The 57,671-nt window shown below is 43.0% G+C and carries 49 protein-coding genes and 1 riboswitch (1 of these 50 running past the window's edge); of the genes, 26 read left to right on the top strand and 23 right to left on the bottom strand.

All coding sequences use genetic code 11. The features are described 5' to 3' along the window. The 4 genes from NI461_RS07835 to NI461_RS07850 all read left to right on the top strand — a co-directional run. A partial coding sequence (locus NI461_RS07835; protein ID WP_253156892.1) for a transposase family protein occupies positions 1-284 on the top strand: 284 nt, incomplete at its 5' end. 245 nt (positions 285-529) lie between these two features. Further along, entirely contained in the window at positions 530-1,792 is a 1,263-nt protein-coding gene (locus NI461_RS07840; protein WP_253156894.1) for a sensor histidine kinase KdpD, read from the top strand. A gap of 88 nt (positions 1,793-1,880) precedes the next feature. Then, a complete protein-coding gene (gene glnE / locus NI461_RS07845; protein ID WP_253156896.1) occupies positions 1,881-4,631 on the top strand; it encodes a bifunctional [glutamate--ammonia ligase]-adenylyl-L-tyrosine phosphorylase/[glutamate--ammonia-ligase] adenylyltransferase in 2,751 nt (916 codons plus the stop codon). Between the two features lie 24 nt (positions 4,632-4,655). Beyond that, on the top strand, positions 4,656-5,582 hold the full coding sequence (locus NI461_RS07850; protein ID WP_151205078.1) for a branched-chain amino acid transaminase: 927 nt from the start codon (positions 4,656-4,658) through the stop codon (positions 5,580-5,582). A gap of 58 nt (positions 5,583-5,640) precedes the next feature. On the opposite strand, the gene NI461_RS07855 is transcribed toward NI461_RS07850, so the two are convergent. Together NI461_RS07855 and NI461_RS07860 are read right to left on the bottom strand one after the other, a co-directional pair. Next, positions 5,641-6,663 carry an NAD-dependent epimerase gene (locus NI461_RS07855; protein WP_151205077.1) on the bottom strand — a complete coding sequence of 341 codons (1,023 nt, stop codon included), beginning with the start codon at positions 6,661-6,663 and terminating at the stop codon, positions 5,641-5,643. Then, on the bottom strand, positions 6,660-7,829 hold the full coding sequence (locus NI461_RS07860; RefSeq protein ID WP_151205076.1) for a nucleotide sugar dehydrogenase: 1,170 nt from the start codon (positions 7,827-7,829) through the stop codon (positions 6,660-6,662). Before NI461_RS07860 ends, NI461_RS07855 begins: the two co-directional genes overlap by 4 nt. Positions 7,830-8,010: 181 nt before the next feature. Between NI461_RS07860 and NI461_RS07865 the strand changes: the two genes are divergently transcribed. The 11 genes from NI461_RS07865 (at position 8,011) to NI461_RS07915 (ending at position 17,413) form a co-directional block, all read left to right on the top strand. Beyond that, positions 8,011-8,784, top strand: a complete 774-nt coding sequence (locus NI461_RS07865; RefSeq protein WP_151205079.1) for a glycosyltransferase — start codon at positions 8,011-8,013, stop codon at positions 8,782-8,784. 41 nt (positions 8,785-8,825) lie between these two features. After that, a complete protein-coding gene (locus NI461_RS07870; RefSeq protein ID WP_151205075.1) occupies positions 8,826-9,797 on the top strand; it encodes a Stealth CR1 domain-containing protein in 972 nt (323 codons plus the stop codon). A gap of 9 nt (positions 9,798-9,806) precedes the next feature. After that, positions 9,807-10,571 carry a glycosyltransferase family 25 protein gene (locus NI461_RS07875; RefSeq protein WP_253156933.1) on the top strand — a complete coding sequence of 255 codons (765 nt, stop codon included), beginning with the start codon at positions 9,807-9,809 and terminating at the stop codon, positions 10,569-10,571. Positions 10,572-10,582: 11 nt separating this feature from the next. Beyond that, on the top strand, positions 10,583-11,353 hold the full coding sequence (locus tag NI461_RS07880; RefSeq protein WP_253153349.1) for a glycosyltransferase family 25 protein: 771 nt from the start codon (positions 10,583-10,585) through the stop codon (positions 11,351-11,353). 84 nt (positions 11,354-11,437) lie between these two features. Next, complete coding sequence (gene rfbB, locus NI461_RS07885; RefSeq protein ID WP_253156897.1) at positions 11,438-12,496, top strand: dTDP-glucose 4,6-dehydratase; 1,059 nt, start codon at positions 11,438-11,440, stop codon at positions 12,494-12,496. Further along, entirely contained in the window at positions 12,496-13,371 is an 876-nt protein-coding gene (rfbA, locus tag NI461_RS07890; RefSeq protein ID WP_174659341.1) for a glucose-1-phosphate thymidylyltransferase RfbA, read from the top strand. Before rfbB ends, rfbA begins: the two co-directional genes overlap by 1 nt. A gap of 8 nt (positions 13,372-13,379) precedes the next feature. Continuing rightward, positions 13,380-14,402: a TDP-N-acetylfucosamine:lipid II N-acetylfucosaminyltransferase gene (locus tag NI461_RS07895; protein WP_253156898.1), complete on the top strand. Its 1,023-nt coding sequence runs from the start codon at positions 13,380-13,382 to the stop codon at positions 14,400-14,402. Between the two features lie 3 nt (positions 14,403-14,405). Next, a complete protein-coding gene (locus NI461_RS07900) occupies positions 14,406-14,972 on the top strand; it encodes an acyltransferase (RefSeq protein ID WP_253156899.1) in 567 nt (188 codons plus the stop codon). Positions 14,973-14,988: 16 nt separating this feature from the next. Beyond that, positions 14,989-15,435 carry a MaoC family dehydratase gene (locus tag NI461_RS07905; RefSeq protein ID WP_253156900.1) on the top strand — a complete coding sequence of 149 codons (447 nt, stop codon included), beginning with the start codon at positions 14,989-14,991 and terminating at the stop codon, positions 15,433-15,435. A gap of 22 nt (positions 15,436-15,457) precedes the next feature. Next, positions 15,458-16,606, top strand: a complete 1,149-nt coding sequence (rffA, locus tag NI461_RS07910; protein ID WP_253156901.1) for a dTDP-4-amino-4,6-dideoxygalactose transaminase — start codon at positions 15,458-15,460, stop codon at positions 16,604-16,606. A 3-nt stretch (positions 16,607-16,609) separates the two neighbouring features. Next, entirely contained in the window at positions 16,610-17,413 is an 804-nt protein-coding gene (locus tag NI461_RS07915) for a glycosyltransferase (RefSeq protein WP_174659345.1), read from the top strand. A gap of 36 nt (positions 17,414-17,449) precedes the next feature. On the opposite strand, the gene NI461_RS07920 is transcribed toward NI461_RS07915, so the two are convergent. From NI461_RS07920 to NI461_RS07940, 5 genes are all read right to left on the bottom strand, one after another. Next, positions 17,450-18,376: a capsular polysaccharide synthesis protein gene (locus NI461_RS07920; protein ID WP_174659346.1), complete on the bottom strand. Its 927-nt coding sequence runs from the start codon at positions 18,374-18,376 to the stop codon at positions 17,450-17,452. A 385-nt stretch (positions 18,377-18,761) separates the two neighbouring features. Continuing rightward, complete coding sequence (locus NI461_RS07925) at positions 18,762-19,637, bottom strand: lysophospholipid acyltransferase family protein (protein WP_253156902.1); 876 nt, start codon at positions 19,635-19,637, stop codon at positions 18,762-18,764. Positions 19,638-19,655: 18 nt separating this feature from the next. After that, positions 19,656-19,877, bottom strand: a complete 222-nt coding sequence (locus NI461_RS07930; RefSeq protein ID WP_151205068.1) for a hypothetical protein — start codon at positions 19,875-19,877, stop codon at positions 19,656-19,658. A 113-nt stretch (positions 19,878-19,990) separates the two neighbouring features. Further along, a complete protein-coding gene (aspS, locus tag NI461_RS07935) occupies positions 19,991-21,775 on the bottom strand; it encodes an aspartate--tRNA ligase (RefSeq protein WP_151205067.1) in 1,785 nt (594 codons plus the stop codon). Between the two features lie 171 nt (positions 21,776-21,946). Then, positions 21,947-22,711, bottom strand: a complete 765-nt coding sequence (locus NI461_RS07940; RefSeq protein ID WP_253156904.1) for a DUF4184 family protein — start codon at positions 22,709-22,711, stop codon at positions 21,947-21,949. 142 nt (positions 22,712-22,853) lie between these two features. Here NI461_RS07940 and znuD point away from each other — a divergent pair, with 142 nt between their 5' ends. Together znuD and NI461_RS07950 are read left to right on the top strand one after the other, a co-directional pair. Further along, positions 22,854-24,935, top strand: coding sequence for a zinc piracy TonB-dependent receptor ZnuD (znuD, locus tag NI461_RS07945; protein WP_253156907.1), 2,082 nt, complete (start codon positions 22,854-22,856; stop codon positions 24,933-24,935). 106 nt (positions 24,936-25,041) lie between these two features. After that, entirely contained in the window at positions 25,042-26,505 is a 1,464-nt protein-coding gene (locus NI461_RS07950) for a phospholipase D family protein (protein ID WP_253156909.1), read from the top strand. A gap of 49 nt (positions 26,506-26,554) precedes the next feature. Here the strand turns inward: NI461_RS07950 and NI461_RS07955 are convergent, their stop codons facing one another. Then, positions 26,555-27,007 carry a hypothetical protein gene (locus tag NI461_RS07955; RefSeq protein ID WP_253156918.1) on the bottom strand — a complete coding sequence of 151 codons (453 nt, stop codon included), beginning with the start codon at positions 27,005-27,007 and terminating at the stop codon, positions 26,555-26,557. 190 nt (positions 27,008-27,197) lie between these two features. Between NI461_RS07955 and NI461_RS07960 the strand changes: the two genes are divergently transcribed. Together NI461_RS07960 and NI461_RS07965 are read left to right on the top strand one after the other, a co-directional pair. Beyond that, positions 27,198-27,650 carry an RcnB family protein gene (locus tag NI461_RS07960; RefSeq protein ID WP_253156920.1) on the top strand — a complete coding sequence of 151 codons (453 nt, stop codon included), beginning with the start codon at positions 27,198-27,200 and terminating at the stop codon, positions 27,648-27,650. A 352-nt stretch (positions 27,651-28,002) separates the two neighbouring features. Next, positions 28,003-28,209 (top strand): hypothetical protein, encoded by a 207-nt coding sequence (locus NI461_RS07965; protein ID WP_151204225.1) that lies wholly within the window; start codon positions 28,003-28,005, stop codon positions 28,207-28,209. A gap of 45 nt (positions 28,210-28,254) precedes the next feature. Here the strand turns inward: NI461_RS07965 and NI461_RS07970 are convergent, their stop codons facing one another. The 3 genes from NI461_RS07970 to NI461_RS07980 form a co-directional block, all read right to left on the bottom strand. Then, on the bottom strand, positions 28,255-30,036 hold the full coding sequence (locus tag NI461_RS07970; protein ID WP_253156922.1) for an acyl-CoA dehydrogenase C-terminal domain-containing protein: 1,782 nt from the start codon (positions 30,034-30,036) through the stop codon (positions 28,255-28,257). 184 nt (positions 30,037-30,220) lie between these two features. Then, positions 30,221-32,023, bottom strand: coding sequence for an acyl-CoA dehydrogenase C-terminal domain-containing protein (locus NI461_RS07975; protein ID WP_151204223.1), 1,803 nt, complete (start codon positions 32,021-32,023; stop codon positions 30,221-30,223). A 292-nt stretch (positions 32,024-32,315) separates the two neighbouring features. After that, positions 32,316-32,948: a hypothetical protein gene (locus NI461_RS07980; protein WP_253156924.1), complete on the bottom strand. Its 633-nt coding sequence runs from the start codon at positions 32,946-32,948 to the stop codon at positions 32,316-32,318. Positions 32,949-33,086: 138 nt separating this feature from the next. Between NI461_RS07980 and baeS the strand changes: the two genes are divergently transcribed. From baeS to NI461_RS07995, 3 genes are all read left to right on the top strand, one after another. Then, entirely contained in the window at positions 33,087-34,745 is a 1,659-nt protein-coding gene (baeS, locus tag NI461_RS07985) for a sensor histidine kinase efflux regulator BaeS (protein WP_151204221.1), read from the top strand. Positions 34,746-34,758: 13 nt separating this feature from the next. Further along, entirely contained in the window at positions 34,759-35,445 is a 687-nt protein-coding gene (locus NI461_RS07990; RefSeq protein WP_253156926.1) for a response regulator, read from the top strand. A gap of 81 nt (positions 35,446-35,526) precedes the next feature. Continuing rightward, a complete protein-coding gene (locus NI461_RS07995; protein WP_253156928.1) occupies positions 35,527-36,033 on the top strand; it encodes a GNAT family N-acetyltransferase in 507 nt (168 codons plus the stop codon). A gap of 307 nt (positions 36,034-36,340) precedes the next feature. Here NI461_RS07995 and NI461_RS08000 read toward each other — a convergent pair whose 3' ends face one another. The 5 genes from NI461_RS08000 to NI461_RS08020 form a co-directional block, all read right to left on the bottom strand. Then, the gene (locus tag NI461_RS08000; RefSeq protein ID WP_253156930.1) at positions 36,341-37,786 is read right to left on the bottom strand and encodes a protein adenylyltransferase SelO family protein; all 1,446 of its coding nucleotides are present in this window, start codon (positions 37,784-37,786) and stop codon (positions 36,341-36,343) included. A 413-nt stretch (positions 37,787-38,199) separates the two neighbouring features. After that, the gene (locus NI461_RS08005; RefSeq protein ID WP_151204217.1) at positions 38,200-39,366 is read right to left on the bottom strand and encodes an acyl-CoA desaturase; all 1,167 of its coding nucleotides are present in this window, start codon (positions 39,364-39,366) and stop codon (positions 38,200-38,202) included. A gap of 396 nt (positions 39,367-39,762) precedes the next feature. Continuing rightward, the gene (locus tag NI461_RS08010) at positions 39,763-40,476 is read right to left on the bottom strand and encodes a glycerophosphodiester phosphodiesterase (RefSeq protein WP_253156931.1); all 714 of its coding nucleotides are present in this window, start codon (positions 40,474-40,476) and stop codon (positions 39,763-39,765) included. 142 nt (positions 40,477-40,618) lie between these two features. Continuing rightward, positions 40,619-41,203: a cob(I)yrinic acid a,c-diamide adenosyltransferase gene (locus NI461_RS08015; protein WP_253152959.1), complete on the bottom strand. Its 585-nt coding sequence runs from the start codon at positions 41,201-41,203 to the stop codon at positions 40,619-40,621. A gap of 94 nt (positions 41,204-41,297) precedes the next feature. Next, a complete protein-coding gene (locus NI461_RS08020) occupies positions 41,298-43,151 on the bottom strand; it encodes a TonB-dependent siderophore receptor (protein ID WP_253156932.1) in 1,854 nt (617 codons plus the stop codon). Between the two features lie 37 nt (positions 43,152-43,188). Beyond that, positions 43,189-43,397: riboswitch (cobalamin riboswitch) on the bottom strand. Between the two features lie 144 nt (positions 43,398-43,541). Between NI461_RS08020 and NI461_RS08025 the strand changes: the two genes are divergently transcribed. Both NI461_RS08025 and trpB read left to right on the top strand, forming a co-directional pair. Next, complete coding sequence (locus NI461_RS08025) at positions 43,542-44,183, top strand: phosphoribosylanthranilate isomerase (RefSeq protein ID WP_253152956.1); 642 nt, start codon at positions 43,542-43,544, stop codon at positions 44,181-44,183. Further along, positions 44,167-45,396 (top strand): tryptophan synthase subunit beta, encoded by a 1,230-nt coding sequence (gene trpB / locus NI461_RS08030; RefSeq protein WP_151204212.1) that lies wholly within the window; start codon positions 44,167-44,169, stop codon positions 45,394-45,396. The genes NI461_RS08025 and trpB overlap by 17 nt, the downstream gene beginning before the upstream one ends. A 245-nt stretch (positions 45,397-45,641) precedes the next feature. Here the strand turns inward: trpB and polA are convergent, their stop codons facing one another. Next, entirely contained in the window at positions 45,642-48,407 is a 2,766-nt protein-coding gene (gene polA / locus NI461_RS08035) for a DNA polymerase I (RefSeq protein ID WP_253152955.1), read from the bottom strand. Between the two features lie 163 nt (positions 48,408-48,570). Between polA and NI461_RS08040 the strand changes: the two genes are divergently transcribed. Then, positions 48,571-51,273, top strand: a complete 2,703-nt coding sequence (locus tag NI461_RS08040; RefSeq protein WP_253152979.1) for a DUF2339 domain-containing protein — start codon at positions 48,571-48,573, stop codon at positions 51,271-51,273. A 67-nt stretch (positions 51,274-51,340) separates the two neighbouring features. Here NI461_RS08040 and NI461_RS08045 read toward each other — a convergent pair whose 3' ends face one another. Continuing rightward, the gene (locus tag NI461_RS08045) at positions 51,341-52,264 is read right to left on the bottom strand and encodes a mechanosensitive ion channel family protein (RefSeq protein ID WP_151204210.1); all 924 of its coding nucleotides are present in this window, start codon (positions 52,262-52,264) and stop codon (positions 51,341-51,343) included. 9 nt (positions 52,265-52,273) lie between these two features. After that, positions 52,274-53,095: a hypothetical protein gene (locus tag NI461_RS08050; RefSeq protein WP_151207289.1), complete on the bottom strand. Its 822-nt coding sequence runs from the start codon at positions 53,093-53,095 to the stop codon at positions 52,274-52,276. 102 nt (positions 53,096-53,197) lie between these two features. Here NI461_RS08050 and gspE point away from each other — a divergent pair, with 102 nt between their 5' ends. Next, positions 53,198-54,688, top strand: a complete 1,491-nt coding sequence (gene gspE, locus NI461_RS08055; RefSeq protein ID WP_151207290.1) for a type II secretion system ATPase GspE — start codon at positions 53,198-53,200, stop codon at positions 54,686-54,688. 557 nt (positions 54,689-55,245) lie between these two features. Here the strand turns inward: gspE and NI461_RS08060 are convergent. The 4 genes from NI461_RS08060 to gigA all read right to left on the bottom strand — a co-directional run. Then, complete coding sequence (locus NI461_RS08060; protein ID WP_151205479.1) at positions 55,246-55,671, bottom strand: organic hydroperoxide resistance protein; 426 nt, start codon at positions 55,669-55,671, stop codon at positions 55,246-55,248. A gap of 115 nt (positions 55,672-55,786) precedes the next feature. After that, entirely contained in the window at positions 55,787-56,614 is an 828-nt protein-coding gene (locus NI461_RS08065) for a carbon-nitrogen hydrolase family protein (protein ID WP_174659365.1), read from the bottom strand. A gap of 20 nt (positions 56,615-56,634) precedes the next feature. After that, on the bottom strand, positions 56,635-57,153 hold the full coding sequence (gigB, locus tag NI461_RS08070; RefSeq protein ID WP_151205481.1) for an anti-anti-sigma factor GigB: 519 nt from the start codon (positions 57,151-57,153) through the stop codon (positions 56,635-56,637). 419 nt (positions 57,154-57,572) lie between these two features. Beyond that, a protein-coding gene (gene gigA, locus NI461_RS08075) for an RsbU family protein phosphatase GigA (RefSeq protein WP_151205482.1) crosses the window boundary here: on the bottom strand, positions 57,573-57,671 show its final stretch. The gene runs 870 nt beyond the window's last position; the window shows 99 of its 969 coding nt (coding positions 871-969); its start codon lies off the right edge, out of view; it ends in the stop codon at positions 57,573-57,575.

Raw genomic sequence — 57,671 nt, forward strand, 5'->3', positions numbered from 1 at the left:
CTGCAGGTGCATTTATCCTTGCAGATAAGGGTTATCAGGGAATTTATACAGTGTATCCAAATAGCTTGTTGCCATTAAAAGCAAAGAAGCGCTGTAAACTGGATCCTGAACTAAAAATCTATAATCAGCAAATCAATAAAAGAAGAATTGGGATTGAGCATGTATTTGGCAGTTTGAAAACTTTCAAAATTCTTGCTGAGCGATATCGCAATCGAGGCAAAAGACTGGGATTAAGATTCAATTTAATTGCGGGAATCTATAACTTGGAGCTGAGTAAAAAATGACTTATGAAAGAAATCTATTGTCTTCACTATATTGTATATAAAGTTATACTTACTTGAAGCTCTTCTTAATATTCGTAGGTCGCTGTTTTAATAAAGAAATGTATCTCAATAGAAATTAATTAACAATTTCTTTGCTTATGATGGAAGTTTTTCTACTTTAGAAAGTATAGAATCTTTGTTATTGCTTGTATAAATTTGGTCTATCGTATTAATTTTTCCACTAACTATCATAAATAGAGGCAGACATGGAACTAAAACTGCTAGAGGTCGGACAGAATACGGAGCAACTAAGCTCGTGCCGTATATCTCTCATTTTAGGTGTCTATACCTCCAATAACTTATTAGATACCTTTTGTAAGATTTCCCGAAGGATTTTAGGCGTTAAAACCAGTATTCTGGGCTTTCATGGTGAACCCTATATCTGGTACAGCTGTGCACAGGGTTTTCGTGCCCTGCACGCACTTCAAGAGCAAGAGCTACCCTTTAAAGAAGCAGATGTGGTGACCCAGTTGCATCCTGATTACGCCGAGCTTTCCCAGTATGTTAAAAATCTTGGAGTCGCTCATCAGCGCTTGGTGGCTTTCAATCTTAAAGAAGCTGCCAATTCCTCTTTAGGGCAAGTGGTTTTCTTTGATGATGAAACTGCGCCTTTCGATCCTGAAGATGTGGCCACGGTCAAACAGTTGGCAGAGAGTCTGGTGGGCCGGATTCGCCTGAGCGCAGAATATGATGAGTTGAAAGAGTTGCATGAACAGCAATGTGCGTTGAATTTCAGTAAGACCAAATTCTTTCAGATTATCGCCCATGACCTGCGAGCGCCATTCCATGGCTTGCTGGGTTTTTCAGAAGTCCTGTCGCAAGAGCGCGATACTCTGGATGAGGCCAGTGCACAGAATATTGCTGACTATTTATATGACACGGCTCAATCGACCTATAATCTGCTTGAGAGCCTGTTAACCTGGGCGATGGCTGAGGGTGGACGCTTTGTTTATCATCCAATTAATTATGAGCTGAAGCAGTCCAGTAAAATTGTCTGTGACGTGCTGAAGAGCCTGGCTTTGAAAAAGAATATCGAGCTTATCGATAATATTCCGGAAAGTATCAAAGTCCATGCCGACATTAATATGATCACCTCGGTATTACAGAACCTGGTATCCAATGCCCTTAAATTTACTCCGGTAAATCAAGGCGGGCAGGTGATTCTGGATGCTGAGATGGAGGGTGAGCAAGTCAAGATTACGGTTCAGGATACAGGTCTGGGTATGACTGACGAGCAGATACAAAATCTGTTCAAACCGAATCTGGTTGTCACGGTCAAGGGAACGAGCGAAGAGAAAGGCGCCGGTCTGGGGCTGGTGCTGTGTAAACGTTTTATTGACCTAAATCAGGGGCAGATCAGAGTAGAGTCAAGAGAAGGTCACGGCACCACTTTTACTGTACATTTGCCGAAAGTGATTAATGAACACCAGGCTTTGGTGATTGAAGACCGGCAGTTAGAAAAATCCTGAAAATAGGTCAGTTTCAGCCTAAAACATTCCCCCTGAGATCGAACACCTGCTATAACTAAGCAAAAAGTTTCAGGGGAAGAATGGAGCGATGAACGCCGTCCAGTTGCAGAAAACCTTAAGAGCCAGCCAATATGCTGAGCAGGTACTTGTCAAGCATCAGGCCAGCTTAGAGCAGGATTATGCGGTTGATCAGTTTCAGGGTTTCCTGAGTAGGACCGATATTGATCACTTGATTCAGGCTGCTGTCGGGCAGATACAGGATGAAGCTGAATGGATGCGCGCCTTGCGTCTGCTCCGTGCTCGCTTGATGTTCCGCTGGATCTGGCAGGATGCCAATCAACTCACCCATGTGGTTCAGCTCACCCGCGAACTCTCCGATTTTGCCGATGCTGCCATTTGTGTCGCCAAAGATTTTGCACGTATTTCGCTGGTTGCCAAATATGGTGAACCGATCGGGTATAACGGCAAGGTGCAGGACCTGATTGTCATCGCCATGGGGAAATTGGGGGCACAAGAACTTAATCTTTCTAGTGATATTGATCTGGTTTTCGCCTTTGATGAACAGGGTGAAAGCAATGGACGTAAATGCATTGATGTGCAGCAATTTTGTATTCTGTGGGGACAAAAACTTATTCATCTGCTGGACCAGATTACAGCCGATGGTTTTGTCTTTCGGGTGGATATGCGCCTGCGCCCCTGGGGGGAGGGTTCTGCATTGGCCATTAGTCATGTCGCCTTGGAGAAGTACCTGAGCCAGCATGGCCGTGAATGGGAGCGCTATGCCTGGATTAAAGCACGTATTGTCAATCCGAGTCCGGAAGGTGATGAACTGCTGGACATGACCCGTCCTTTTGTATTCCGTAAATACGTCGATTACAGCGCATTTGAAGCCATGCGTGAAATGAAAGCCATGATCGAGCGTGAAGTACAGCGCCGGAATATTGAAGATGATATCAAGCTCGGTGCCGGTGGTATTCGCGAAGTCGAATTTATTGTGCAAGTGTTCCAGTTGATTTATGGCGGCGCCAAACTGGAACTGCAAGACCGTCAGTGCCTGGTAAACCTAAACCATCTGGATGATGCGGAGTTGCTGGATGAGCAGGCGGTGGCTGATCTGGAAGATGCCTATCTGTTCCTGCGTCGGGTGGAGCACGCCATTCAAGCCTTGAATGACCAGCAAACCCAGTGTCTGCCGGTTGAGCCAGATTTGCGCCAGCGTTTGGTCGATACCTTGGGTTTTGCAGACTGGTCTGAATTTATGCATGTTCTGGATCAGAAACGTGCCAAGGTCACCTATCAGTTTGAGCATTTGATTAAGGAAACCGGGCCAGATCCTGAAATCAAAAGTTTTGCCCAACTCGAACAGCGACTTGATGAAGTATTGGATGATTCTGCCAAAAATTTGGTGCATGAATTCTGGTATGGACATGCCTTAAAAAAATTACCTGCCAAGGCCACTCAGCGTCTTAAAACCTTTTGGCCTTATCTGATCGAAGCGATTCTGAAATCAGATAAACCGAAAACTGCATTGGTTCGGCTGATGCCGCTGGTCGAATCTGTAATGCGTCGTACCGTCTATCTGGTGATGCTCATCGAGAGTAAAGGCGCTTTACAGCGACTGGTTAAAATGGCAACGGTCAGTCCGTGGATTTGTGAAGAACTTACCCATTATCCGGTCTTGCTGGATGAGTTTCTATCTATGGATTTTGAACTGCCTAAACGTCAAGATCTGGAAGATTCTTTACGCCAGCAATTGCTGCGTATTGAATTGGACCAGATTGAAGACCAGATGCGTGTACTGCGCCTGTTTAAAAAATCCAATGTACTAGCGGTGGCCGCTAGTGATGTACTGGCGGAAAGTCCGCTGATGAAAGTCTCCGATGCCCTCACGGATATTGCGGAAGTATCGGTGAATGCCGCCTTACAGCTGGCCTATCAGATTACCGTGAAAAAACATGGTTTCCCGCTAGATGCGGAAGGCCAGCGTTGTACCTTAGATCATATGGCTTTTACCGTGATTGGTTATGGTAAGGTCGGCGGGATTGAACTCGGTTATGGCTCGGATCTGGATCTGGTGTTTATTCACTATATGGATGAACAGGCTGATACCAACGGGCTAAAACCAATTAGTGGTTTTAAATTTGCGATGCGTGTGGCGCAAAAGTTTATGTCATTGATGACGACACAGACCTTGGATGGCCGCGTCTATGAAGTCGATACCCGTTTACGTCCATCTGGCGAAGCAGGCCTGCTGGTCACCAGCCTGAAAGCCTTTGAGCATTATCAGCTGAAAAGTGCCTGGTTGTGGGAACATCAGGCGCTGGTGCGTGCGCGCAGTATTGCCGGTGAGCGTTGCCTTCGGGACAAGTTTGAGCAGCTACGCTGCCGGATTCTGACCCAGCCGCGTGAACAGGCACATGTACGTGCCGAAGTACTAAAGATGCGCCAGAAAATGAAAGACCATCTCGGTTCATCCAACGAGCAAAAAAAAGATGGAATTTTTCATTTAAAACAAGATGCAGGTGGTATCGTTGATATCGAATTTATGGCACAGTATGCGGTATTGGCTTGGAGTGGGACGAATAAAGATCTCGCCCATTACTCCGACAATGTAAGAATCCTTGAGGATGCCGCAAAGACAGGTTGCTTATCCAGCAACGATGCGACTGCTCTGATTCAAGCTTATCTCCGTGAACGCGCAGAGAGCCACCGCTTAGCCCTTGCAAATCAATCCATGCAAGTGTCTGCAAGCGACTGGCACGATACCCGAATGACCGTTTGCAAGTTATGGCAAAGACTGATTGATCCAGCTGCAGCATTTGCGCTGGAGAGTGAATAATTGTGAAAAATTGGAGTTTGTGGCATGAATTTGGCTGATCGTGATGGTTTTATTTGGCAAGATGGACAACTGGTTGACTGGCGTGAGGCAAAAACTCACGTATTAACACATACCTTACATTACAGTATGGGGGTGTTTGAAGGTGTCCGTGCTTATGAAACCCCGAATGGAACGGCTATTTTCCGTCTAAAAGAACACACCAAACGTTTATTGAATTCTGCCAAAATCTATCAAATGAAAGTTCCATTTGATCAGGCAGCATTAGAACAAGCTCAAATTGATGTTGTTCGTGAAAATAAATTAGCATCTTGCTATTTACGTCCAATTATTTTTATTGGCTCTGAAAAGCTGGGTATTGCGGCAACAGACAATACTATTCATGCTGTGGTTGCAGCGTGGAGCTGGGGTGCTTATCTGGGCGAAGAGGCGATGGCGAAGGGGATTCGTGTGAAAACCTCTTCATTTACTCACCACCATCCGAATGTGACCATGTGTAAGGCGAAAGCTTCTGGTAACTATACCCTGTCTATCCTGGCTCATCAGGAAGTTGCACATTCGGGTTATGACGAAGCAATGCTGCTTGATCCACAAGGTTATGTATGCCAAGGTTCAGGCGAAAACGTCTTCCTGGTACGTGATGGCGTCATCCATACGCCTGATATTGCCGGTGGTGCACTGGATGGGATTACCCGTCAAACCATTATTACTATTGCCAAGGATCTGGGTTATGAAGTGGTAGAGCGCCGTATTACCCGGGATGAGTTCTATATTGCTGATGAAGCATTCTTTACCGGTACTGCGGCTGAAGTAACACCAATCCGTGAATATGATGACCGTCAAATTGGTGAAGGTGTCCGTGGTCCGATTACCACTCAAATCCAGAAAGCCTATTTTGATGCAGTTCAGGGCAGAGATCCTAAATATGCACACTGGTTAACTTATGTGAAATAAGATACTCAGTAATAAAAAAGGACTCATTCGAGTCCTTTTTTATTACTTGAAGAATTTATTAAATCTGATAAAAATCCCGATACCAGTCCACAAATTGCTTCACCCCATCGTCAACAGAAACAGAAGGTTTGTAACCTACACTTTGTTCAAGAGCAGAACTGTCGGCTAAAGTATCAGGCACATCCCCTTCCTGTAAGGGAAGCATTTCGATTAGGGCTTTTTTGCCAACAGAGTTTTCAATAGCTCGTATAAAGTCAATTAATTGTACGGGTGTACTATTGCCAATATTAAAAATCCGGAATGGTGCATTACTGGTTGATGGATCTGGATGATTGCTATCCCAAGTTAGGTTAGGCTCAGCAATTTGGTCACTGGAACGGATTACACCCTCAGCAATATCCTCGACAAAAGTAAAGTCACGGGTATGGTTGCCGTGGTTAAAGACTTGAATCGATTTGCCTTCTATAATGTTTTTGGTAAATTTAAAAGGTGCCATATCTGGGCGCCCCCAAGGACCATAGACAGTAAAGAAGCGTAAGCCTGTAGTTGGCAGTTTGAATAAATGGCTATAACTATGAGCCATCAACTCATTGGCGCGTTTGGTTGCTGCATAGAACTGAATGGGATGATTCACGCCCTGCTCTTCACTAAACGGCATTGTGGTGTTGGCCCCGTAAACACTACTTGTGCTCGCATAGGTCAGATGGGGTGTCTTGGCATAGCGGCAGGCTTCAATAATATGGGTAAAACCGACAATATTACTTTCGACATAACTCATCGGATTTTCAAGAGAATAACGCACACCTGCCTGTGCAGCCAGATGAATCACCCGGTCAAACTGGTGTTCCTGAAAACATCGATCCACTGCTGTCTTGTCTGCTAAATTGGCATGAATGAAATTAAACTGCCCTGTACTTTGCTCAGCTGTTGTAACCAAGTGGTCTACACGGGCCTGTTTTAAAGCAGGATCATAGTAGTCATTCATATTATCGAAACCGACTACATCATCACCACGTTCAAGCAGTTTTTTGGAGACGTGAAAGCCGATAAAACCCGCTGCTCCAGTTACAAGGACTTTCATTCATCACCTCCAAAAATATCACGGGTATACACTTTTTCTTCAACATCACTGAGATCTGCTGAGCGACGGTTAGCAATGATGACATTTGCTTGTTGTTTAAAAGTATTGAGATCGGTCACTACTTTAGATTTAAAAAACTCAGTTTCTTTTAGGCTGGGTTCATAAATAATGATTTCAATGCCTTTGGCTTTCAGTCGTTTCATCACACCTTGAATGGCTGAAGCACGGAAATTATCTGAACCACTTTTCATAACCAAACGATAGATACCCACTACAGATGGGTTTTTGGCAAGAATTGAATCGGCAATAAAATCTTTACGCGTACGGTTAGAGTCGACAATTGCCTGAATCAGATTGCTTGGAACCTGATGATAATTGGCCAGTAGTTGCTTGGTATCTTTTGGTAGACAGTAGCCACCATAACCAAAAGAGGGATTGTTATAATGATTGCCAATACGTTGATCTAAACATACCCCTTCAATAATCTGGCGGGTATCAAGATCAAAGGTTTGTGCATAGGTATCCAGTTCATTAAAATAAGCAACACGCATCGCCAAGTAAGTATTGGCAAATAACTTGATCGCTTCGGCTTCGGTAGAATCAGTAAACAGGATTGGGCTGTCTTTTTTAATAGCGCCTTCAATCAGCATGTCAGCAAATAACTCAGCACGTTCTGATTTTTCTCCGACAATAATCCGTGAGGGATATAGATTGTCATGCAGTGCTTTGCCTTCACGTAAAAATTCTGGAGAGAAGATAATATTGTCGGTATCAAACTTTTCTTTTACTGCTTTGGTAAAACCGACCGGCACGGTAGATTTGATAATCATCACGGCTTGAGGATTAATCTTAATTACATCACCAATGATACTTTCAACACTTTGAGTATTGAAGTAATTAGTCTTGGTATCGTAATCCGTCGGTGTGGCAATAATGACAAAGTCGGCATGCTGATAAGCTTCAGCTTTGTCGGTGGTTGCACGGAAATTGAGTTGCTTTTCTATCAAGAATTTAGAAATATCTTCATCCTGAATTGGAGAGATTTTTTGGTTTAACATCTCGACTTTGCTGTCAATAATATCCAATGCAATAACTTCATGATGTTGTGAGAAGATCATGGCATTGGAAAGGCCGACGTAACCGGTACCTGCAACTGCTATTTTCATATCAACCTGGTTTGTATTCTTTATTTAAGGAGCTTATCTATAACCTGATAAAGGTTGGCGAAAGCGATATTGCATCATATCACAAAGTATTTTTAGTGTTATGAAAGCATTAAAAGCAATATGATAACTTTGCTTTAGAGGTGGTATTATATGAGGTAGAATGCTGGCGGAAGATGAATACATGCAGGACAAGGTAAACGACTCACTCTCCAATCAGGCTCCAATGCAGTCTGAACAGAATATAGTGCTGTGCATGAAGTGGGGCACGAAATATGGGGCAGAGTATGTTAATCGTCTCTATAATATGGTTAAACGTCATACGACGGTTGACTTCAAAATGGTCTGTCTGACTGATCGTACTGAGGGCATTGATCCAGCTGTTGAATGTTTTCCTATTCCACCATTAGCTTTACCACCCGGTAGTCCTGAACGTGGCTGGAATAAACTTTCGACCTTTGAACCAGATTTATACGGGCTACAAGGTAATGCCTTATTCTTAGATCTAGACGTGGTCATTGTTGATAATATTGATGAGTTTTTTACATACCCCGGTGATTTTTTAATTATTCATGACTGGAAGCGGCCGTGGCGGATTACCGGAAACAGTTCTGTTTACCGTTTTAAACTGGGGGCTTTTCCAGGGCTTTTACCTTATTTTCGCGAAAACTTTGAAGAAATTCGAAAAAAATTTCGTAATGAACAGGCTTATCTGTCTTGGTATGTCGATCGTGAAGGCCAGCAGACTTATTGGCCAGATAGTTGGTGTAAAAGTTATAAATATCATTGTCTACAAAAGATTCCGATGGCTTATTTCAAGCCGCCAGTGAAGCCTGAAGGTGCCAAAATTATTATTTTTCATGGGGAAATCAATCCACCGGAGGCTATTAATGGTGGAGGCGGCAAATGGTATCGCTATGTATTGCCTTCACAGTGGATTAAAGATGCATGGCAATAATCCAGTACGCTCAAGACTGATTTTTTAAAGTGATCAAGCAAATGCAGAACATTGATATCGTGATTGCCTGGGTAGATGGTAATGATATTGAATTGAAAAAAAAGCGCCATAAGTATTTGACTGGTGAAGATGCGTCGGATGCGATTAGTGATACCCGTTTTGCCAGTAATAATGAAATTTATTACAATGTCGCCTCAATCCTGAAATATGTGCCTTTTTATCGCAATATTTTAATTGTGACCGATAACCAGCGACCCGCGTTTATTGATGAGTTTGCAGCTCAAGGTCTGTGTTCAGCCGATAAAATCCGGATTGTGGATCATCGTGAAATTTTTAGTGGTTATGAGCAATATCTGCCTACTTTCAATACTCGGTCTATTGAAAGTATGCTCTGGAATATTGAAGGACTATCAGATTACTTTATTTATCTGAATGATGATTTCTTCTTTAACTCAACCGCTCATATTGAAGACTTTCTACAAGGTGAGCATTTGGTAATTTACGGTCATTGGCAGAATAAGCTGGCTTTAAAAACCAAGCTGAAATATCGCCAGTTTATGAATAAACAATTTGCTAAGCCTATTCAACCTAAACATATGATTGCACAAATGCTGGGTGCGGATATTTTAGGTTTTAACAAATTTTTTGAAATCCATCATTATCCACATATCGTTGATCGTCAGATTTTGAAAGATTACTTATTGTCGCATCCTCGATTACTGGAAACTCAGGTCAAGTTTAAGTTTCGTAGTGTGGAGCAACTTAATCCAATCTCACTTATGAATCATCTTAAAATTCAGAAGCAACAGGTTGAACTCAAGCCTGATATTGAATTGGCCTATCTAAAAAATGAAGATAGTCGCAATAATTTTATTCAGGCACTCGATTACCCTACTATTAAATATGGCTGCATTCAAAGCCTAGACCAGCTGGACGCTGCAGCTGCTCAACAGATCAATGTAGCAATGCAGCAGAAGCTGGCGGGCTATTTACCGAATTCAATTTTAGTTTAAAGGTTCATGATGAAAGTTGTTACATATCTCATTAATTTGGACGGAAGTCATGAACGACTAGAGCGAGCAACACAGCAGCTGAATCAAGTCCATTGGCCTTTTGAACGTTTTTCTGCAGTCGATGGGCGTGGAAAAGCTTTAACTGAGTTCGAAAACTACGATGCTCAGGGAGCAAATCAGACCCTTGGACGTAGTCTGATGAACTCAGAGTTGGGGTGTTATCTAAGTCATTATGGTTGTGCAGAGAAATTTTTAAGTACAGATGCGGACTATCTGGTGGTCCTAGAGGACGATATGAAGATCGATCCAGACTTTAAAGATAAGCTTGATGGTACGATTGAATATCTGGATCAACATAAAGAGCTGGATTGGTATTTGATTAATATTGCAGCCAAAAAGAAAAAATTGAGCAAAGATATTACAGAGATTGATGGCATGAGTTTGTGGCATGCATTTTATTTTCCTATTCGTGGTCTAGGTTTAGTCTGGTCACGTAAAGGCGCCGAGGCGTTTATGCAGGCCGGAAAAACCATGACTATGCCTGTTGATATATTCTTTCAAACCTGGCTTAGTAAAAATGGGAAAGGTTTAGGGGTATGGCCCGCTTTGGTTAGACCCGCAGGATTAGACAGTGATATTTTAGGGACTGTTGCAGAGCAAGGTATTTCTCGTAAAGAAAAAGAAGGGCGTGGACTTTCTCACGGTATCAAAAAACAAAAACGGATGTGGTGTGATCGTTGTTATGCACTGAAACATTTAGTGTCAGTGAAGTAAATGTAAGTTGTATGAAAAATATTGTAATTAGTTTAAAAAGTGCCACTGCTCGCCGTGAGCACATTGTGCAAGAGTTTGGTAAACAGAATATTGAATTTGAGTTTTTTGATGCACTAACACCTGATCTGGCTCGTCCTTTAGCTGAAAAAATGCAACTCAATATTCAGAATGAATTTTTAAGCCCGGGTGAATTAGCTTGCTTTATGAGCCATGTGTCGATTTGGCAAAAAATGGTAGATGAGCAAATTCCTTATATGGCTATCTTTGAAGATGATGTGTACTTAGGTGAGGCTGCTGCTGAATTATTAAACAACTCAGCCTGGATCAGTCCAAAGTGGGATATTATTAAGACTGAAGCCTTTGCAAATCAAGTCTTTCTAGGCAAAACCAAGTCAGAAATAGCACATGGGATGCGTCATATTGTTCAACTCACGGGGAAGAATTTAGGGACTGCAGGTTATATTTTGAGTCTTAAGGGTGCTCAAAAATACTTGCAGTATGTTGGACAGATTCAATTGATCCCGCTAGACCAAGTGATGTTCAATGAATTTATACGGCATCAATTTCATTCTGTGTATCAAATGACCCCCGCTTTATGTATACAAGAAATGATACTTTTTCCTGAAAAGAAAACGGTTCTTTCTAGTGATTTGCTTGCTGAGCGGAAAGCCCGGATGAAAAAGCAAAAGAAAAAAGGTTGGGCAAAAGTTCAGCTGGAGATTTTACGTATATTGAAACAAGTAAAATATGCGTTAGTCGGTCAGCGTGTAGAGTTTAAATAAAAGTTGCTCTAGCAGTAAAGTTGAATATTTTGATATAACCCGTTTAAAAATACAAACGTGATGAAATGATAGGAACAGCTTGAAATGCGCATTCTAGTAACTGGTGGTGCTGGATTTATTGGTTCAGCGGTAATACGTCATATTATTGAAAACACCCATCATCATGTTTTAAATGTAGATAAGTTGACTTATGCAGGTAATCTTGAGTCACTTCACTTGATTGAAAAAAATGAACGTTATACGTTTAGTCAAACGGATATTTGTGATCAAGCACAAATAGAAACTATCTTTCAGGAATTTCAGCCAGACGCTGTGATGCATTTGGCTGCCGAGTCACATGTTGATCGCTCTATTGATAGTCCTATTGCATTTATTCAAACCAATATTATAGGGACTTATAGTTTATTAGAGGCTGCACGAAAATATTGGTTAAGTCTAACCAATGAAGCGAAAGAAGCTTTTCGTTTCCATCATATTTCAACTGATGAAGTCTATGGTGATTTAGAGGGAACCACAGATTTATTTACTGAGAGAACTTCATATGCGCCAAGTTCACCATATTCTGCAAGTAAAGCCAGTTCAGATCATTTAGTCCGTGCTTGGTATCGAACATATGGACTACCAATAATTGTGACGAATTGTTCAAATAATTATGGACCATACCATTTCCCAGAGAAGCTCATTCCATTAGTAATTCTCAATGCTTTAGATGCTAAATCTCTGCCAATTTATGGAAAAGGCGATCAAATTCGTGATTGGTTATATGTTGAAGACCATGCACGTGCTTTATATAAGGTGGTGACTGAAGGTATGGTAGGGGAAACTTATAATATTGGTGGACATAACGAAAAACAAAACATAGAAGTTGTAAGAACCATTTGTAAAGTCTTGGATGAATTAAGACCTCGGACCAATGGGCAGCAGTATGAGTCGCTTATTACTTTTGTGAAAGACCGTCCGGGGCACGATTTACGTTATGCCATAGATGCTACAAAAATCGAAAAAGAATTGGGTTGGGCGCCGCAAGAGACCTTTGAAACAGGAATTCGTAAAACGGTAGAGTGGTATTTAAATAATTTAGAATGGTGCCGTCGTGTGCAAGATGGCAGTTACCAGCGTGAAAGATTGGGTGTAAATATATAATGTCAAATCAAACCAAAGGAATCATTTTAGCTGGTGGTTCGGGAACAAGGTTATACCCAATCACAAAAGGTGTATCCAAGCAGCTATTACCAATTTATGATAAGCCCATGGTGTATTATCCACTTTCAGTACTCATGCTTGCAGGAATTCAGGATGTACTGATTATTACAACGCCTGAAGATTTGGATGGCTTTAAACGTTTGTTGGGTGATGGATCACAGTTTGGTATTCGATTGGAGTATGCGATTCAGCCAAGTCCAGATGGTTTAGCTCAAGCATTTATTATTGGTGAGAAATTTATCGGTGATAGCAATGTATGTTTAGTGCTAGGTGATAATATTTTCTATGGACAGGGTTTTACCCCAATGCTACGTCAAGCGGTTGCACGTCAAAAAGGCGCTACGGTATTCGGCTATCAGGTTAAAGATCCTGAGCGCTTTGGTGTAGTTGAGTTTGATGAACAAAAACGTGCAATTTCATTAGAAGAAAAACCAAAGCAGCCGAAGTCACATTTTGCGGTTACAGGATTGTATTTTTATGACAATGAGGTGATTCAAATTGCGAAGCAAGTAAAACCCTCTGAGCGTGGTGAGCTGGAAATCACAACTGTAAATCAGATGTATTTAGAACGTGGTAACTTAAATGTTGAGTTGCTAGGCCGTGGCTTTGCGTGGTTGGATACTGGGACACATTCAAGTTTATTGGAAGCAGCCCAGTTTGTAGAAACCATTGAAAAGCGTCAAGGTTATAAAGTGGCTTGCTTGGAAGAAATTGCTTTGAATAATGGTTGGCTCAGTAAACAACAAGTATTAGAAATTGGTCAAACTATGAGTAAAAATGATTATGGTCAATATTTGATCTCACTGGTCAATTAGGTAAAACTGTGTATAAAAAAATAATACATGTGGGTATGGCTGATAAGTTCTTACCTGCTCTGATTGACTTTATACAGAAAAACTTTTCACCAGAAAATAATACCTTTTATCTTTATGGCGATGAGAATGTATATGGTTTCTTGCGAGATAGAGGTGTATTTTTTTTAGGAGAAAAAGAAAATAATGTGAGTTATTTTCAACTTCTCTTAGAAATGTATAGTGCTGATAAAATTATTTTACATGGTTTATTTAGTTCAAAAGTTATAAAAATCCTATTTTACAACCCATGGTTATTAAAAAAATGTCATTGGTTAATGTGGGGTGGTGACTTGTATGAAACTAAACAAAAGAATGGATTATCTGGTTATTATAAAAAGATCGTTATAAAAAATATGGGGTATTTGCTGACATATCTTCCTGGAGATATTGAATATGCAAGAGCAAAATTTAGGGCTAAGGGAAAGTATTTAGAGAACCTTGGTTATTTGAGTAATATTTTTAGCCTTGATCATTATTCTGATAAAAATAATAGTGAAAATATTAATATTCTATTAGGAAATTCTGCGGATCCTGCAAACGAGCATATTGCGGCTTTGGATATACTTGAACAATTTAAAGATTCAAATATTAAAATCTATGTGCCTTTATCATATGGAAATCAAATATATGCAGAAAAAGTGATTAAATATGGGAAGACTATATTTGAGCATAAATTTGAAGCATTGACTGAGTTCATGCCATATGAAAAATATCAGAGCTTTCTTCAGAATATAGATATTGCTATCTTTAATCATCAAAGACAACAGGCAATGGGTAATACCATCAGTCTCTTGGGAATGGGTAAGATAGTGTATTTGAGAAAGGGAACATCTCAGTGGGAGCTATTCAAAGACAAGGAAATTGAGGTTTTTGATATTGAAACATTTAATTTAACTAATACTCAAAAATTAGTTAAAAATCAAAGTAAGATAAAAAGTTATTTTTCAAAAGAAAATTTTGAAAAAAAGTGGAAAAAATTATTGGAGTCTTAAGAAATGGCATATTTATCTAAAGAACAACTCAAGGAAATGGGTTTTAAATATTTAGGCGAAAATGTAAAAATCAGCGATAAAGCTTCCATTTATAATTGTGACCAGATTGAGATTGGCGATCATTCACGAATCGATGATTTTTGTGTTATTTCTGGTAAGGTGATAATAGGTAGAAACGTACATATTGCCCCAATGTGCTTAGTTGCAGGTGGTGAAAAAGGTATTGTCTTTAAAGACTTTTCTGGTTTAGCTTATCATGTACAAGTTTTTACACAGTCAGATGATTATAGTGGAGCATCTTTGACCAATCCAACTGTACCTACGAAATATAAAAGAGAAACAAAGCAAGAAGTTTCTTTAGGTAAGCATGTAATTGTGGGAGCAGGAGCTATTATATTTCCTGGAGTACATATTGCTGAAGGATGTTCAATAGGAGCTTTGACATTGGTTAATAAAAGCACTCAACAATGGGGGATTTATATCGGAAATCCTGCAAAACGAGTAAAGGATCGAAAGAAGGATTTATTAGGCTTAGAGCTTGAGTATATAAATGACTGTATTTCAGTATAGAGTGAATTAATTCAATATGTTTTTTGAGTTTATAAGTTCTAATCAATGCCTTCAAAATAATGTTAATTATGAAAGGCTATATAGATTTAGATTTTCGAAAACGGATATTAAGAAGTTTGCTGAAGTTACAGGAGATAATAATCCTATTCATTTAAATGAAGACTATGCAAGGACAACAGTTTTTCAGCGCCCAATAGTTCATGGTTTTTATGTGGGAAGTATATTTTCTAGGATTTTTGGTACAGATTATCCAGGTATTGGTACCATTTATTTAAATCAATCAATGAGCTTTAAAGCACCAGTATTTATAGATCAAACTTATTATGCGCATATTATTGTTGATCAAGTTGATAAATATAAGGGACATATTAAAGTTTCAACTCTTGTGACTGATGAGTCTGGTACTAAAGTTTTTATAGGTGAAGCAATCCTAAAACACTCGATGTTTTGTATAGATATTTGATAATAAATGAATTGGTAGATCAATGATTCCTTTTAATAAAGCACCAGTATTGGGTTCTGAGACTAAATATCTAGTAGAAGCAATCCAATCTAAAAAACTTTCAGGTGATGGAAAGTATTCTAAACTATGTCAAAAATGGTTTGAAGATAGCCTCAACTGTAAAAAAACCTTACTTACGCCTTCATGTACACATGCACTAGAGTTGGCTGCATTACTTCTCGATATAGTAGAAGGTGATGAAGTCATTATGCCAAGCTATACCTTTGTCAGTACGGCAAATGCATTTGTTTTACGGGGTGCAAAAATTATTTTTGTAGACATTCGTCCTGACACGATGAATATAGATGAAACAAAAATTGAAGCAGCAATTACATCGAAAACAAAAGTGATTGTTCCAGTTCATTATGCAGGTATTGCATGTGAAATGGATGTGATTATGGATTTGGCCGAAAAATACAATTTGTATGTAGTAGAAGATGCTGCTCAGGGGGTGATGTCTACTTATAAGGGACAAGCATTAGGTACTATTGGTCATTTAGCAGCATTTAGTTTCCATGAAACAAAAAACTATACGAGTGGAGGAGAGGGTGGTTTACTGCTGATTAATGATGAAAGTTTTATAGAAAGAGCTGAAATTATAAGAGAAAAAGGAACAAATCGGAGTCAGTTTTTTAGAGGTATGGTCGATAAATATACTTGGAGCGATATTGGTAGTAGTCTATTACCAAGTGAGCTACAGGCTGCTTATTTATTAGCACAGTTAGATGACGCTGAACTTATAAATCAAGAAAGGTTAAAAGCTTGGGATTATTATTATAAGGAATTATGCAACTTAGAACAGAGTCAAAAAATTGAGTTAACCGAGATTCCTCAACATTGCAAACATAATGCTCATATGTTTTATTTAAAGCTTAAAGACATAAGTGAAAGAGAGAATTTCATTCATTTCTTAAAAGATAAAGGAATTCATGCAGCATTTCATTATATTCCTTTACATAGTTCACCAGCTGGTAAAAAGTACTCTGAATTTATCGGGGGTGATGAGTTCACTACTAAAGATAGTGAAAGATTGGTACGTTTACCTTTATGGTATGGTATTTCTGTTGCAGAACAGAGACTAGTAGTGAGAGCTATTTATGAGTTTTTTGAAAATATGAGTGGTACCAATTAAAAGATGGATTTATTAATTACTGTATATATCCCGACTTTCAATAGATTGTCTCTTTTAAAGAGAGCTGTAGATTCTGTATTATCACAATCTTATGAAAACTTTGAGCTTATTATCGTCGATGATTGCTCCACAGATGGAACGCAAGAATATTTAAAAAACCTAGTATCGATAGATTCACGTATTAAATATTTTCTTAAGGAAAAAAATAGCGGTGCATGTACAAGTCGTAATATTGCAATTGAAAATGCAAATGGACAATTGATTACTGGTTTAGATGATGATGATTACTTTCTATCAGATAGACTGGAGAGGTTCATAAGGTGTTGGGATTCAAAAGCCCATAATAACATTATAGCCCTAACATCCGGTTATCAAAAGTCGAATACTAGCTCCTTACGAAATAAGCCTATGCTTATAAAACAGAAAGATCTATTATTTGGAAATTTTGTTGGTAATCAAATTTTTACAGAAACTAAAACACTTCAATATTTAAAGGGTTTTGATGCTAATTTAAAGATGTGGCAAGATTTAGATATGTGGTATCGTGTATTAAGTTTAGGTAATATTCAAAAAATTCCTCATGCAACTTATTTTTTTGATACTAGCCACCTCTTGGGTCGCATCAGTGAAGCAAAGGAGAGTAAAATATTTGAAACAACGAATTATTTTGTTGAAAAACATAAATTAACTCCTTTTGAAAAAAGAATGCTAAATAATCATCTATACTCTTACGGTGTGCTTAAAAGTAAAGATCAGTTTGCAAATATTTGTAAAGAAATCAATAAAATTTTCCGCCTTATTCGTTAAAGCAGATTAACAGATAATTCTTTTCTTTTTAGAAAATCAGGCTTCAATAAAAAATTTTTGATAATAAGTATCTTTTTTATTGGGTTTACTGCTATCAAATTTGTAGGTTAATTTGTATATCTTATGCTTGTCCTTTTTTAAAATATAATTATCTTTATCATTTACTTCTTTAAATAAAATTTTATTAAGTATATGACGATAATCTCCTATTTTTTCTAATTTATTTAATTTATATTGGAAAGGTTTAAAATTTCTATATAAAAGTTCGAAATAATAATCGATAAGGAAATAATCAATTAAGAGGTCATTTTTGACCCAATAATCAAAAAATAAATCTCGAAAAAGTTGTGCTATTGGATCATTTTTTCCAAACTTTAAAAAATTACCAGCCCATCTGCCTTTTGAAATAGAGTAATTTGGATAAATATTACTAGTAAGACTAAAAAAATCACTTTCAGTAATACATGAAGGCAAATTTTGTATAGTTAAATATGTAGAATCGATCCATATACCCCCATGATCAGCTAAAAGGCTAAATCTTAAAATATCTGATAATTGTGTATAAGAAATTTTTCCCTCTAAAAATTTTTCTTTTATATAAGCGGGTAGGGTTGTATAGTTTTCATAATTATCTAAAGTAATAACTTTAACTTCAAAATTATCCGAATTATATAACCTAAGATTGTTAATACATTTTTTGACAAGTAAAGGAGCATTTTCTTCTCCTTGAAACCAGCAGACCCAAATTATATTACTTATTTCAAAAGTATTATTATTTATTTGAGGGGAGTATTCAATTAATAAATTTTTATGCAAAGTTTGTAGTGAATTAACGATTAAATCGGTTTTAATATTATATATTTTTTGAGATAGAGATTGAGGAAAAATACTAAGTTTGGAAACTTTAAATAACTTATTAACTAGTTTTAGTCGAGGAGCAAGTGTTAGCGCTAAATTATCCATTTGCTTAATCCTTCTTTGATTATCTTTCAATACTATGACTTAGACAGAAATAGACCATATAGTTATTGGTATCTGGATAGAGGGGTACTGGTTTAAGAGTATTTTCATCTAAGTAACTATATTATATGATTGGGAGTATAATCGATATACGGTAAGGATTACAGACCGTAAGATACCATATTGCTGCTCATCCACCTCATAGTATAGATTTAATGCTATTATGCCATCGTTAGATTATGTTCTCAATATAATAAGAAAGCCTGTATCATCAAATGGAATTTTTTAATTAGATTCTCCCATTTCCTAGAAAAAGTTTTATCTGTTTTAGTTTCTCTACAATAAAATGTAATACCTTGAAAGTCAAAATCTATAAAGTAGGTAGGTTTTATATTCTAATAACATGATAAATGTTTTTACCTCCTTTAACCTTCCTAAATCTTTTATACCCCCACAAATACTGTTCTGGAGCGACATTAATCATGCGCTCCATTTCTTTATTCAGCGTATCGACTGAAAGCTGCAAATCTTTGGCATTAATCTCTGCAGATAAAGTCTGCACATGCACCTCAAAACCAGATAAATCTTCACGTCTTAAACAGCTGAGTCCAACCACAGAGCATTGCGTTTTAGCTGCCAGTTTAGACAGCAAAGTGGAGGACAAGGCATTTTGTCCAAAGAAAGGCGAGTAAATTCCGCCAGACTCTTTAGGTACATGATCCGGTAAAATTGCAGCAAATCCGCCCTGTTTTAAATGTTTAAATAAGGCGCGAACCCCTGTTTCATCGGTTGGAACCAGAGTCGCATTCAGTCGTTGTCTAGCTTCCAGCATAAAACGATCAATATCTTCATTCTTGCTGGGCTTGTACATAATGACTGGTGAGGTATGTTGATTCACCCAGACATTCAAAAGTTCCCAGGTACCAAAATGTGGAACCACGGCCAAAGTTCCATTTGGGTTTTTCAGCGCGTCTAAAAAAATATTTTCCCCGTGCACGACTTTGATCTGCTCAAGGGCAAACTCCGGTGCAGAACCCCAAATCTTGATTGATTCTGCATAGGTCATGCACTGGCTTTTCAGGCTGCGTTGGGTTAAATCAGCGCGTTCAGATTCAGCTAGTTCAGGATAAGCAGAGGCCAGATTGATTTCGGTCACCCGACGTGCGGAGGAGTTGCTCAGATAAAGAAGAGAACCCGCCAGCCGAGCTAAATTTTGAATCAATCTGAGGGGGAGTCTTGAGAAATTTTTGAGTAAGAGGTACATGGCATCCAGAGTATTTGATTAAGATTCTTTATCCGGATTACCCTTCAATACCATATAAATCAAGCCGATAAAAATAAACAAAGCGCCAATGATGCTACTTAAGCAGAAATAGACAATACGCTCATTGGTATCTAACTGGAACAGGTTATTTGCAAGGATATAGCGCATAAATAGCCATTGCACCACAGAAAATACAATCAGCATAATACTACGATTACGAACAGCAGGACGCATCGCCATTGCTAAATCACCTAAAAATAGAAACTGAGGCTATTATGCCACTGTTGGGAACTGTTCTCAATGTAATAAAAAAGCCCTGCAATTGCAGGGCTTTTACTTGAAATCGCCAAGAATTATTCTTGAGATTCAGCTTTTGGTTTTTCACGTAAACGAATACCCAGGTCACGCAGTTGAGTTGCTTCAACTGGTGCTGGTGCTTGAGTCAGTGGACATTCAGCCGTTTTGGTTTTCGGGAATGCGATTACATCACGGATTGAAGATGCACCAGTCATCAGCATGACTAAACGATCTAAACCAAATGCCAAACCACCATGTGGAGGTGCACCGAATTTAAGCGCATTTAACAGGAAGCTGAATTTCTCTTCGGCTTCTTCTTCATCAATGCCAAGCGCTTCAAAGATCGCTTTTTGCATTTCTAAAGTATAGATACGCAGTGAACCACCGCCGATTTCAGTACCGTTTAATACCATATCGTAAGCAACAGACAAGGCTTCACCCGGATTGTTCTTCACCTCTTCAACGCTTGATTTTGGCAGCGTGAACGGGTGGTGAACAGAGGTCCATTTGCCATCATCAGTTTCTTCGAACATTGGGAAGTCCACCACCCAAAGCGGTGCCCACTCACAAGTCGCAAGGTTCAAGTCATGACCGATTTTCACACGAAGTGCGCCCATCGCATCATTCACGATCTTCGCTTTGTCTGCACCGAAGAATACGATGTCGCCATTTTCAGCGCCCACGCGTTTCAACAGATCCAGCACGATTGGCTCGATGAATTTTACGATCGGTGATTGAAGACCTTCGATGCCTTTTTCAAGCTCGTTGACTTTAATATAAGCCAAACCTCTTGCACCGTAGATGCCGACAAATTTGGTGTATTCGTCAATCGCGCTACGTGGTAAAGCGCCTGCACCCGGTACGCGAAGCGCCACGATACGGCCTTTAGGATCTTTAGCAGGGCCTGCAAATACTTTGAACTCTACATCTTGCATCAGGTCAGCAACATCTACGAGTTTCAACGGAATACGAAGGTCCGGTTTGTCAGAAGCATAGTCACGCATGGCTTCTGAATATGGCATACGCTGGAACTTGTCGAATTTGACGCCAAGAAGTTCATCGAACATCTTCACAGTCATGCCTTCCATCAAATCCATGATGTCATCGTCACTCATGAACGATGTTTCAATGTCGATCTGGGTAAATTCTGGCTGACGGTCTGCACGCAAGTCTTCGTCACGGAAGCATTTTGCGATCTGGTAGTAACGATCAACACCACCCACCATCAATAACTGTTTGAACAGCTGTGGGGACTGCGGCAGTGCATAGAAGCTACCATTGGATACACGGCTTGGGACTAAATAGTCACGTGCACCTTCAGGGGTGGCACGGGTCAGAATAGGAGTTTCAACGTCTAAGAAACCATGATCATCCAAATAGTTACGGATCAGGTTGGTTACTTTAGAACGGAAACGTAAACGGTCTAGCATTTCCGGACGACGGATGTCGAGGAAACGGTATTTTAAACGGATTTCTTCAGAAATATTGGTGTTTTCATCGTTCAGCGGGAAGGGTGGAGTTTCAGACTGAGCCAAAACTTCAATTTCTTTACCCAAAACTTCGATTTGACCGCTCACCATGTTGGCATTTTCAGTACCGGCATAACGGCGACGTACACGGCCTGTAATTTTTAATACGAATTCAGAACGGGCTTTATCTGCTGTTGCAAAGGCTTCAGGTGTATCTGGGTCGATAACCACTTGAACCAGACCGTCACGGTCACGCATGTCCAGGAAAATCACACCACCGTGGTCACGGCGACGATGTATCCAGCCACATAAGGTTACAGTTTGGTCGATTTGAGCTTCGGTTAAAGAACCGCAGTAATGAGTTCGCATCATAGCGTTAAAAATCCAACTATATGGGTTAAGGAAGCGTATACGTAAACAGCGTACCGCCTTAAGCAAAGCTAGGATTATGCCTCTTTGGACATATAGTCACAAGAACTTGGGACAAAAACAGTCGCATTTTAAAGTGAATAAGCGGGAATAAACAAAAAGCAGGGACGTTCATCAGCCCATGCGCCGGTTTCGGTCCAGCAATAAAAATAGCAAGCAACCCAGACTAAAAACAATTAAAAAACCTTGGCTAAATTCATTGATGGATCGGCCGCTAAAATAGTACAGATCAGCTTGCCAGACTTCTGCGGGGATATAACGCATATAATCCCAGACCGAGAGTCCCCCGGTCATGATGGACAGACCAAGTAACCCTGAGCCCGCTATTTTAATCGGGGTACTGACCGTCAGATCTTGCCGGTGGGTCTGATAATAATGCAAGCTCATCCACAGCAGAAATGGCAGAGCCAAAAACGAAGTACCAATTTGCAGGAGGCGATGCAGAGGATAACTGTGTCCAAAAACGAGTAATGTCTGATTTAAAAAGTCATGAAAAGCAAAAGTACGAAAATCGACATGGGTCAGACCATCCCAGATCAGATGGGTGGCTGTTCCCACAATCAGGGCCAGACACATGCCGACAAAAAACTTAAATACTGCAAAAAAATCGTGCATTTTCAGTTCATGCTGAATGCCAGTCAGGCGGTAAATCACGGGTCGATAAATGAAATACCACAGCGCACAGAAGCCCAAGCCAATCCATAAGTTAGGATAGATCAGCGAGGACCATAAATGTGTGGTGCTGGAACTGTCCTGACTAAAGAGACGATATAAATCCGGCACCATACAGCCAATTGCCAGGGCAGCGACAGGAAACCGGTTTCTGGTCAGATAGGAAATAGGTGGAGCAAGTACTGCATGAGATAAGGTAAAGGGCATAAATTGAAATACAGACTAAAATTTTTAAACATCATGAAGTGCCATAGTAATAAATTTAGCGGCTATTTATCGTAAAAGATTGCAAACCAATTGATATGTTATAATATAGCATGATCAAAAATAGCCGATTTGAGCTGGGATCATGTCTTTTCACAAGAATTTAATAACATTGTCAATTTTTTCGGTGCTGACACCGAGTGTATGGGCAGAACAAACATCATCTACGCGAATGCAAACGCTAGAGACTATTCAGGTGATAGCACCTTCCTTGAGCCAGACCGCAGCAGATTTTGCAGGGGTACATCATATTGTGGACCAGAAAGCCTTGTCTGAGCGTGCGACCAGCATTGGAGATGCACTGGCAGATGAGCTCGGCGTATATTCCAACCAGTATGGTAGCGGCGCGAGTCGCCCGGTGATTCGCGGGCAGGATGGGCCACGGGTCAAAGTGTTGCAGCACGCTTCCGAAACCGCCGATGTATCTACCTTGTCGCCTGACCATGCCGTGACAGTTGATCCGATTCTGGCCAAGCAGGTTGAGCTGATACGTGGCCCATCTACACTGTTATATAGCGCCGGTACGGTCGGTGGTCTGGTCAATGTCAGGGATCAGAAAATTCCCACCCAGCTGCCTGAAAATGGTCTGGAGGGCACCGCGGGCTTGCGTTATAACTCGGGCAGTGATGAAAAGCTGGCCAGTGTCGGAGTCACTGCGGCAGTGGGGGAAAAGTTTGCGTTACGTGTAGAAGGATCTCAACATCAAGCCCATGACTATATTGCTCCGGATTATTTCCATGAGCATGAGGACGAATTAGAAAAAGAACGTCGGGTTGGCAATACTTTTGCTGAAGGACAAACGGTCAATGTTGGTGGCTCATGGGTTCATGACCGTGGTTTTGTCGGGATGTCTTATAGCAACCGTCAGGATCAATATGGTTTACCGGGACATAGTCATGAATATCATGGCTGTGAAATTCATGGCGATCATTTTCATTGCCCAGCTTCTAAACAGAATGATCATGATCATGCCGCCGGACCATGGGTCGACTTGAACTCTGAGCGTTATGATCTGCGAACTGAACTGGAACAGCCGTTTGCCGGATTTGAAAAATTACGTGCGCATGCCAGTTTTACCGATTATGAACATGATGAGCTGGAAGAAAATGCAGTCATCAGCAATTTTAAAAGCCGGGGGTATGACAGCCGTTTAGAATTACTGCATGTACCTGTGGCAGGTTGGGAAGGGGTGATTGGAGGCCAGTTCTCAAGGCAAGATATTGATTTATCGGCACCCGAGTCACATGGCCATAATGACCAGGCAGATCATAATCATAATGTACTAATGGCAGATACCCGCACCCAAAAATGGAGCGTATTTGCACTTGAGCATAAACAGCTCGGCGATGTACAGCTGGAACTGGGGGCGCGTATAGATCATCAAAAAATCAAAGTTGATTCTGAGCAGAAAGATTATTCGGGCACCGGGCTGTCTGCTTCGGCAGCTGCCCACTGGGAATTTAAACCCCACTATAAGCTCTCTTTAGTGGGTTCACATCAACAGCGTTTGCCGCTGGCTCAGGAGCTGTATGCAGACGGATTGCATTTTGCGACCAATAGCTATGAAGTCGGTCAGCCTGATCTGGAAAAAGAAAGCTCAAATAATCTGGAGCTTGGCCTGTATTATCAAGGGGATCAGCTGGACTATCAGGTGCATATTTATCATAACTGGTTTGATGATTATATTTATGGAGCAACAGTGGCACAGCAGGGGAATTTAAAAGGAATTCAGTATACTCAGGCTAAAGCCAGATTTTATGGAACAGAAGCACAAGCGGGTTATCAGATCAATGAACGCTATAAGCTGAGCGTATTTGGTGACTATGTACGCGGCAAGATTGAAGCTGAAGATGCGCCACGTGTACCAGCAGGTCGGCTAGGCACCCAAGTGGAAGCCGAGTTTGCTGATGGCTGGTCAGGTCTGGCTGAATATTATCATGTGTTTGATCAGAATAAGGTGGCAAGCGATGAAGATGAAACATCGGGCTACAATATGCTTAATCTGGGGCTAAGTTATCACCATACACTTGCCAATCAGAATGCCTATCGCGTGTATTTTAAGGCCAATAATCTGCTGGATGATCACGTCTATTCCCATAGTTCATTTCTGTCCAATCTTCCTCAGGTCGGACGTAACTTTAGCGTCGGCGTTCAGTACGATTTCTAGCAGTATTGATAAAATGAGAGTTCAAATCAAAGAGCTGTCACTGAAATCCACTTGAAAAATCATCCGATTAAACCTAGCCTGAGCAGATTAGGTTAGGTTCTTTCTTATGCGTATCTTTCAGCGAATTCACAATAAACTCAACTGGTCAAATCGCCGTTATGCGGTACTTATTCTGGGTATTATAGCCGTCGGCTATCTGGCATCAGCGATTTATCAAAGCTATAAACCCTTGCCAGCAGGGCTCAACTATACGGGCAAGCTGCGCCATGCTGAAGTGAAGTTTCTGGCGGATCAGACCTATCTGGATGCCCAGGGCAAGCAGCATCTGGATCAGCAAATTTTCAATGAAATGCTGAAGATGATTGAAGAAGCCAAATCCCTGATCGTACTGGATATGTTTCTTTTTAATCAGCAAACTGGCATGTCCAAAGAGCAGCACCAGGCGCTCAGTACCGAGCTGACTCAGGCCCTGGTGAATAAACGGCTATTACATCCTGAAGTCGAAATCAGGTTTATTACCGATCCGATTAATACGGTCTATGGCGGCGTGTCGGCTGACCACTACCGTCAGCTGCGCCAGCAGGGAGTCGATGTCATTGAAACGGATCTGACTCCGTTAAGGGCTTCAAACCCAAGCTGGTCAGGCTTCTGGTACTTATGTTGCCAGGGGGTCGGCAATAATCCGGACAAAGGCTGGTTGCCGAATCCGTTTGGAACAGAAAAAATTACCCTGCGCAGTTATTTTGACCTGTTTAATTTTAAGGCCAATCATCGTAAAATCCTGGTGGTAGATACAGATCAGGGCTGGAAAGCTTTAGTCACTTCGATGAATCCGCATGATGGCAGTTCAAAACATTCCAATATCGGCTTGCTGGTTTGGGGGCGGCCTGCGCTGGATATTCTGGCTACCGAGCAAACGGTTGGCATGATGTCAAAAGCCAGCATGCCTGCGGTTATAGCAGGAGAATTTGAAGCTGATAAGACCCAGCCACAGGTGCAGGTGCTGACTGAAAAGGCAATTTATGATGCCGTTTTAAACCAGATTCAGACTGCTAAAGCCTATGATCAGCTTGACCTGGCAATGTTCTATCTGTCTGAGCGCAAGATCATTAAGAGTTTGATCGCTGCTCATGAGCGCGGGGTCAAATTGCGTGTATTGCTGGATCCCAACAAAGATGCTTTTGGCCGTGAAAAAAATGGCATTCCCAACCGTCAGGTGGCTTCGGAACTGCATAAGGCAGGAATCAATGTACGCTGGTGCAATACACAAGGTGAGCAATGTCATAGCAAGATTTTAATCAAATCCAATATCCAGCAGGCTGAAATGATTTTGGGTTCTGCCAATTTCACCGCGCGTAATCTGAAAAACTATAATCTGGAAACCAATATACGTGTGCTGGGACAAAAAGACGCAGCAGTTTTCCAAGAGGCCCTGCAATACTTTAATACAGCCTGGTTCAATCTGGATGGTCGTCAGGAGAGTGTGGATTATTCGCAATATGCAGATGATTCATGGTTGAAATACTGGCTGTATCGCTTTATGGAGTGGAGTGGCTGGTCGACATTTTGATGCTTTCTCCTAGCCCTCTCCTGAAAGGGGGAAGGCTAGGAGGAAGAGATTAGTTTTCTGGATTTGGCGGAATCAGCTGATCCAAATCTTTATCTGACATCATATCGAGTTCTTTAATATCAGTTTTAATCTTCCATTGCTCTTCATTCTCTACCGGATTGGGCAAACGTGCTTCAAGCCAGTCACATACCACATCGGGTGGAAAGTCAGCATGATTACACTGAATCACCCATGACAAAAAATCTTTAGCCACACCATTCATATAAGGGGGCGGGGAAACCGGAAGAAACTGGGTCGGCAAGCGCTCGTTTTTGGAAATATAGTTCAGGACATGCCCCAGTTCCTGGACTGTTTGCCATGCCAAAGGATGATCGATATTGATCTGGAATTTAAACCACCAGGCCTGTTGGCCATCCGTGCCATAACTCTCAATCAGTTCTTTTTGAACACTCGGGACTTTACAAAAATATTCATACAAACGATCGAAACTTAAGTCAGACACAGTATTTAACTCGAAACCATTAAAAAAATGGATTCTAGCATAACCCAGACACCCCACTGAGAAAAGCTCCAGGTTGAATCGAGGCCAGGCGCGAAGCCTTACAAAAAACTGTAGAAAAATCCGGAATATTCATATTTTCTCCCGATCTTTTGTTTAAAATGTAAACAAGAGGGTGTCGGGGGGAATGTACATGCAAAAAGTTTTATTTAGCGCTGTATTGGCAGGTCTGTGTTCTGCTATGTCTGGCCTGTCTATTGCCGGAAATGCCTGGACCGGTTATGGCAGCAGTGATCGATATAACAAGCCCTACCATCCTTCGTCACGTCCAGATTATCCGACTCATCCGCACCATTCACATAGACCTGTACCACCGAATGCGCACAATCCGCAACGTCCGCCGCACTGGGGCTATCCGCCAGTCCACAACCAAAGTGGCCTGAATATCCGTTATCAGGCACCGACCACCATCTATCAGAATAATAATAGTTATCGCTGGGTCAATGGCGACCCGAATGTGGCCCGAATTGAAAGTTCCAATTATACCCTGATCACGGATTGGCAGCGTTTGGGACTGCCGGCACCTCCTGCGGGAACTTACTGGATTTATGAAAATGGGCGCTATGTGCTGGTACCCAATCGCTAAGCTGAAATCCCTTCTGACTGAAGAGGAAAGTAGAGGGACAAATTAAAAGATCAGAGTTAAGCCCGATATAAAAATTCTTCTTTAAATTTTATCTTGCATTACTGAAATCAAAGCCCGCCTAAGCCGAGGAGCCAACTGGCTGGGAGGCAGGCGTTGATTATTTTTGCGTGATTAGGTATTTCATCTTTCCCCCGATTGGCGTATAGAAAGTAAAGATGAGGCAGAAAATAGCAAACACAGAGCATGCACAAAAATAGAGGAACTGAATAAAAAATTATTTGAACTTTTGCGCTTTTTTTAAACTAAATTGCTATAGTGTAGGAGCGGTATCTTGAATAAATAGGAGAAAAAAGTGCTAGATAAAATTCAAACAAAAATTAGTCAACTTGCAGCAGGTAAAAAACTCATTCTTGGCACGGGCATCAAAGCGGATGAGATGCAGAAGGTGCTGGAATTGTGCGAGTCCCTGGAATCGGATGGGGAAATTAAAATTGTGAGCAAACATCTTAATCGCAAGACTCAGCAGCAACCAGATACCATTTTAATTCAAAAAGTTTAATCATAAAAAACGCCTGCAGATGCAGGCGTTTTTTTAAGTGCTCTTTTAAGCTTGGGTTGTGAAATAATCTTCAGAGAAATTCATGATGATATCGGCACCGGTTTTTACTTTGGTAATGCGTAATGCCAGTTCCGGCAGAATGCGTTGTGCAAAATAATGTGCCAGCGCAAGTTTATTCTGGTAGAACTCGCCCTGTTTATCTTTGGCGGCATTGGCAATACGGGCAAACATATAAGCGAAGCTCAGCAAGCCAACAGCGTGCAGGTAATCCACAGCGGCGGAGTTAGAAAATTCGGTATTTTCACGCGCAGCTGCTAAAACATAGTGGGTCACAGATTCAACTTCAGTCGCTGCATCCAGTGTGGCATCTTTAATAAAATTAAGATCCGCCTCTAAACCATTGGTAAAGTCACGGATTTCCTGAATATACTCTGCAATGAATTCACCGTTACACTTAATGGTTTTACGGCCAATTAAATCTTGAGACTGAACGCCATTGGTGCCCTCATAAATTTGCGCAATACGCAGGTCACGGATACATTGTTCCATGCCCCATTCTCGAATATAGCCATGACCACCGAAGACCATCTGTGCATCGAGCGTAGCTTGGAAAGCAGTATCCGTCAGATAAGCTTTTGCAATCGGTGTTAAGAGCGCAACACGGTCATTGGCCTTTTTCACAGCTTCCGGATCGGTCGAGAACTTGGTGATATCCAGCTGTTGACCTACATATACCGCGAATGCACGTGAAGCTTCATTGTTGGCACGTGCATTCAGCAGCATACGGCGTACATCACCATGTACCAGAATACTGTCAGCCGGTTTGCTTGGAGATTGTGCACCAGATGCGCTGCGGCCTTGCAGGCGGTCTGTGGCATATTGGGCCGCATTTTGATAAGCAAATTCAGAAGCGCCCAGACCCTGAATGCCCATGGACAGACGTTCATAGTTCATCATGACGAACATGGCAGCCAGGCCTTCATTTTCTTTGCCGACCAGATAGCCTTTGGCACCGTCAAAGTTCATCACGCAGGTCGCAGACGCTTTAATCCCCATCTTGTGTTCGATTGAACCTGGACCGACCGGATTGCGTTCAGCTAAGGTACCATCTTTATTGACCAGGAATTTTGGCACGATGAACAGAGAAATACCGCGTGAACCTGCAGGTGCATCCGGTGTTTTTGCCAATACGAGGTGGATAATGTTTTCCGCCAGGTCATGGTCACCGCCAGTAATGAAAATTTTGGTCCCAGTAATGTTATAACTGCCATCTTCATTGCGTTCAGCTTTGGTTTTAATAATTCCCAAATCTGTACCTGCATGCGGTTCAGTTAGGCACATGGTGCCTGACCATTCGCCTGAATAAATCTTAGGCAGATAGGTTTCTTTCTGGGCTTGAGAGCCGTAGCTGTTTAAGGCCATACCTGCACCGACAGAAAGCAGCGGATACAGCATGAAAGACGGGTTGGTCGCAAACAGCATTTCATCAGAAAGTACGGTCAGCATTTTCGGCATTTCCTGACCGCCCCATTCAGCATCAGCCCCTAAGCCAATCCAGCCACCTTCTGCATACTGTTTAAAAGCCTCTTTAAAGCCGGCAGGGGTGGTCACATTGCCATTTTCATATTTCGCGCCTTCTTCATCCCCGCTAAGGTTCAGTGGCAACATCACGTTTTGCGCAAACTTTGCCATTTCTTCCAGAATGGCTTCAGCGGTTGCTGCATCGACATGGGCAAGATTTTCATTGGCTTGCCAGAATTGTTCTGCATTAAACACATCATTTAAGATGAACTTCATATCAGCAAGCGGCGCGTTATAAATTGGCATAGTGTCACCTGTTTATTTTTCAATTCGGTAGGTTGTTTCTAAAGCTTGAAAGCACAAGTTTTTAGAGAACAATTATTTAAATGTTGATCCTTTATAAAGAAAAAGGACCGCCAAAGCTATGACCGTCCTTTCGCTATTTCTGTACTCATGAGTACAGCTTTTTTAATATCGGCTAGATATTACTTTAAAATGCAAAGTGTTCTGCATCTAAAGCCATCAGTGGCTCTACACCAGTTGCGATCACATCTACATGTGAACGAACGCGTGGCAGAATCTTCTTGAAGTAGAAGCGGGCAGTCGTGATTTTGGCATTGTAGAAATCAACTTCTGTCGTACCAGCAGCCAGAGTTTCCTGCGCAACCAGTGCCATACGTGCCCATAGGTAAGCCAGCGTTACATAACCCGAGAAGTACAGGTAATCGACTGCTGCTGCACCCACTTCTTCAGGGTTTTGCATGGCGCGCATACCGATTTGCATCGTTAAGTCACCCCATTCTTTGTTTAATGCCGCAAGCGGTTCAATAAACTCGGTCAGTGCACTGTTGTCTTTGTTGGCTTCGGTAAATTTGTGGATGATCTTGGTGAAGTCTTTCAACATTGCACCTTGAGTACCCAAAACTTTACGGCCTAACAGGTCAAGTGCCTGAATTTCAGTTGTACCTTCGTACAGGCAGGCAATACGTGTATCACGTACGATCTGCTCCATGCCATGCTCAGAAATAAAGCCGTGACCACCGAAGACCTGTACGCCATGTTTTGCTGCTTCTGAACCGGTTTCAGTCAGGAACGCTTTCGCAATTGGCGTCAGAAGTGACAGGATGTTGTCGGCAAACTTACGGTCAGCTTCTTCAGTGCCGTGTTCAACCACATCAGCATATTGAGCCAGCAGGTAAACCAGCGCACGACCACCTTCAGCAAATGCCTTTTGCGTGAACAGCATGTTACGTACAGCCGGATGTACGATAATTGGATCTGCCTCTTTTTCAGGTGCTTTAGGGCCAGAAAGTGAGCGCATCGCCAGACGGTCTTTTGCATACGCAAGTGCGCCTTGGAAAGAACCTTCAGAAGCCGAAACGCCTTGTATGGCTGTACCGATACGCGCTGTATTCATGAAAGTGAACATGCAGTTCAGACCGCGGTTTTCAGGACCAATCAGGAAGCCTTTGGCATTATCAAAGTTGATCACACAGGTTGCATTGCCATGAATACCCATTTTATGTTCGATGGAACCACAACGTACGCCATTACGATCGCCTATGCTGCCATCCGCATTGAGACTGAATTTCGGTACGATAAACAGCGAGATACCTTTGGTGCCTTTAGGTGCGCCAGGAAGACGAGCCAGTACGATATGGATGATGTTCTCAGCCATGTCATGCTCACCAGCAGAGATAAAGATTTTCTCGCCAGAAATTGCATAGCTACCATCTGCTTGAGGTTCAGCTTTGGTACGGATAATACCTAAATCAGAACCTGCATGAGATTCGGTCAGACACATGGTTCCTGTCCACTCACCTGAAACCAGTTTAGGCAGATAGGTATTCTTTTGTTCGTCTGAACCATGGTGTTCCAGAGTACGGACCGCACCGTGAGACAGGCCAGGGTACATGCCCCATGCCCAGTTCGCTGTACCGACCATTTCAGAAATACTGATACCCAGGGAGTTTGGCAAGCCTTGGCCGCCATATTGTTCTTCGGCAGAAAGAGAAGGGAAGCCTAACTCGATATATTTTTGATACGCTTCTTTAAAACCGGTCGGGGTCGTTACTACACCGTCGTTCCAGCTACAGCCTTCGCGGTCACCCACCTGGTTTAAAGGTGATAATTCATTTTCACAGAAGTCAGCCGCAGCTTCTAAATACTGATCAACCAACTCACGGCTTACGTTGTCCTGGAATGCTGGAAGTTTTGCATAGTGTTCTTCAGCATTTAATAGTTCATGCAATACGAACTGCATATCACGTAAAGGCGCTTTGTATTGTGGCATATCGGTTTCCTCAATACTGGTTTAACCAGCGTTATAATCCTAAATTAAATACAACGTATCTTCATTGACACGTATCGGCATGAGTCTAATCCTGCAACATCTTCCCTCGCGGTACAAGCATTTCAAGGGAATTTCTTGGTGACTGTAAAGTCAAAGATTAGTATATATCAATGATCAAAAGTATTGAGGGTAAAGACTTTTTGTAAGTTTTTATGAGGCAGGAAAGGTCAACGCATAATAATGCCAGCCAATAAAAAAGCACCCGGAGGTGCCTGATTAGTGAATCATGTTTTTATTGAGATGCAGCCGTTGCTACAGGTGCTTTGGGTTGAAAGCGCACCATACACTGACCATTAATGGTTTGGTCAGCGATTTTAACCTGTACCGCCTTGCCTGGGGCTTGGCCCTGACAGGCCCGAGCAAAAGCAGTCTGTAAAGCCTGGCGTTCTGCCAGATATTGATCGTACTGTTTGACCAGTTCGGCACGTTTTGTATCGGTTAATACGTCAGCGCCGTTCATACCGCCACGGAAATTCCCCTGCATCGGGCGGTGTTCACCGCGCATACCACGGAATTCACCACGTTGTTTCATCTCTTTGCGGTCAGCCTTAAAAAAGATATTACACTGGCCTTCAATAGTTTTATCGCCGGCTTTCACTTGTACTGTGCTGCCAATGGTCTTACCCTCACAAGCCTGCTGCATCTGTTTGCCCAGCTGCATCCGTTCGGTGCGCATGGCCTGGTAGTGTTCGCGCTGCTCAGGAGAAAGCTGATGGGCTTTTTTAGCTGCATGATGCTCATGATGTTTCATCATGTGTGGATGTTCTTTGCTGTCTGGCACCTGGCTGGTCGATTGACAGGCGCTGAGTAAGCTGATAGACACAATGCTGGCACCGATTAAACCTACTTTTGTCATTGCTTTCATCTCGCTACCCCATTTATTAGAAGCTGATTTTTTAGAATGTTTAAAGATTAAATAATAAAGATGAAGAAACAATGGAGGGTTTTTTAATCCCGTGTTCGTTACAATGATGAATACAGAAGAAAAATCGAGATTCTTGCTTTGAAAATTCGTCGTATTCCGATTGCCTTACGCCTGTTTTTAACTGTGCTGTTGACGACGCTGCTCATCACGACGGTGAGTCTGGGCGTATTGCATCTGAATATGCAACGGAACTTCACCCGCTATGTGGCGGATGTGGAAATGCAGAAACTGGATCATGTGATTGAAAACCTTGCAGACGTTTATATGGTTTATCAGGACTGGGGCAATGCCATTCAGGCACAGATTCTGCAAATTGAAGGGGAAGCAGCGCCAGATGATTATGACCGCTTATCACGCTGGTGGTTACGTCGCCAATATGATATTGCCTTGCAGCAGCGTTATTTTCAGGAACAGACTCTGGCCAGTGTTACGCCGTCCAGTATGGTTGAGCCCAGCTTGGCACCGCGACCCGTCAATCAGGAAGAATTGCGCATACTGGCCTCAAATATGCCTTCTCAATTTCAGCCCTTTGAAGGTTTGAGATTTCCACTCAGCTCGAATCAAGGCGCGTTCCGAACCGATCATAAAAATAAGGGGGAGCAATCGGCAGGGCGGCCAGCAGGCAAGAAACAGTTCATTCAAATGCCGGACCGTCTGGGACTCAGTTCGCGTCTGTCTCTTTATGATGCAAAGCGCCGTTTTGTGGTGGGAGAAGCTTCAGATGAGCAGATTTCCTATCGTCCGATTATGGTAAATAAGCAGATTGTAGGTTATTTGGGCTTAAAGCCGGTTTTAGATCAGGATGATGCTTTAAGTATTAATTTCTTTAGTAATCAGAAGCGTTACCTATTTTTGGTTTATGGTTTAAGTATTCTTGCCAGTCTGATTGCAGCGTTGTTGTTGGCGACTTATTTTAAAAAACCGATCCAGCGTTTACTTAATGGTACCCGTGAACTGACCCGAGGTAATTATCAGCATCAGGTCAAAGTAAAACGTAATGATGAACTCGGTGATTTATCCAGTGAATTGAATCAGTTAGCAGTGATTCTGGATCAGCATGAAACATCGCGCCGTCAATGGGTGGCAGATACCTCGCATGAGCTGAAAACACCGCTTGCAGTCTTGCAGGCTCAGATTGAAGCCATGCAGGATGGAATCCGTAAACCAACACCGGAACATTTTGCCTCGATGCTAGGTCAGGTGACGAGCCTGAAAAAGCTGACTCAAGATCTGGCTGCGCTGGCACAGGCTGATTCACAGCAGTTGCAATTCTATTGTGCCACGGTCAATCCTTGGGAAGTGGTACAGCAGGAACTGATGAGCTTCCAGCCAAAATTTGAACAGGCGAAGCTGAGTGTGACTGTCGAAGGCGAGGGGGCAGAACTGGAACTGGATTTGGATCGCTTTAAACAGATTGTGGGCAATCTGCTCAGTAACAGTATTCGCTATACTGAAGCCGGTGGGCAGGTGCATATCCATACGGAGCAGGATGACAGCTCGTGGACTTTATATATTGATGACAGTCCATTTGGTTTGACAGATGAGCAACTGGCCCGGATTGGAGAGCGTTTCTATCGGGTTGATGATTCGCGTACCCGGGCCACTGGCGGAACAGGACTCGGTCTGGCGCTATCATGTAAAATTACTCAAGCAATGGGCGGCAGCCTTAGCTTTGCACATTCACCGCTGGGTGGTTTGCGCTGCAAGCTCAGCTTTCCCAAACAAATGAAATCTTAAAGGAAATAAATTCATGAAACATATCATGCTGGTTGAAGATGAAATCGAACTTGCACAGCTGGTGCGAGACTATCTGGAAGCTGCTGGTTTTGAGGTCAGTATGTTTCATGATGGGCAGGAAGCATATAACAGTTTTATCCAGCGTAAACCCAACCTGATGATTCTGGATCTGATGGTGCCGCGTATGGATGGCCTGACGATTTGTCGTAAGGTGCGTGAGCAATCGGATCTGCCTATTATTATGGTGACCGCGCGGACTGAAGAAATTGACCGGGTACTGGGCCTGAATATGGGCGCAGATGATTATATCTGTAAGCCGTTTAGCCCGAAAGAACTCGTGGCGCGTGTACAGGCTGTACTTCGCCGTCTGGACCGTAAGGCGGAGCCGGAAAGTAATGACCTGTTCCGTATGGATAAGTCACAGCAGCGTATCTGGTATCAGCAAAAAGCCTTGAATCTGACCCCAACCGAGTTCCGTTTACTGGAACTGTTCCTGGAACATGTCGGTCAGGTCTATTCACGCGCACAGTTGCTGGATCATATTAATCCGGACAGTTTTGATGTCGCAGACCGGGTGATTGACAGTCATATCAAAAATCTGCGCCGTAAAATTTCGGATGCTGCGGAAACCGGTAACCGTCATGAGTGGATTCAGGCGGTGTACGGGGTGGGTTACCGTTTTGAATATCCTGAGGACTAATTTTCAAGCCTGTTAAAGAAAAGCGAATAGACTGGGGGTATTCGCTTTTTTATGATGAGCAGAAAAAGTTGAGATGTATTGATGAACCTCATAATCCGACTGGAACAGGCTGAAGATATTCAGAAGATTGCAGAGCTGACTCAGGCGGCCTTTGAACATGTAGAGTATTCAAGCCACACTGAAAATTTTATTGTGAATGCACTGCGTAAAAGAAATAAGCTCACTGTTTCATTGGTCGCCACAGATGCTTGGCAAATTGTGGGACATGTGGCGATTTCGCCTGTACGATTATCCTCAGGAGATCAGGGCTGGTATGGCTTAGGCCCAATTTCAGTTTTACCATCTCGTCAAGGCTTAGGTATTGGCTCAGCATTGATAAATGCGGCTTTGAAGCAATTAAAAACCCGCAATGCTCAAGGATGTGTGCTATTGGGTGATCCAGCGTATTATGCACATTTTGGATTTAAAGCGATTAAAGATTTGAGGTTGGCAGATGTGCCAGCCGAATATTTTCAGGCGATCAGTTTTGTTGGGTATTTTCCCCAAGGAGAGGTATTCTATGACGAAGCATTTAATGCTGCACAATAAGTATCAATTGAGTTTGAGTATGTCCTTTCGGTCTTTTTTGCTCCATGGCGCTGGCATGCGACGCTTTGCTCATCTGTAAGTTCCTTTAAAATGGTTTTTCCATACTCTATGGAACCATTACATAAGCCGTTGCTCAATACCATTCACCGGTTAATAGAATAGTTTCTATTGTTCCAATCTTATTTTTCTACTTAAAGACACAGTGGTTTTTAGGCAAGGGTACGTCAGTCATTCGCTAGAAATAAATCAAAAAAAGCTGTGGGGAATGCTTAAACTATCCACAGCTTTGAATCGGGTTGTGAAGAAATTATGATGAACAGCTGACCATGACTTCTGGTACATCGCTTGGTAAGGGAGCTAAATCTTCAGCTTGTTCTAGGTCTGGCTGTTTTAAATAAGGCTGGCTTAAAAGTTTAAATAGCCGATCGACTTCGGAAAAGTCATCCCGCTCCGCCAGTTCAATGGCTTTCTGTGCCATATGGTTGCGCAGAATATAATGCGGATTGGCGTGCGCCATTGCGCCATCCAATTCTGCAAGATTTTGATGTTCGCGGATCATGTCATATTGGCTTAAAAAGCTTTCAAATTGACGGCGATCCAGACAATCATCCTTGATCGCGTCATATTCCCTATTTTGCAGGCGAAGGAAGCTTTGGGTGTAATCCAGTTGCTCACTTTGCAAAATTCGTAAAAATGCCATGGCACAGTCAAAACTGTCTTTATGAAAACTAGGCAGGCCCATTTTCTGGTTTAAGCCATTCCGATAATGTTCAAGGAAGGTCGGTTCATAATGTTCCAGACATTCGGCCAGATCCTGTTTCCATTGTTCTTTGTCATAATTTTCAGGACACAGCGCAACCAGATTATTCAGCCACATCCACAGATTCCAGTGGCCAATGCTTGGCTGTTGCTGATAGGTATAACGGCCCTGATAATCTGAATGGTTGTTAATCCAGTTAGGGCGGAAACGCTCCATAAATCCATACGGACCAAAGTCCAGGGTGGAACCGGTAATATTCAGGTTATCGGTGTTCATTACTCCATGTGCGAATCCAAGCAGTTGCCATTGGGCAATCATTAGAGCCGTACGCTGGATAACCTGGCTGGCAAAAGCCAGAATCGGTTGTTCAGCTTGCAGACATTCAGGATAATGCCATTCGATACATTTCTGGGTAAATTCAGGCAGTAACTCAGGCTGATATTGATTGATCCATTCGAAATGCCCGAAACGGATATGGCAATCTGAAGTCCGCAGTAACATGGCACCAGGCTCCAGTTTTTCCCGCTGCACGCCTTGAGCCGAAGAGGTAAAACCGACGGCATTACTCGATGCAACCCCTAAACAATTTAAAGCATGTCCTGCCAGATACTCCCGAATCACTGAACGCAGTACAGCGCGGCCATCTCCCATACGTGAATAAGGGGTGGCCCCCGCTCCCTTTAAATGCAGGTCAATGGTCTGACCCTGCTGATCTAAAATCTGTGCGATCAGCAGACCTCGTCCATCGCCTAACTGTCCGGCCCACTGGCCGAACTGGTGTCCGGCATAGACCATAGCCAAGGGTTCAAATTCGGCAAAAGTTTTTTGACCACTACAAATCTCGACCCATTGTGCTTTATCCTCTTCAGACCATTGCAACTGTTCTGCGAGTGCAGCATTAAAATGTCCTGCTTTGGCACCTTTAAGTGGTAAAGGCATTTGCTGGTGATAGAGACGGGCAGGGAGCTGAGGATAACGGGAATTAAAATGCATAAGGTACAGGATAATGAAATAATTAAGATCAATATAACAAAGAACCCTGTTTAAAACTGTTGTAAAAAGCAAGTATGCGTAAGAGAAAGTTGAATCAAAAAAGCTTCTTTGAAAGCTTGGAAGTGGGAAATGCTGCTCAGTGTAGAGTAGGTAAAACTTCTGTCTGAAAAGTTATGATACTAGAATTGGTTTTAAAAGCTTGTCGAGAATTACTGTAGCCCCCCACAATATTTAAAACTTACAGTTTTCCAGCTCTAAGCACAAACCTGTAATGCGCATGCCATATTTGCCATACTCAGCTTAATTTAAAGCTCCAGGTTTAAAATCAGAGAATGATCCTTAAAAAAACGAAGGAGCTTATTTCTAAACTCCTTCATCGAATTGTATCGCCCTAAACAGGACAATTAATAAAATTACTGTGACACCGGCGCTTTCTTTAAATTACGCACCAACAGATTCAGGGTCTCACGATGGTGGGAAAGACGCTGTTCCACCAGCTGGAATTCAACTTTCAGCTTGTCATCCATCTGGTGAATTTTCTCTGCCATAGCAGCCCTTTTGATCTGGATTTCCTGTTCTTTCAATTTGGCCCAGTCATTTAAGGTGTGGGTAAATGCTTCATATTCCAGAGCAATTTTGCTTTTGACATTGGCCATATCTTCAGTCACGTTATGACCATATACTGCCAGATCCTGTTCGGCATATTTGAACCGCATCGCCAGTTCTGCTTTTTTGATATTAAAACTCGGAATACGGCGCAGATTTTTTGCCAGTCCCAGTTTTGAACAGCTCCAGATCAGCCATTTGGTCGGATCATACTGCCACCATTTCACGCCATTACGATAATCGTACTGGAAAATGTGATGATAGTTATGATAACCCTCACCCCAGGTCGCAATTGCCAGCCAGAAGTTGTCACGCGCCGTATTTTCATCGGTATATGGGCGTGAACCCCACATGTGGCACAACGAGTTGATAAAGAACGTTACGTGATGGCTTAGAATCAGCCGCACCAGACCACCCAGTAGCAATACGCCCCAGACATCCCCCACAGCCCAGCCAATTGGCAGCAGGATGGCAGCATGGACTGCAATTACCAGAGGGACATAATATTTGTGCTGGAACATCACCACTTTATCATTCAGCAAATCAGGTGCGTTTTTATAGTTCGGTTCCGCGGCAGGATAATCACGAAGCATCCAGCCTAGGTGTGCATACCAGAAACCGTTGTTAATAGAATAGGGATCTTTTTCCACATCATCCACATGGCGGTGATGGGTACGATGACCAGAACCCCAGTACAAAATACTGTTCTGTACGGCAAAGGTTCCCATAATCATCAGAATGATTTTTAAAGGCAAGGTGGCCTCATAAGCACGATGTGCCCAAAGACGATGGTATCCCGCTGTAATACCCAGGCTACTCACGCCCAGTAGAACAAACATGCTGATCCAAGCGGCAAGGCTGAAATCATGGTGATACGCATATAAGGGAATTGCGATCACAGCGACAATGGGCAAAACCACCAAAGCAAAGACTGCGACCCAATTAATTGGGGCTTGAGGTAGGGGAGCATTCATCTCCAACAGCACTCCTGGAACCTGGGAAGGTATAACAAAAAGCAGAGACTACTGCCTGATTTAACAGCAGCAAACTGGTTCATCTTAGCACGCCCCCTGAACCATCACTAGCATTATTGTACAATTGTATTGTACTGGCCGGTAACAGGATAATGAGGGTCTTGCAGGTGGTTTTTCTCGTCAGAAGTGCATCTTATCTTAGAATAAGTATATAATATTTATGAATATTATTAATCTGTCTATGGGGTTAAAACACTTTAAGTGAATGTTGGCTTTTGATCCTGAATTCACAGATATAAGACAGGGGGAAAAGAAAATATAACCCGATTTTTGGAAATTTTTATTCTAAAAATAAGATGGATAAACCTGAATCAAAAAGCAGCGTAATATTACATTTTAAAGTTGTTGCATCATTAATTTGGGATAATCAGTAATCAGACCTTGAACGCCCCAGTCGCGTAACTCTTTGGCACGGGTCACATCATTGACCGTCCACACGCTAATGCTAAGAGCTGCGGCCTGAGTGGTCTGAATAATGTCTTTGCTGGCTAATTCATCCATCCAGCCAATCTGACAGCAGCCCAGTTGCAGTGCCTGATCAATCGCCAGATATTTCACATCTGTTTCGACTAAAAGGCCGCGTTTTAAACGGGATTTTTGTTGTTGCAGGGCTTGATGAATTTTGAAGTCAAAACTGGTGATGACGACAGACTGTTCAAAGCCTTGCAATTGCTGTTCGAGTTCAGTGGTAATTTTTTCAGCGTCCGCTTCAGAGGCCACACTTTTGACTTCAACTTCAATATGATCGAAATTCTGAATGATCGTTAAGGTCTGATCCAGCAGAGGCGTGGCTTCAACCTTATGCCATTCTGACCAGCTAACGGCATGGTTATATAAGGACAGATCCTGACGGCTACACTCATAGAGCGGTTTTTGTAAACCGGTGGTGCGCACAAAGTCATCATCATGCATGATGATCAGTGCATTGTCCTTCAGCTGGCGTACATCAAACTCGACCGCGCTAATTCCAATATCCTGAATGTACTGAAAACCGCCAAGCGTGTTTTCTGGTGCTTCGCCACGCGCACCGCGATGACCAATTATGCGCATAGACTGCTCATAAATTGAGAAGGTGAATTCATTATAGGTGTGCGATGTGACAAAAAAATGATAAGCCCTATTGTCGTCAGATGCTGTGTAAATTCAAGCTACATCTGACGCGTATTTTTAGATGCTAAACTGAAATATAATTTTACTTTTCGATGCTGTCATTGATGTTTTTCTGCCACAGAACCTCTGAGCCGCCTTCAGCACGCTGCCAGGTACGTGAGGCCACAAACAGCCAGTCAGAGAGACGATTTAGTAATTGTAGCGAAGCCGCTTGAATATTCTGGTCACGGGAGTGAACCGACATTACGCTGCGTTCTGCACGGCGACATACCGCACGAGCCTGATGGGCAAAACTGCAGACCAAACTACCCGCAGGCAAAATAAAGTCTTTCAGCATCGGTAAGGCTTCATTCATGCGGTCAATGTCATTTTCTAGAAATTCAATGGCAACGGGTTGTACCAGATTAAAGTTGGGAATGCAGACTTCACCCCCCAGATCGAACAGCCAGTGCTGGATCAGACTCAGGGATTTATCCCAAGTGGCTTTATCTTCAATTGAACTTATGGAAATTTGTGCGCGTAATACCCCAATAATTGCATTCAGCTCATCCACATCCCCTAGTGCAGTGATGCGTAAATCATCTTTAGCCACACGTGAGCCATCGCCCAGTCCTGTGGTGCCTGAATCGCCGGTGCGGGTATAGATTTTACTTAAACGGTGGCCCATGATAGATCCTAAAATAATTAAATGCGGTAAAAAAAAGAATCATGCCATAGGCATGACATGATTCTCAAAAGTATTTATTTAAACTGTTGTGAACTTAATATTTGAAAGTAACACCAGCAGAGGCGAGTCGGCCACCGTTGATATAAAACTCATCCTCATAATAATTGGAGGTTTTAAATTTCACATCACCTACGTTTTTGATATTGGTAAATAACTTAATATTAGGATTAAGATTCCAATAGCCATTTAGGTCTACAGTTGCATATCCGGGAACTTCTTCCGAATCAGCAACATTAGAGATTTTAGAGGTAGATTTTGCGATGAGTGTGGCGCTTAAACCATACAAACTATTTTCTAATCCAATCGTTGTTGAAAGTGATTGACGAGGGCGTCGAATAAGTTCTAAGCCAGTATCCTTATTTTCAGTTCTAACATAAGCATACTCGCCAATTATAAAGAAATCATCTTTTTGCCATGTTAAGCCGAATTCGCCACCTTGCATTTGGGCTTTTCTAATATTGTCATAGGTCTTATCTTTCTTCCCTACTTCGATCAGGCGAGTATCAATTAGGTTATCAACCTGAGTTTCATAGAGTGCTGCGTTTAAAGATAAACTATTTGTGAGCTGATGATCTAAACCGATTTCATACGAAATACTTTCTTCAGGTTTTAGGTCAGGATTTCCGTAAGTACCTCCCCAAGTTGCATTATCGTAAGAATAGTAAAGTTGGTTACCTGTAGGTGCTTTAAAACCAGTTCCGATATTGCTGTAAATACTAGTTTTAGCATTTAGATTATATCGACCTGCAAGTTGACCTACAATATGGCTACCAAATTCATCATGATCCTCTAGGCGTAAACCAGCTTGTGTATGAATTTTATTGGTATCGTAATTATGTTGCACATAATATCCAATACTGTCTAAATCCTGTTTTTGCCCCAAGATTGAATAACTTTCAATATTCGCCTGGTTTAAACTGGCCCCTAAAAGAAGATGCTGTGTGTTAGATAATCTCCATTTTGCACTTAAATCAGCTTCATCACGTTCAGTGTTAAATAGATAGCTATTTCCGGCTCCTAATAATTCATCTTTGAAGTTGGAGTATTGTCCATTCAGTAAAAGGTTCGGTGAAACTTCAGCACTTGCTTTAGCAATAAGGACTTGGTTTAAAAAATCTTGTGAGCCGCCATAGTAAATATTAGTTCCTTCATTCTCACTAAAACTAAGACTTGCACTATATTTCTCTTTATTGAGGCCTAATTTAGCACTATAGCCTTTCTGATCGTATCCCGCGTTTACTTTAACTTTGTTCGTTACAGGTGTGCCATCGCTTTCAAGACGCTGACCTTTAATTTGAGCATATAAACCTGACTGATCTACAAAATCTGCACCAATAATAGATTTATAGGTATGATTTTCACCAATTTCATTGGTTAATGATATCCCTGTTTTTTTAGGTGTAGCAGAAATGATATTAATCACACCACCAATTGCATCTGTACCGTATTGAACTGATGCAGGCCCTCTTAATACTTCAATACCTTGAATATCACTTAAATCTACGTAAGGAATATTAGAGCCGCCATCTAGAGCTGTATTCAAGCTTACGCCATCTTTTAAAAATAACAGGTGTTTTGAATCTGTCCCACGAAGAAATGCAGATGTCGTTTGACCAATACCACCTGATTGTACAATGTTAATAGATGCTTCTTTATTCAGTAGAGAACCTAAATCAGCAATAGGAGATTGTTGAATTTGCTGTTCATTGATAACTGAGATCCGCGCCGGTACATTTTCAATTTTTTCTTCTGAACGGGTTGCCGTCACCACAATGGTATCTAAAGATGCTTGTGCAATTTTTTGCTCGGCAGCAGACACAGATGAAGTAAAACCCAACGCAAGCGCGATTGCACCTACCAAGGCAGTAGGTTGAAATTGAATAGACATGAAATGTGCTCCATACATTCACTCCCCGTGAATGATTGAGTTAAAGAACACAACAAGCAGGTATCCGGACTTAAATGCAGTATTTCGCTACTTACTTATCCACCTTCCCACATCGAATATGCAGTGGCGTAAATCAACAGGATTTATAAAGATAAGCTTTTCATTTTTTACCGTTGCGGGGGCAGTGCTGGATTTACACCAGCTTCCCTAAAGCGAAAGGCTTTGACTTGTTGCAAGTTGTGCGCAGTATAAAGTTGGACACAGATTTAAACAATCTGAATTGAGAATAATCCGTATGAACTTTACGCAAGTTTAAAAATTTGCATTACAATGATTCGCCCCAATCTCATAGATCGGCTATGACATGGGCAGATGTAGAGCCAAAAAACGATGCGAACCCGTGCCAAAATTTGTGGAATTACCCGTGCTGAAGATGTACACGCCGTTGTTCGGGCCGGTGCCGATGCAATCGGATTTGTGTTCTATCCGCCGAGTCCGCGCAGTGTGACAGTGGCGCAGGCAGAAGCTCTCATCCAGGCCGTACCCGCCTATGTACAGGTGGTTGGGCTATTTGTGAACAGTACGCTTGAAGAAATTCAGCTTCTTTTAAAAACCGTGCCGCTGGATATCCTGCAATTTCATGGTGACGAAACACCTGAACAGTGCCAAAGTATGGCACAGGCTGTAAGTCGGCGTTGGTACAAGGCCATTCAGGTCAAACCTGAGCTGGATATCGTTGCAGAAATTCAACGCTACCAGAAGGCAGGGGCTAATGCCGTGCTGTTAGACGCATGGCATCCTGAACTAAAAGGTGGCACCGGGCACAGCTTTGACTGGAACACATTTCCCCAACTCAATATTCCTTTGATCTTGGCAGGGGGGTTAAATCCTGACAATATCGAACAGGCAATTCTCACCACACATGCGTATGCGGTGGACGTGAGCGGCGGTGTCGAGTCCGCAAAAGGTATTAAAGACCAACAACTCATCGAACGCTTTATGCAAGGAGTCCTACGTGGATCAGCAAAATAATGTGATTGACTATACCCAATTCCCGGATGAACGCGGGCATTTCGGTATTCATGGCGGGCGTTTTGTGTCAGAAACTCTTATGGCAGCTCTGGAAGACCTGGAGAAGCTGTATTTCCGTATGAAAAATGACGAACAGTTTTTGGCAGAATTCGACCGTGACCTCGCTTACTACGTAGGTCGTCCAAGTCCGCTTTATCATGCTGAACGATGGTCGAAAGAGTTGGGTGGTGCGCAAATTTACTTGAAACGTGAAGACTTAAACCATACAGGTTCGCATAAAGTTAATAACACAATTGGTCAGGCGCTGCTGGCAAAACTGTCTGGTAAAAAACGAATTATTGCCGAAACAGGTGCGGGCCAGCATGGGGTGGCAACCGCAACAATTGCTGCACGTTTGGGCCTTGAATGTGTGGTTTTTATGGGTGCAGAAGACGTGAAACGTCAGGCGATGAACGTCTATCGGATGCGTCTGCTCGGTGCGACTGTAGTACCGGTGGAAAGCGGCTCTAAAACCCTGAAAGATGCCATGAATGAAGCCATGCGTGACTGGGTGACCAATGTGGATTCAACTTATTATGTGATTGGTACGGTGGCAGGCCCACATCCGTATCCGCAGCTGGTTCGTGATTTCCAGTCGATTATCGGTCGTGAAGCACGCCGTCAGATTCAGGAACAGGCTGGCCGTTTACCGGATGCACTGGTGGCCTGTGTGGGTGGTGGTTCAAATGCGATGGGCCTATTCTATCCGTTCTTGAACGATCAAGATGTGAAAATGTATGGTGTTGAAGCAGCAGGCTATGGCATTGAATCCGGCAAGCATTCTGCACCTTTAAATGCAGGTCATGTCGGAGTATTGCATGGTAACCGGACTTATTTAATGTCTGATGATCAAGGTCAGATTATTGAAACCCATTCAATTTCTGCGGGGCTGGATTATCCGGGCGTGGGGCCTGAGCATAGCTTCCTGAAAGATATGCACCGTGTCAATTATATGCCGATTAATGATCAGGAAGCTTTACAGGGTTTCCGTGATTTGACCAAAATTGAAGGTATTATTCCTGCGCTGGAAAGCTCGCATGCAATGGCTTATGTGACCAAACTTGCTCCAGCGATGGATAAGGATCAGATCATTATTGCGACGGTCTCGGGCCGTGGAGATAAGGACTTGATGACGGTCGCGCGTATTGATGGTGTAGAAATGGTAGAAATGTAATCGGACTTTGAACTGTCTTATTTCAACCTGAGAAACTTACACGATTTTCATCGTTGAGCTTATTAGTCCTTCTCTGATAACTTTCCGAGAAGGACAGCATAGACTCTAGTCAACTTGAAACAGCACCTGAGAATTGCAGGTGCTGTCTCATTTAAAGACAGCATAAAGTAAAGCAAGAAGCGGCTATCAATAGCCGCTTCTTGCTTGTAATGCTTCTCCGCTTTCACCAAGAGAAAAATGACGGATTAATGTGCTTCATCCCAGTTTTTGCCCTTACCGACTTCAACTACGAGCGGCACAGAGATTTCAATCACCGATTGCATGATCTCAGCCAGTTTTGGGGCCAGCTCATCAGCAATGGCTTCATCGACCTCAAATACCAGTTCGTCATGCACTTGTAGCAGCATTTTAGCCTGATCTTTAGGCAGAATTTTGTCGACTTCGACCATGGCTATTTTAATAATATCGGCTGCCGAGCCCTGTAAAGGCGCATTAATAGCAGCACGTTCTGCGGCCTTGCGTACCATCATGTTACGCGCATCAATGTCCGGAGTATATAAACGGCGTCCAAGAATGGTTTCAACAAAGCCTTGTTCCAGAGCAACCTGACGGGTGCGCTGCATATATTCATAAATTCCCGGGTAACGACGGAAATACTGTTTGATATATTCCTGTGATTCCTGACGGGTAAAGCCGAGCTGGCGCGTCAGGCCAAATTCAGACATGCCATATAACAGGCCGAAGTTAACAGCCTTGGCCTGACGACGCTGGTCACTGCTGACCTCTTCGAGTGGAATACCCAGAACTTCGGCAGCAGTACGGCGGTGTACGTCCTGTCCATGAATAAAGGCATCGACCAGCGCATCATCCTGAGACAGATGTGCCATCAGGCGTAACTCGATTTGTGAATAGTCGGCTGCCAGCAGGACACGACCTTCGGGTGCAATAAAGGCTTTACGGATTTGACGGCCGATTTCGGTACGAATCGGAATGTTTTGCAGGTTCGGATCGGTTGAAGATAGACGGCCAGTCGCAGTGAGTGCCTGATGATAACTGGTATGGACGCGATGTGAGCTATTATTGACCTGCTTTAACAGGCCATCGGTATAAGTGCTTTTTAGTTTGGACAGACCGCGATACTCCAGAATCAGTTCGGCAATTGGATGTTCCAGTTTTTCTAAAACGCTTTCACTGGTGCTGTATTGTCCGGTCGCGGTCTTTTTACCGCCTTTTAAACCCAGTTTTTCAAATAAAACTTCACCGACCTGTTTCGGAGAGCTGACATTAAACGCTTCACCGGCCATTTCTGAGATCTGGTTTTCTAAGGCTTGCATGGTTTTAGAAAAATCGCAGCTCAACTGATCCAGAAAGCCGAGGTCAAGCTGAATCCCGTTTTCTTCCATACTGGTCAGGACGCGTGCTACCGGCATTTCAATATTGTGCAGAAGATTGACCAGTTCCGGATAGGCTTGCAGTTTCGCACTTAAAACTTCATAAAGTCGATAGGTTACATGCGCATCTTCTGCGGCATAGTGCGTTGCAGTCTCAATCTCAATCTGGTTAAAGGTTTTCTGTTTGGCACCTTTACCGGCCACCTGTTCATAGGTGGTGGTTAAATGGCTTAAATAAAGACGTGCGACATCATCCATGCCATGCCGGGTTGCAACCGAGTTAAGGACATAAGAGGCGAGCATGGTATCAAAATACCAGCCTGCTAAATGAATACCGTGATTCTCCAGTACATGTGCATCGTATTTCAGATGATGGCCAATTTTCTGAATCGCCTCATCTTCCAGAATCGGTTTGAGCTGCGCCAGAATATCTTCACGATTGAGCTGTTCAGGCACACCTTCATAATCATGTGCCAGCGGGATGTAATAGGCATTTTCTGCATCAAAAGCCACCGAGAAACCAACAATTCGTGCCACGCGATAATCCAGACTGGTGGTTTCGGTATCAAAAGCAAAGCGTTTTTCTGTGCTGAGACGCTCCAATAGCTGGTCCCAGTCGTCCTGATTTAAAACTGTATGATAGGTCGCCTTACCGAGCTGGTCATTCTCACTACTGAGCGTTGCTTGCTGGTCATCCACCTCTTCAGGCTCAGAGGCGGCTTTGGCAGTTATAGATTGGGCCGCCTGTTTATAATTGCGGTTATTCGGGTTATGAGGATGATCCAGCGACTGTAACTGATTACGGAATTCCAGCTCGGTATACAGATTGCGTAAAGCTTCAACATTCGGTTCTTGCAGCTTCAGGTCCTCATAGCCAAAACTCAAATCCAGATCGCAAATAATACTGGCCAGTTGATGATCCAGAGTGATGCCCTCGACATTGTCTTTAATATTCTGGCCGACTTTCCCTTTGATCTTGTCGACATTTTCCAGAATGCTACCGATGCAGCCATATTCAGTCAGCAGTTTGGCAGCAGTTTTGGCACCCACTCCCGGCACACCTTTAATGCCATCCGAGGCATCACCCATCAGGGTCAGATAGTCAATGATCTGGTTGGGCCACACGCCAAACTTTTCAAAAACCCCATCGACATCCATTGGTTTTTCTTTAAAGCTGTCTTCCAGGGTCACTTTGTCGGTCACCAGCTGGGCCATATCTTTATCACCGGTAGAAATCAGTACCTGATGGCCCAGCGCTTCGGCACGTTTGGCCAAGGTACCAATGATGTCATCTGCCTCAGCGCCCGGCAACATATGCAAGGGAATGCCCAAGGCACGGATCAGGGCATGTAAATACGGGATCTGCTGAGATAATTCTTCTGGCATGCTGGGACGGTCACCCTTATAAATCGGTGACAGTTCATGGCGGAAGGTCGGTTCTGGTGTATCGAAGATCACAGCCATATAAGTCGGCTGGGTACGGCGCATCAGTTTTTGAATGGCAGAAATCGCACCACGAATTGCATTGGTGTGCAGACCGGTTGACGTGGTTAATGGTGGTACTGCGTGAAAGGCACGAAATAAAAAGTAAGAGCCATCGACCAAGACAAATGGTGGCATGTAATCAATTCCTTATTCAAAAAACTGCTTTATTGTACGTGATTTTTACTGCACTCGCTGAGGCAAGTCCCGTTCCACAGCTTAGCGAATATCGGGTGAAGATGAAATAAGCAGTGCCAGCTGTTGTATGATGGAAAAGTTCAGGAGAGAGAGAATGATAAGAATGACAACAGGACAAAATGAGTTGCGTATGATCTGGCTGATTAGCCTTCTTATCATTGGGGTCAGTGCTTGGTATCTGGACTTGCAGATCGTTACTTATTTATCTGGCTTGGGCTTTTTGATCAGCGTGATGCAATATATCAGTGCGGTGGAAACCCCAGTAAGTGATATGGCCAGTCCGGCGCAGCGTATTGTTCCGGCCAACTCTAAAGTTCCACTATATATCTCTTCTATTATCGCGATTGTGGGTGGGGTGAGCGAACTCAACTGGTTAATGGGCATCGGGGTAACTGCCTGGATTTTCTTTCTCTTGCGCTGGCTGCAACGTCTGGAACGGAGTGTCCTTCAGCTACAAGCGCGCTATCCATCTGCAAAGCAGGCTCAGCCAAACAGCATGCCGGAAGATATGGCAGAACCGGTAAGGGAGTCATCTATTTCGGAACAGCCACAGCTTATTGAACAAATCCAGCACTGGATTTTTCGTGGTAATCCGGTGTTAAAAGCTGCAATTACCATTCTGGTGATTGGCATTATTTTATTATTGCGTTTTGCGACAGAGCACTGGCAACTCAGCCTGGCGGTGAAATTAGCACTGGTGGCGCTGGCTGCCCTCATGGTGACCGGACTGGGCTATGCTTTAATGGTGAAAAACCGGAGTTTTGCTCTGGCACTGGAAGGCTTGGGGCTGGGTGCTTTGTTCCTGACCTTATTTTTTGCCTATTACAGTCTGGTGATTCCCAGCTTGGCGCTGGCCGCTCTGGTTTTTATGATTATTCTGGCGCTGACCCTCTACTTAAGCCTGAAACAGGACAGTATTGAACTGGCAGTGATGGCCTTATTTATAGCTTATCTGGCACCGTTTACCCTGCCAACTCGAGATGCCTCTGCGGTGGAGTTCATCAGCTATTATCTGCTGATCAATATCGGGGTATTGTTGCTGAGCAGTTTCAGGCCCTGGAAAATTCTGAACCAGATTGCTTTTTTGGTCACCGTCATGGTCGGTGGACTCTATAGCCTGATACATGGCACCACCCATGAACGCTATCGTATGACCGCTCTGATTCTGGCCCATAGCACAGTCTTTATCTGGCTGGGTTTTCGCTTTAGCCAGTTGCTGGCCAAGCAGGATCTGTCCCGTTTCCGCTTAAAGCCGGTACTTGATCTGGCCCTCATTTTCGCTGCCCCGATTACTGCCTATCTCTTTTTATACCTGATCCATTTTAATCAGCCTGAGCAGAAACTCTGGCAAGCCGGCTTAAGTCTGCTATTTGCTTTGGTCTTTGCCGTCTGTTGGCACTTGGTTCGTCATAGAGAAACGGTTCAGATCATTTCACAAAGCTATCTGAGCCTGATGCTGATTTTCCTGGCGCTGATTCCACCGATTTTATTGACAGAGCAGTGGAGCGTGGTGGGCTGGGCTGTTGAAGGACTACTCATCTATCTCTGGGCTCTGGAAAAAAATATCCGTGTCGCACATTACCTGAGCATGGGACTGTTGCTGATGGCAGGATTCAGTAGCCTATATTATCTGGTTGAGCTTAATCCGATACCTCGAGAGATCTACTGGATTCTGAGCGTCTGCTATGTGGCCGTGGTCTTTCTTAGCCAGCTCAAAGCCGAATACCGCCAGCAGCTGAATAGTTTCAGTATCAGCTTTCTAAGCCTACTCAGTTTTGCCGCAACCCTGATTCTCTTTGCCTTGCTAGAAGATGAGTTTGCTCAGGACTATGCCTATAGTTTGAGCTTGTTCAGTCTTACGCTTGGTTATGTCATTTTAAGTGAAATCGTCCAGCATAAACATCAGGCATGGGGCTGGTTATTGCCCAAATGGAGCGGGCTTACACCTTTAATGGTGATTGCGGTCATCTTGGCTGTGGATCATAGTCAGAATGCCGTACTGGTCTGGCAAAGTAATCTGGAACGTGGCGTATTTGGCCTCTCAGCGCTATTGCTGACTACGTTATGGCTAAGACCGATCAAGGGCATGGAGCTGTCTAAAGAGTGGATGAGTTTTGGTGGATTCAGCAGTTTGGCCTTGGCCAGCCTCTGTCTGATGCCGAGCATGCCTTATCTGAGTATGGTGATTTTACCGCTGGTTTTCTGGCTCTGGTGTTATAGGCAACCAGCAAATTCAGACTGGTGTTTGTTCTGGCAGAGTAAAAGCTGTCTGTTTCTGATGGGAGGGTGGTTACTGTGCTCACAACTTTTCAATCGGCAAGCTTTTGAATACTACTGGCTGCCGCTACTCAACCCATTTGATCTGATTAGCTTGGCGATGCTGGCCAGTTTTATCTGGATGCTGTTACAACAAATTCGGGCCGGACAGGACCGCGGCATGATGTCGGTGTTGATGGTACTGAGTCTGCTGTGGCTGTCGAGTTATATCGTTTTGCGCGCCTTGCATATGTATCTGCAAACACCCTTTAATAGTCTGGCGCTATGGAGCAATGCCACAGTCCAGCTGAGCCTGACCATTCTGTGGGTATTACTGGCATGGGTAACCATGTGGACTGCAACCTTAAAAAAACTTAAACCGATGTGGGTTCTAGGGGGCAGTATTTTGGTGATAGTCAGTTTGAAACTGGTGTTATTCGACCTGTCGCATACTGGTACGCTGACCCGGGTGATTTCTTTCCTGCTGGCTGGTGGAGTAATGTTATTCATTGCCTATATTGCACCGATGCCAGAGGGAGAAAAGATCTAAGAAGAGCTTCAAGATGGTTTAAGTAGTTCACCTCCTCCCTTGGTAAAAGGGAGGGGGTGGAACGACATTATTTTAAATACGGCTCTCTTTTTAACTCTTTTTCATTGGCATATTGGTCAATTTCTGCATTTTCCAGTGGGCGGGACAGCGGATGATCGACAAAGCCCATTTTCGGAACTGGAATCTCAATCTGGTTGTCGACAAAGCCGTTACGAATCCGTTCCTGCATTTCATCTCGTACTTGCAAATAATTTTCCTGCTGGCACCAAATGGCAAACAGCAATTCAATTGAAGATTCACGGAAGGCAGTCACTGTTACCGCCGGTTTCGGATCAGCCAGAACCAGCGGATATTTATTGGCAACATCAAGCAGTACTTCACGCACTTTAATAATGTCTTCATGAAAGTTAATTGCCAGAGTAATCGGAATGCGCCGGATCGGGAATTTGGACAGGTTCTGTACTGGAGCACGAATCAGCTGTTCATTCGGCAAACGCACATAAATATTGTCCTGGGTCAAAAGCTTGACCGAGAGCAAGTCAATAGAGATGACTTCACCTTCAATTGCATGTCCGCGAATTAAGGTAATCTGAATAGTGTCACCCACTTCAAAAGAGCCTTCACCAATCAGGAACAGTCCGCTGATCAGGTTGGAAGCAGACGTTTGTGAAGCAAAACCCAGAGCGACTGTTAAAATCCCCGCAGCACCCAGGAAGACACTCAGTTTAAAGCCGGCTTCTTTCAAACTGGCCATGATGAACAGCAAGAAGATGAAATAAAAAATCCCGCGCCGCCAGACCAGTTTCTGATGCGCATTGAAACGCATACCGATAGTGCGAATAAACGTATTGGAAACAAAACGTGCAATCAGAAAACCAATAAAACTTAATACCACTGCCACCAGAACCTCAGTCAGGCGCTCCGTATTAATATTGGTAAATACGGCCTTGAGACTGCTGGTGATTTCGGCTGGAAGACTCGAATTAGGCATCACACGCTCTTAGAAAAATGAATCAAACATATTAAATAAATTTCCCGCCGGATCACGCGGTGGATGTAAATAATTAACTTCGCCTGCATGGGGAGGAGTGCGGTTTTCCACCCGAATCCGCGGCGGACGGTCCAGTCCTTCATGCAATACTTTAATTTGAGATGTCCATAAGCGCCCCGTACTTTCACTATAAAAGAGTGGCAAGGCCAGAACGGGAACACTCATCCGGTCAAAACGCAGCTGCTGGTGACTGGTATTATGAAACTCAATTGGGGTGACAGCCCGAAACGCACGGGGACGTAATTGCTTCAGTTCAGTCCGGCCATCGACCGCGGTAGCATAACAAATTTCACCCGAGCGATGATTCGGTCCGAACCAGGTGTCTTTGGGTAGAATTACTGGAAGATCAAAAATGGGTTCACGTTGACCTTCAACAAAACCGGCAATCCAAAGCGGGGTACTGATATATAAAGTCCCGCGCTGACCGGCTGGAATATAAATCGGATCAACCGGTTTAATCACTACCGAGCGGTCAGCCAGGCGAGGCATCAGCTGCAGTTTGCTTTGAGTCAGCTTGAACATATAGCGTTCGATTTTGACCGGCGAAGGGAAGGCAAAATGTGGATCATCAATCTGATGCCACTGCTGCTCATAATCATACTGTACCGCAGGCCGGTAATATTCCAGACGCCACTCCTGCAAGCCGCGGGTCAGGCGGAACAGCAGGGAGCCGAATTGCCAAGCCTTAGATTCATTAATTTCAAAATTCTGCTCTCCCCACCACTGTATTTTGGGAGATGTTAAGCTATATTCCTCTTGATCTTGTGACAATCCTGGCTCCCTTTCTTGCTAAATCTTTGAAAACATACTTCACGCTGTCATATGCTTAGAGTACACTCAATTTAAATTTTTTCATCATTATTATAATCTGCAATGCAAGTACTGAAACAATTACAAATTCCATATAGTTTCGCCAAGCGTCATGGTGTGCTGTTGCGTTATGAGGGTGATCAGGCCTTCATTGTCCGCCGGGACAATACCTCCATGCTTGCATTGCAGGAAGCACGCCGTTTACTGGGACATCCTGCACATTATCTGCTGTATAGCGAGCAGGAGTTTAACCAGTTGTTGAGTGCCAGTTTTGCTGGCGACAGTGGCGAGTCGCAGCAGGTCGCAGCTGGCCTGGAAGACCATCCCGACTTACTCAGCTTGGCCGAATCGGTTCCGGAAGCTGAAGACCTGATGGATCAGGAAGATGATGCACCGATTGTCCGGCTGATTAATGCCTTATTGTCCGAAGCCATTCGGGTAGGTGCCTCGGATATCCATGTCGAATCATTTGAGAAAAGACTGTCTGTACGCCTGCGTGTCGATGGGCAGCTGCGCGAGATTGTCCAGCCACGCCGTGAACTGGCTCCTTTGCTGGTTTCCCGGATTAAAGTGATGGCCAAGCTGGATATTGCCGAAAAGCGCATTCCCCAAGATGGCCGTATTTCCTTACGTCTGGCAGGACGTGAAGTCGATGTTCGTGTCTCGACCTTGCCTTCGTCTTATGGTGAACGGGTGGTAATGCGTCTGCTGGATAAGCAGGCTGGCCGCCTCAATATGACCCATCTGGGCCTAATGAGTAAAGACTATGAGCGTTTAAAGACGCTGGTACATCGTCCGCATGGAATTATTCTGGTCACCGGGCCTACGGGTTCGGGTAAAACCACTACCTTATATGCCGCGCTGTCTGATCTGAATGATGGCTCTAAAAATATTCTGACCGCAGAAGATCCAGTAGAGTATCAGCTGGAAGGGATTGGTCAGACTCAGGTCAATACCAAAGTTGATATGACTTTTGCCAGGGCTTTAAAAGCCATGCTGCGTCAGGATCCTGATGTGGTGATGGTCGGCGAAATTCGTGATCTGGAAACTGCAGAAATTGCGGTACAGGCCTCGCTTACCGGTCATCTGGTACTTTCCACATTACATACCAATACTGCAATTGGTGCCGTGACCCGTCTCAAAGATATGGGCATCGAACCATTTTTATTATCCAGCTCTTTAATTGGGGTGGTAGCTCAGCGGTTGGTTCGGACTTTATGTCCGCACTGCGCGACCTGGCAAGCAGCAGATAGTTTTGAAAAAGGTCTGTTTGAAAATATTGAGCATCCACAGGAATTAAAATTACCGCAACCGCAAGGCTGTGAACGCTGTGGCAATACCGGTTTTAGCGGGCGTACCGCGATTTATGAAATTGTACCGGTAGATGACCATATGCGCCGTTTGATTCATGGCAATGCCGCAGAATATGAACTGGAAAATTATGCACGCCAGCAGTCTGGCTCCATTCGGGATGATGGCTTGCGTAAAGTCTTGGCAGGGAAAACCACGATTGAAGAAGTGCTGCGTGTTACCAATGAAGCGGCGGAGTCATGAAAATACGCTTCTTTGTTTTTTAGCATGCTTGAGGCTGTTAGAGCTCTGATATTCTCAAAATGCAATTTGCAGAGTCTGTGCCAAGAAAATGGGCACTCGTCCTTTCGCCATTAAGCCATAAATATGATGAGTGATAGTGATAAAACCCCAATAAAACCTTAACTTAAAAGGGTATTATCTATTATTTTGAATAGGGTTAATGGGCTATTGACCTAAATTAATCTATATTTCGATCAATTGCTTGTATTTAACCTTATGAGTATGAAAGGAAACTCTTTTTAAAAAACTTGTTTTCATGGGGGGCATTTTTATTGACCATCCTTGAAAATAATGAAAAACCGACTTGAGAACAAGCCGGTTTTTTTGAATGGTTGTACTATATTTCGCTAAAGAAACTTATGGATAGTCAATTTTATGGTTTATTTTCAAGCTTTCTTTCATCAATGTGCTGAATAAGTGGGCTAGAAAGAAAAGAGCGTCTAATAAATATTATTCCATATGACGCCCGTTAATTTAATCCACATCAACATCTATCCAGATGAATGGTGGCTTGAAAATCAAACAATCACATTTAATACCACATCAATATTACCACGGGTGGCATTTGAATAAGGGCAGACAATATGTGCTGCATCTACCAGTTTTTGAGCTTCAGCTCGGTCCATGCCTTCTAAATGAATGTTTAAGGTCACTTCAATACCAAAGCCTGTTGGAATCGGACCAATGCCTACATCGCCTTCAATATAGGCATCTTTACTGATATTAAGCTTGTCACGGTTCGCAACAAATTTCATTGCACCTAAAAAGCAGGCGGAATAACCTGCGGCAAACAGTTGTTCAGGGTTGGTGCCGCCACCTGGGCCGCCCATTTCTTTAGGCACCGCCAATTGTACATTCAGAATCTGATCATCGGTGGTGGCATGGCCATCACGACCACCGGTGGCTTTGGCATGTGCGGTATATACAGCTTTTTCTAATGACATGAGATGAATCCCTATTTATTTTAATAGAGCTTCTATACTCCCTAATTTCTGGCCAAGTATAAGAGGGATTTTGTTAATTTATGCAAGCAGTATGCAGTCAGGAGTTAAAACTCGCTTAGGAAAACTGCAATAATTTACGATGTTCGATAAGTGGCATGGCTTCCCGCACTTTGGCCTGTTCAGCCAGATCAAATTCGACCGTAATAATCTGTGCCCCTTCCGCATGTACCATATCCAGAAGTTGACCACGGCTATTTGCAGCTGCGCTATGCCCCCAGGTTTGACGTTTTTCGCCGTGCCATCCTTGCTGTGCTGCACCTAGAACCGTACATTGGGTGTCCATGCCGCGTGCCTGTAATAATAACTGCCAGTGCATTTGTCCGGTGGTATAGGTAAAAGCAGAAGGTGCAGTCAAAATATTTGCGCCTTGGGCACGCAGCTTCAGGGCAAGTTCAGGAAAGCGCAGGTCATAACAGACCATCAGGCCGATATTTCCAAAAGGTGTTTGAGCCACGACTAATTCATCACCGGGTTCAAAGAACCTGGATTCCTGGTAGCCACCGACTGCATCACCCACCTGTACATCAAACAGGTGAATCTTGTCATAACGGGCTTCAGTCCGCTCCGGGCTGATACAGAGACTTACAGTACGTACCCGGCCATCTTTAATCACAGAACCATCAGGACGATAAGGGCAGGGTAAAGTTCCTGCGACAATCCAGATCTGATATTGCTGAGCAAGCTGCTCCAGACGCTGCTGGATTGCTTCAAACTGGGCTGCAGTTTCGCGCTGCTTTCCTGCGGCGAAACAGACGAAATTTTCAGGAAAGACAATCAGCTCTGCCCCTTGGGCTTTACTCTGTTGAATTAATGACTCGATTACTGTGAAATTTTGTTCAATTTCATTTTGGGAATTCATTTGTGCAACAGAAACTAAAGTCATGGAGGCTCCTTATGGTCGGTTCATACCTTTTGTTCGGAAGTTTTATCTAAACTGTCTTGTTCTTTCTGTAACTGTTTGACCAGAGGTTCAAACATATTCTGGTTACTCTGATTTAGCTTCATTAAAGTCTTGTGGGCATCCAGAACAGTACTCAGCATCGCCTGATGGGTGATATGTTCTTCCATCAGGGCGCGCGTACATACATTTGAATCACCACAGTAATTCAGAATCACGAAAACCTGTCCCAAGCCCATACTATTGGCCAGAGTGGTAATATCCGAGTTGGTAGACAACATAACCGGCTGAATTTCATGGATTTGCTTGAGTTTCAGTCCTAACTTTGCCAAGACACCCAGTACAGTACTATCAATGAAGCTGGTTTCAGTCAGATCAACTATTGCACCAACCACGTTGTCTTGCTGTTCAAGTTTGTTCAGTAATTTATCTAGACTAATACAAGATTGAGCACGCACTTCGCCAATAAGCTTAAAAATATGCGTTCCATTCAAACTTGCATATTCAACATGACCTGTTGACATATAAATGCCATTTGCAGAGAAGGATATTAAATTATCCCATAGGGTACTTAGATACTCAAGTAGCCGAAAGTCCTGATTAAATTAAGTGCTTATAAAGCCTGTAAATATATTAGTCTGTGTTGATATTTCATAAATGGCTTGTGCTGTAAGCTAAAACTCAGCGGATGAGACATGAAACCAAGGGAATGAGGCTATTGCCAAGCTTCATAACGAAATTTGAGACAGTTTTTGCTGCATGACAAGCACAAAGCGTTGCTGTGTTTAAAGCGCAAGGATGAGTATATTTTCTGCTGCTATCTGGTGATGAGTGATTCATCTAGAATGACTAACTTTCCGGCCTGATGTTTTATATCAGCTAAAAAATCTTGCGAGAGCTATCTCTTGCGTCGCAAACATAGGCGAAGTATCGACAGACCCTATTACTTGACTCTTATAAAACTCAGGAAAGCAATATCATCAGCGACATGTTCTGGTATTTCAAGTGATTGATTTTTAAGGTGGTGTAGAAGGTGGGTAAA

Source organism: Acinetobacter sp. S4400-12, from assembly GCF_024129495.1.
Taxonomy (GTDB): Bacteria; Pseudomonadota; Gammaproteobacteria; order Pseudomonadales; family Moraxellaceae; genus Acinetobacter; species Acinetobacter lwoffii_C.

Excerpts from the sequence above, each read along its gene's own strand:
- NI461_RS07840 (WP_253156894.1), top strand. The coding sequence starts at position 530 with ATGGAACTAAAACTGCTAGAGGTCGGACAGAATACGGAGCAACTAAGC.
- glnE (WP_253156896.1), top strand. The coding sequence starts at position 1,881 with ATGAACGCCGTCCAGTTGCAGAAAACCTTAAGAGCCAGCCAATATGCT.
- NI461_RS07850 (WP_151205078.1), top strand. The coding sequence starts at position 4,656 with ATGAATTTGGCTGATCGTGATGGTTTTATTTGGCAAGATGGACAACTG.
- NI461_RS07855 (WP_151205077.1), bottom strand. The coding sequence starts at position 6,663 with ATGAAAGTCCTTGTAACTGGAGCAGCGGGTTTTATCGGCTTTCACGTC.
- NI461_RS07860 (WP_151205076.1), bottom strand. The coding sequence starts at position 7,829 with ATGAAAATAGCAGTTGCAGGTACCGGTTACGTCGGCCTTTCCAATGCC.
- NI461_RS07865 (WP_151205079.1), top strand. The coding sequence starts at position 8,011 with ATGCAGGACAAGGTAAACGACTCACTCTCCAATCAGGCTCCAATGCAG.
- NI461_RS07870 (WP_151205075.1), top strand. The coding sequence starts at position 8,826 with ATGCAGAACATTGATATCGTGATTGCCTGGGTAGATGGTAATGATATT.
- NI461_RS07875 (WP_253156933.1), top strand. The coding sequence starts at position 9,807 with ATGAAAGTTGTTACATATCTCATTAATTTGGACGGAAGTCATGAACGA.
- NI461_RS07880 (WP_253153349.1), top strand. The coding sequence starts at position 10,583 with ATGAAAAATATTGTAATTAGTTTAAAAAGTGCCACTGCTCGCCGTGAG.
- rfbB (WP_253156897.1), top strand. The coding sequence starts at position 11,438 with ATGCGCATTCTAGTAACTGGTGGTGCTGGATTTATTGGTTCAGCGGTA.
- rfbA (WP_174659341.1), top strand. The coding sequence starts at position 12,496 with ATGTCAAATCAAACCAAAGGAATCATTTTAGCTGGTGGTTCGGGAACA.
- NI461_RS07900 (WP_253156899.1), top strand. The coding sequence starts at position 14,406 with ATGGCATATTTATCTAAAGAACAACTCAAGGAAATGGGTTTTAAATAT.
- NI461_RS07905 (WP_253156900.1), top strand. The coding sequence starts at position 14,989 with ATGTTTTTTGAGTTTATAAGTTCTAATCAATGCCTTCAAAATAATGTT.
- rffA (WP_253156901.1), top strand. The coding sequence starts at position 15,458 with ATGATTCCTTTTAATAAAGCACCAGTATTGGGTTCTGAGACTAAATAT.
- NI461_RS07915 (WP_174659345.1), top strand. The coding sequence starts at position 16,610 with ATGGATTTATTAATTACTGTATATATCCCGACTTTCAATAGATTGTCT.
- NI461_RS07920 (WP_174659346.1), bottom strand. The coding sequence starts at position 18,376 with ATGGATAATTTAGCGCTAACACTTGCTCCTCGACTAAAACTAGTTAAT.
- NI461_RS07925 (WP_253156902.1), bottom strand. The coding sequence starts at position 19,637 with ATGTACCTCTTACTCAAAAATTTCTCAAGACTCCCCCTCAGATTGATT.
- NI461_RS07930 (WP_151205068.1), bottom strand. The coding sequence starts at position 19,877 with ATGGCGATGCGTCCTGCTGTTCGTAATCGTAGTATTATGCTGATTGTA.
- aspS (WP_151205067.1), bottom strand. The coding sequence starts at position 21,775 with ATGATGCGAACTCATTACTGCGGTTCTTTAACCGAAGCTCAAATCGAC.
- NI461_RS07940 (WP_253156904.1), bottom strand. The coding sequence starts at position 22,711 with ATGCCCTTTACCTTATCTCATGCAGTACTTGCTCCACCTATTTCCTAT.
- znuD (WP_253156907.1), top strand. The coding sequence starts at position 22,854 with ATGTCTTTTCACAAGAATTTAATAACATTGTCAATTTTTTCGGTGCTG.
- NI461_RS07950 (WP_253156909.1), top strand. The coding sequence starts at position 25,042 with ATGCGTATCTTTCAGCGAATTCACAATAAACTCAACTGGTCAAATCGC.
- NI461_RS07960 (WP_253156920.1), top strand. The coding sequence starts at position 27,198 with ATGCAAAAAGTTTTATTTAGCGCTGTATTGGCAGGTCTGTGTTCTGCT.
- NI461_RS07970 (WP_253156922.1), bottom strand. The coding sequence starts at position 30,036 with ATGCCAATTTATAACGCGCCGCTTGCTGATATGAAGTTCATCTTAAAT.
- NI461_RS07975 (WP_151204223.1), bottom strand. The coding sequence starts at position 32,023 with ATGCCACAATACAAAGCGCCTTTACGTGATATGCAGTTCGTATTGCAT.
- NI461_RS07980 (WP_253156924.1), bottom strand. The coding sequence starts at position 32,948 with ATGAAAGCAATGACAAAAGTAGGTTTAATCGGTGCCAGCATTGTGTCT.
- NI461_RS07990 (WP_253156926.1), top strand. The coding sequence starts at position 34,759 with ATGAAACATATCATGCTGGTTGAAGATGAAATCGAACTTGCACAGCTG.
- NI461_RS07995 (WP_253156928.1), top strand. The coding sequence starts at position 35,527 with ATGAACCTCATAATCCGACTGGAACAGGCTGAAGATATTCAGAAGATT.
- NI461_RS08000 (WP_253156930.1), bottom strand. The coding sequence starts at position 37,786 with ATGCATTTTAATTCCCGTTATCCTCAGCTCCCTGCCCGTCTCTATCAC.
- NI461_RS08005 (WP_151204217.1), bottom strand. The coding sequence starts at position 39,366 with ATGAATGCTCCCCTACCTCAAGCCCCAATTAATTGGGTCGCAGTCTTT.
- NI461_RS08010 (WP_253156931.1), bottom strand. The coding sequence starts at position 40,476 with ATGCGCATAATTGGTCATCGCGGTGCGCGTGGCGAAGCACCAGAAAAC.
- NI461_RS08015 (WP_253152959.1), bottom strand. The coding sequence starts at position 41,203 with ATGGGCCACCGTTTAAGTAAAATCTATACCCGCACCGGCGATTCAGGC.
- NI461_RS08020 (WP_253156932.1), bottom strand. The coding sequence starts at position 43,151 with ATGTCTATTCAATTTCAACCTACTGCCTTGGTAGGTGCAATCGCGCTT.
- NI461_RS08025 (WP_253152956.1), top strand. The coding sequence starts at position 43,542 with ATGCGAACCCGTGCCAAAATTTGTGGAATTACCCGTGCTGAAGATGTA.
- polA (WP_253152955.1), bottom strand. The coding sequence starts at position 48,407 with ATGCCACCATTTGTCTTGGTCGATGGCTCTTACTTTTTATTTCGTGCC.
- NI461_RS08040 (WP_253152979.1), top strand. The coding sequence starts at position 48,571 with ATGACAACAGGACAAAATGAGTTGCGTATGATCTGGCTGATTAGCCTT.
- NI461_RS08045 (WP_151204210.1), bottom strand. The coding sequence starts at position 52,264 with ATGCCTAATTCGAGTCTTCCAGCCGAAATCACCAGCAGTCTCAAGGCC.
- gspE (WP_151207290.1), top strand. The coding sequence starts at position 53,198 with ATGCAAGTACTGAAACAATTACAAATTCCATATAGTTTCGCCAAGCGT.
- NI461_RS08060 (WP_151205479.1), bottom strand. The coding sequence starts at position 55,671 with ATGTCATTAGAAAAAGCTGTATATACCGCACATGCCAAAGCCACCGGT.
- NI461_RS08065 (WP_174659365.1), bottom strand. The coding sequence starts at position 56,614 with ATGACTTTAGTTTCTGTTGCACAAATGAATTCCCAAAATGAAATTGAA.
- gigB (WP_151205481.1), bottom strand. The coding sequence starts at position 57,153 with ATGTCAACAGGTCATGTTGAATATGCAAGTTTGAATGGAACGCATATT.